At 67.0% G+C, this 56,380-nt stretch carries 47 protein-coding genes and 6 pseudogenes (1 of these 53 cut by a window edge); 26 read left to right on the top strand and 27 right to left on the bottom strand.

Annotated features, from left to right (window positions below; genetic code table 11):
* The 3 genes from OR16_RS12645 to OR16_RS12635 all read left to right on the top strand — a co-directional run.
* Positions 1–213, top strand: partial view of a glycosyltransferase family 4 protein gene (locus tag OR16_RS12645; protein ID WP_006158355.1) — the final stretch only. Its footprint begins 960 nt before the window's first position; the window shows 213 of its 1,173 coding nt (coding positions 961–1,173); the start codon falls outside the window, past its left edge; the stop codon is at positions 211–213.
* On the top strand, positions 207–1,547 hold the full coding sequence (locus tag OR16_RS12640) for a hypothetical protein (RefSeq protein ID WP_006158354.1): 1,341 nt from the start codon (positions 207–209) through the stop codon (positions 1,545–1,547). The genes OR16_RS12645 and OR16_RS12640 overlap by 7 nt, the downstream gene beginning before the upstream one ends.
* Before the next feature lie 131 nt (positions 1,548–1,678).
* Positions 1,679–2,833 carry a glycosyltransferase gene (locus OR16_RS12635; protein ID WP_006158353.1) on the top strand — a complete coding sequence of 385 codons (1,155 nt, stop codon included), beginning with the start codon at positions 1,679–1,681 and terminating at the stop codon, positions 2,831–2,833.
* A 20-nt stretch (positions 2,834–2,853) separates the two neighbouring features.
* Here OR16_RS12635 and OR16_RS12630 read toward each other — a convergent pair whose 3' ends face one another.
* From OR16_RS12630 to OR16_RS12590, 8 genes are all read right to left on the bottom strand, one after another.
* Positions 2,854–4,116, bottom strand: coding sequence for a glycosyltransferase WbuB (locus tag OR16_RS12630; RefSeq protein WP_043419513.1), 1,263 nt, complete (start codon positions 4,114–4,116; stop codon positions 2,854–2,856).
* Between the two features lie 125 nt (positions 4,117–4,241).
* Positions 4,242–5,333: a glycosyltransferase gene (locus OR16_RS12625; protein WP_006158351.1), complete on the bottom strand. Its 1,092-nt coding sequence runs from the start codon at positions 5,331–5,333 to the stop codon at positions 4,242–4,244.
* 1 nt (position 5,334) lies between these two features.
* Complete coding sequence (locus tag OR16_RS12620; protein ID WP_081488763.1) at positions 5,335–6,381, bottom strand: GDP-L-fucose synthase family protein; 1,047 nt, start codon at positions 6,379–6,381, stop codon at positions 5,335–5,337.
* Positions 6,374–7,594 carry a GDP-mannose 4,6-dehydratase gene (gene gmd / locus OR16_RS12615; RefSeq protein ID WP_006158349.1) on the bottom strand — a complete coding sequence of 407 codons (1,221 nt, stop codon included), beginning with the start codon at positions 7,592–7,594 and terminating at the stop codon, positions 6,374–6,376. Before gmd ends, OR16_RS12620 begins: the two co-directional genes overlap by 8 nt.
* Positions 7,581–9,005, bottom strand: coding sequence for a mannose-1-phosphate guanylyltransferase/mannose-6-phosphate isomerase (locus OR16_RS12610; RefSeq protein WP_006158348.1), 1,425 nt, complete (start codon positions 9,003–9,005; stop codon positions 7,581–7,583). Before OR16_RS12610 ends, gmd begins: the two co-directional genes overlap by 14 nt.
* Before the next feature lie 234 nt (positions 9,006–9,239).
* On the bottom strand, positions 9,240–9,572 hold the full coding sequence (locus OR16_RS12605; protein ID WP_006158347.1) for a YXWGXW repeat-containing protein: 333 nt from the start codon (positions 9,570–9,572) through the stop codon (positions 9,240–9,242).
* Positions 9,573–10,115: 543 nt separating this feature from the next.
* Positions 10,116–10,817 (bottom strand): GntR family transcriptional regulator, encoded by a 702-nt coding sequence (locus OR16_RS12595; RefSeq protein WP_006158346.1) that lies wholly within the window; start codon positions 10,815–10,817, stop codon positions 10,116–10,118.
* Between the two features lie 82 nt (positions 10,818–10,899).
* Positions 10,900–11,091 (bottom strand): DUF4089 domain-containing protein, encoded by a 192-nt coding sequence (locus OR16_RS12590; RefSeq protein WP_006158345.1) that lies wholly within the window; start codon positions 11,089–11,091, stop codon positions 10,900–10,902.
* Positions 11,092–11,745: 654 nt separating this feature from the next.
* Here OR16_RS12590 and cynS point away from each other — a divergent pair.
* Positions 11,746–12,189 carry a cyanase gene (cynS, locus tag OR16_RS12585; RefSeq protein WP_006158344.1) on the top strand — a complete coding sequence of 148 codons (444 nt, stop codon included), beginning with the start codon at positions 11,746–11,748 and terminating at the stop codon, positions 12,187–12,189.
* 163 nt (positions 12,190–12,352) lie between these two features.
* Here the strand turns inward: cynS and OR16_RS12580 are convergent, their stop codons facing one another.
* Complete coding sequence (locus OR16_RS12580; RefSeq protein ID WP_006158343.1) at positions 12,353–12,796, bottom strand: nucleoside deaminase; 444 nt, start codon at positions 12,794–12,796, stop codon at positions 12,353–12,355.
* 150 nt (positions 12,797–12,946) lie between these two features.
* A complete protein-coding gene (locus OR16_RS12575; protein ID WP_006158342.1) occupies positions 12,947–13,552 on the bottom strand; it encodes a response regulator in 606 nt (201 codons plus the stop codon).
* 369 nt (positions 13,553–13,921) lie between these two features.
* Here OR16_RS12575 and OR16_RS12570 point away from each other — a divergent pair, with 369 nt between their 5' ends.
* The 3 genes from OR16_RS12570 (at position 13,922) to OR16_RS12560 (ending at position 18,208) form a co-directional block, all read left to right on the top strand.
* Complete coding sequence (locus OR16_RS12570; RefSeq protein WP_237717038.1) at positions 13,922–15,976, top strand: ATP-binding protein; 2,055 nt, start codon at positions 13,922–13,924, stop codon at positions 15,974–15,976.
* Positions 15,973–17,601, top strand: coding sequence for an EAL domain-containing protein (locus OR16_RS12565; RefSeq protein ID WP_100227875.1), 1,629 nt, complete (start codon positions 15,973–15,975; stop codon positions 17,599–17,601). Before OR16_RS12570 ends, OR16_RS12565 begins: the two co-directional genes overlap by 4 nt.
* Positions 17,602–18,031: 430 nt before the next feature.
* The gene (locus OR16_RS12560; protein WP_006158339.1) at positions 18,032–18,208 is read left to right on the top strand and encodes a CsbD family protein; all 177 of its coding nucleotides are present in this window, start codon (positions 18,032–18,034) and stop codon (positions 18,206–18,208) included.
* An 81-nt stretch (positions 18,209–18,289) separates the two neighbouring features.
* Here the strand turns inward: OR16_RS12560 and OR16_RS12555 are convergent, their stop codons facing one another.
* Entirely contained in the window at positions 18,290–18,472 is a 183-nt protein-coding gene (locus OR16_RS12555) for a hypothetical protein (protein ID WP_006158338.1), read from the bottom strand.
* Positions 18,473–18,872: 400 nt separating this feature from the next.
* Between OR16_RS12555 and OR16_RS12550 the strand changes: the two genes are divergently transcribed.
* Positions 18,873–19,580, top strand: a complete 708-nt coding sequence (locus OR16_RS12550; protein ID WP_006158337.1) for a phosphoribosyltransferase — start codon at positions 18,873–18,875, stop codon at positions 19,578–19,580.
* 28 nt (positions 19,581–19,608) lie between these two features.
* Here OR16_RS12550 and OR16_RS12545 read toward each other — a convergent pair whose 3' ends face one another.
* From OR16_RS12545 to OR16_RS12530, 4 genes are read right to left on the bottom strand one after another with little or no spacing between them, the layout of a single operon-like run.
* Positions 19,609–20,121: a 3-isopropylmalate dehydratase gene (locus tag OR16_RS12545; RefSeq protein WP_043419505.1), complete on the bottom strand. Its 513-nt coding sequence runs from the start codon at positions 20,119–20,121 to the stop codon at positions 19,609–19,611.
* Positions 20,118–21,425: a 3-isopropylmalate dehydratase large subunit gene (locus OR16_RS12540; protein ID WP_006158335.1), complete on the bottom strand. Its 1,308-nt coding sequence runs from the start codon at positions 21,423–21,425 to the stop codon at positions 20,118–20,120. Before OR16_RS12540 ends, OR16_RS12545 begins: the two co-directional genes overlap by 4 nt.
* Positions 21,422–22,444 carry a Bug family tripartite tricarboxylate transporter substrate binding protein gene (locus tag OR16_RS12535; RefSeq protein WP_043419503.1) on the bottom strand — a complete coding sequence of 341 codons (1,023 nt, stop codon included), beginning with the start codon at positions 22,442–22,444 and terminating at the stop codon, positions 21,422–21,424. Before OR16_RS12535 ends, OR16_RS12540 begins: the two co-directional genes overlap by 4 nt.
* A 50-nt stretch (positions 22,445–22,494) precedes the next feature.
* Positions 22,495–23,274 carry a GntR family transcriptional regulator gene (locus tag OR16_RS12530; RefSeq protein ID WP_006158333.1) on the bottom strand — a complete coding sequence of 260 codons (780 nt, stop codon included), beginning with the start codon at positions 23,272–23,274 and terminating at the stop codon, positions 22,495–22,497.
* Between the two features lie 663 nt (positions 23,275–23,937).
* Here OR16_RS12530 and OR16_RS12525 point away from each other — a divergent pair.
* The 9 genes and pseudogenes from OR16_RS12525 to OR16_RS12490 all read left to right on the top strand — a co-directional run bounded on the left by OR16_RS12525 (position 23,938) and on the right by OR16_RS12490 (position 32,283).
* Positions 23,938–25,365, top strand: coding sequence for a hypothetical protein (locus tag OR16_RS12525; RefSeq protein WP_006158332.1), 1,428 nt, complete (start codon positions 23,938–23,940; stop codon positions 25,363–25,365).
* Positions 25,366–25,552: 187 nt separating this feature from the next.
* The gene (locus OR16_RS12520) at positions 25,553–26,008 is read left to right on the top strand and encodes a hypothetical protein (RefSeq protein ID WP_043419497.1); all 456 of its coding nucleotides are present in this window, start codon (positions 25,553–25,555) and stop codon (positions 26,006–26,008) included.
* Positions 26,005–26,700, top strand: a complete 696-nt coding sequence (locus OR16_RS12515) for a C39 family peptidase (protein WP_006158330.1) — start codon at positions 26,005–26,007, stop codon at positions 26,698–26,700. Before OR16_RS12520 ends, OR16_RS12515 begins: the two co-directional genes overlap by 4 nt.
* On the top strand, positions 26,612–27,982 hold the full coding sequence (locus OR16_RS44525; protein ID WP_192816427.1) for a hypothetical protein: 1,371 nt from the start codon (positions 26,612–26,614) through the stop codon (positions 27,980–27,982). Before OR16_RS12515 ends, OR16_RS44525 begins: the two co-directional genes overlap by 89 nt.
* Positions 27,983–28,118: 136 nt before the next feature.
* Positions 28,119–29,542 (top strand): annotated as a pseudogene (locus tag OR16_RS12505) (acetate kinase).
* Positions 29,543–29,555: 13 nt separating this feature from the next.
* Positions 29,556–29,720, top strand: a complete 165-nt coding sequence (locus OR16_RS44025) for a hypothetical protein (protein WP_158001347.1) — start codon at positions 29,556–29,558, stop codon at positions 29,718–29,720.
* Between the two features lie 74 nt (positions 29,721–29,794).
* A pseudogene (locus OR16_RS12500) lies at positions 29,795–30,330 on the top strand (DUF1269 domain-containing protein).
* 228 nt (positions 30,331–30,558) lie between these two features.
* Positions 30,559–31,167, top strand: a pseudogene (locus OR16_RS45650) (ABC transporter substrate-binding protein); the annotation flags it as partial.
* 348 nt (positions 31,168–31,515) lie between these two features.
* A complete protein-coding gene (locus tag OR16_RS12490) occupies positions 31,516–32,283 on the top strand; it encodes an SDR family oxidoreductase (protein WP_043419493.1) in 768 nt (255 codons plus the stop codon).
* Positions 32,284–32,348: 65 nt separating this feature from the next.
* On the opposite strand, the gene OR16_RS12485 is transcribed toward OR16_RS12490, so the two are convergent.
* Entirely contained in the window at positions 32,349–33,245 is an 897-nt protein-coding gene (locus tag OR16_RS12485) for a LysR family transcriptional regulator (protein WP_006158326.1), read from the bottom strand.
* 161 nt (positions 33,246–33,406) lie between these two features.
* Between OR16_RS12485 and OR16_RS12480 the strand changes: the two genes are divergently transcribed.
* From OR16_RS12480 to OR16_RS41200, 3 genes are all read left to right on the top strand, one after another.
* On the top strand, positions 33,407–34,768 hold the full coding sequence (locus tag OR16_RS12480; RefSeq protein WP_006158325.1) for an acyclic terpene utilization AtuA family protein: 1,362 nt from the start codon (positions 33,407–33,409) through the stop codon (positions 34,766–34,768).
* Positions 34,765–35,121, top strand: coding sequence for an AtuA-related protein (locus tag OR16_RS12475; protein WP_006158324.1), 357 nt, complete (start codon positions 34,765–34,767; stop codon positions 35,119–35,121). The genes OR16_RS12480 and OR16_RS12475 overlap by 4 nt, the downstream gene beginning before the upstream one ends.
* 86 nt (positions 35,122–35,207) lie before the next feature.
* Entirely contained in the window at positions 35,208–36,116 is a 909-nt protein-coding gene (locus tag OR16_RS41200) for a Bug family tripartite tricarboxylate transporter substrate binding protein (protein ID WP_081488762.1), read from the top strand.
* A 23-nt stretch (positions 36,117–36,139) separates the two neighbouring features.
* Here the strand turns inward: OR16_RS41200 and OR16_RS48205 are convergent.
* A pseudogene (locus OR16_RS48205) lies at positions 36,140–37,048 on the bottom strand (ParB/Srx family N-terminal domain-containing protein); the annotation flags it as partial.
* 1,061 nt (positions 37,049–38,109) lie between these two features.
* Between OR16_RS48205 and OR16_RS12455 the strand changes: the two are divergent.
* Positions 38,110–38,715, top strand: a complete 606-nt coding sequence (locus OR16_RS12455) for a hypothetical protein (protein ID WP_006158321.1) — start codon at positions 38,110–38,112, stop codon at positions 38,713–38,715.
* 52 nt (positions 38,716–38,767) lie between these two features.
* Complete coding sequence (locus tag OR16_RS12450) at positions 38,768–39,772, top strand: MBL fold metallo-hydrolase (RefSeq protein ID WP_006158320.1); 1,005 nt, start codon at positions 38,768–38,770, stop codon at positions 39,770–39,772.
* Positions 39,773–39,805: 33 nt separating this feature from the next.
* Here OR16_RS12450 and OR16_RS12445 read toward each other — a convergent pair whose 3' ends face one another.
* Together OR16_RS12445 and OR16_RS12440 are read right to left on the bottom strand one after the other, a co-directional pair.
* Entirely contained in the window at positions 39,806–40,240 is a 435-nt protein-coding gene (locus tag OR16_RS12445) for an EamA family transporter (RefSeq protein ID WP_006158319.1), read from the bottom strand.
* 55 nt (positions 40,241–40,295) lie between these two features.
* Complete coding sequence (locus tag OR16_RS12440; RefSeq protein ID WP_006158318.1) at positions 40,296–40,685, bottom strand: GNAT family N-acetyltransferase; 390 nt, start codon at positions 40,683–40,685, stop codon at positions 40,296–40,298.
* A 173-nt stretch (positions 40,686–40,858) separates the two neighbouring features.
* Between OR16_RS12440 and OR16_RS12435 the strand changes: the two are divergent.
* A pseudogene (locus OR16_RS12435) lies at positions 40,859–42,356 on the top strand (AMP nucleosidase).
* Positions 42,357–42,425: 69 nt separating this feature from the next.
* On the opposite strand, the gene OR16_RS12430 reads toward OR16_RS12435, so the two are convergent.
* On the bottom strand, positions 42,426–43,352 hold the full coding sequence (locus tag OR16_RS12430) for a LysR substrate-binding domain-containing protein (protein WP_423739653.1): 927 nt from the start codon (positions 43,350–43,352) through the stop codon (positions 42,426–42,428).
* Between the two features lie 168 nt (positions 43,353–43,520).
* On the opposite strand from OR16_RS12430, the gene OR16_RS12425 reads away from it, so the two are divergent.
* The 3 genes from OR16_RS12425 (at position 43,521) to OR16_RS12415 (ending at position 46,490) form a co-directional block, all read left to right on the top strand.
* Positions 43,521–44,597: a tartrate dehydrogenase gene (locus OR16_RS12425; protein WP_006158316.1), complete on the top strand. Its 1,077-nt coding sequence runs from the start codon at positions 43,521–43,523 to the stop codon at positions 44,595–44,597.
* A 112-nt stretch (positions 44,598–44,709) separates the two neighbouring features.
* On the top strand, positions 44,710–45,684 hold the full coding sequence (locus OR16_RS12420) for a tripartite tricarboxylate transporter substrate binding protein (RefSeq protein WP_006158315.1): 975 nt from the start codon (positions 44,710–44,712) through the stop codon (positions 45,682–45,684).
* Between the two features lie 98 nt (positions 45,685–45,782).
* Positions 45,783–46,490: an HD-GYP domain-containing protein gene (locus tag OR16_RS12415; protein WP_006158314.1), complete on the top strand. Its 708-nt coding sequence runs from the start codon at positions 45,783–45,785 to the stop codon at positions 46,488–46,490.
* A gap of 40 nt (positions 46,491–46,530) precedes the next feature.
* Here OR16_RS12415 and OR16_RS12410 read toward each other — a convergent pair whose 3' ends face one another.
* The 7 genes and pseudogenes from OR16_RS12410 to phnN form a co-directional block, all read right to left on the bottom strand.
* Positions 46,531–47,175, bottom strand: a complete 645-nt coding sequence (locus OR16_RS12410) for an OmpW/AlkL family protein (RefSeq protein WP_006158313.1) — start codon at positions 47,173–47,175, stop codon at positions 46,531–46,533.
* A 390-nt stretch (positions 47,176–47,565) separates the two neighbouring features.
* Positions 47,566–49,263, bottom strand: coding sequence for a 2-isopropylmalate synthase (leuA, locus tag OR16_RS12405; RefSeq protein WP_043419520.1), 1,698 nt, complete (start codon positions 49,261–49,263; stop codon positions 47,566–47,568).
* 701 nt (positions 49,264–49,964) lie between these two features.
* Entirely contained in the window at positions 49,965–50,285 is a 321-nt protein-coding gene (locus OR16_RS12400) for a DUF6587 family protein (protein ID WP_006158311.1), read from the bottom strand.
* A gap of 18 nt (positions 50,286–50,303) precedes the next feature.
* Positions 50,304–52,024, bottom strand: a pseudogene (feoB, locus tag OR16_RS12395) (ferrous iron transporter B).
* Positions 52,025–52,043: 19 nt separating this feature from the next.
* On the bottom strand, positions 52,044–52,349 hold the full coding sequence (locus tag OR16_RS12390; protein ID WP_006158310.1) for a FeoA family protein: 306 nt from the start codon (positions 52,347–52,349) through the stop codon (positions 52,044–52,046).
* Between the two features lie 508 nt (positions 52,350–52,857).
* Positions 52,858–53,850 carry a tripartite tricarboxylate transporter substrate binding protein gene (locus OR16_RS12385; protein ID WP_043419486.1) on the bottom strand — a complete coding sequence of 331 codons (993 nt, stop codon included), beginning with the start codon at positions 53,848–53,850 and terminating at the stop codon, positions 52,858–52,860.
* 72 nt (positions 53,851–53,922) lie between these two features.
* On the bottom strand, positions 53,923–55,962 hold the full coding sequence (gene phnN, locus OR16_RS12380; RefSeq protein WP_043419518.1) for a phosphonate metabolism protein/1,5-bisphosphokinase (PRPP-forming) PhnN: 2,040 nt from the start codon (positions 55,960–55,962) through the stop codon (positions 53,923–53,925).
* Positions 55,963–56,380: the final 418 nt, after the last annotated feature.

Raw genomic sequence — 56,380 nt, 5'->3', positions numbered from 1 at the left:
CGGGTCGGTGCGAAAGAAATCATCGACGAATTCCCGCAGGCCGGCTGGGTGGTGCCGCTCTGCGCGCAGGCACTGTATCAACGCATGCTGGCCCTGGCCACCGATCGCGCGCAGCTGGAGCGTGCGCGCGCCCATGCCCGTGTCGCCGGGCAGAAGTACACCTGGGCGAGGTACCGCCTGAGTGCAGCCGAAACGGTAGCCGCGCTATGCTGAGCCATTCCCTTGCCTATGCGAAACCCGCCGTGCCGGCCCGCCGGGCGCGCGTCACCGTGTTCGGGCGGATCTTCATCACGGTCTTCGTGATTGCCGTGTTCGAGGGCGCCGCGCGCAAGTGGGTCTCGGACTCGCTCACCATGCCGCTGATCCTGCTGCGCGACCTGTTGGTGGTGTATGCGTTGTACCACGCGGTGCGCTACTCGGGCTTTACCCCGGCGCGGCGCACCGTGCGCATGCTGCTGTGGTGGTCGGCCATTGTTTGCTTCTGGGGCTTGCTGCAGCTTGTCGCGGGCATCAACTCGCTGCCCATTTTCCTGATCGGCGTGCGCTTCTGGCTGCTGTACCTGTGGTTTGCCTACGCCGCCGCCGAGCTGCTCGAGGCGCAGGACCTGGACGCGATCTACAAGACCGCGCTTGCCATGCTGCTGTTCATGGCTCCGCTGGCACTGGTGCAGCATTTTCAGCCGCCGGAGAGCTTCCTCAATCGTCAGATCGAGGGCGATCCGGATACGGTCTTCCGCGTGACGGCCGACGTGGTGCGCACCACGGGCACCTTCTCGTTCACGCTGGGCTACACCCTGTTCCTGGCGATCGTCAGCCCCTTCGCGCTGGAGGCGGTGCTGGGCGAGCAGAAGCCGGGGCTCTGGGGCAAGCTGCATTCACTCGCGGTCATCGGCAGCCTGTTCATTGCCTCGCTGGTCAGCGGGTCGCGTTCGGCCATCCTGCTGTTGCCGATCATGTTTGGCATCGCGCTGCTGGCAAGCCTGCGCTACGGCAAGGGAAAACGGCGCAGGGCGGCAGTGTCGTGGGGCATCGTTTCCGTGCTGATGAGCGTGGTCATCGTGCTGTTCGTCAGCTCGGCGGTGGACGCGACCCTGGAGCGCTTCAGTTCCGCGGCGGAGTCGGAGAGCTTTGGCGACCGGGTGGGGTCGATGTTCTTCGGCGTCAACGATGTCTCGGCCGAGCAGAGCCTGCTTGGCAGCGGGCTCGGGCTTGGCAGCAATCTTGCAAACTACTTCCTGCAGACCGGCCTGCTGTTCGTGATCAGCGAAACCGAGACCGGCCGCGTCATCGGCGAGATGGGCCTGGTCGGCTATCTGAGCATCTTGCTCAAGGCGCTTATCTTCGTCAACGGCATGTGGCGCGCATGGCGCGTGGCCAAGCGCACCGGCAACGCCTTTCTTATCCTGATGTGGACCATTGCCATCTTTGGACTGACCTCCTGGCCGGTAGTCGGGCAACTGACAGCCAACGCGCTTGGCTTCGTGTTCGCCGGCATTACGCTGGCGGCCACGCGGCAGGCGAGCCAACGCTTGTACCACCCGGGCTAAGCCCTGCCTCGGATCGGCAGAGCGAAGTCACGACCTGAAACACGACACGGCATCGGCCGGCTATCCGCGCACCTTCCAATCACCATGAAAATCATCTTGTTGGGTCACCCCGCTTTTTCGGCAGCCACAGCATGGACCGCTTTGCCGCGATGATCATCGATGGCATGCGCGCACGCGGCCACCAGGCCGAACTATGGACACCGGCCGCCGTGATGTGCCGGCTGCCGGCGCGGGGCGGGCTGCGCAAATGGCTGGGCTACATCGACCAGTACATCCTGTTCCCGATGCTCGCGCTTTGGCGCCTGCGCAAGGTCGACAAGGACACCTTGCTGGTGCTGGCCGATCATGCGCTGGGCATCTGGATGCCGCTGCTGCGCCATCGTCCGCACGTGGTGCATTGCCACGATTTCATTGCCCTGCGCACGCTCGCCGGCGAGTTTCCCGAGCACGGTCTCTCGCCCAGCGGGCGCACCTACCAGTCGCTGATCCGCTGGGGCCTGGCGCAGGGAAAGGCCTTTGTCGCCGTCTCCAACAAGACCATGCGCGACCTGCGGCGGCTGCATCCGTGCGCGCCGGAGGCGGCGTGGGTGGTCTACAACGGCATGAACTACCCGTTCCACAGGATGGGCACCCTCGAGGCGCTGGCCTGCCTGCAGCGTGCCGGCGCGCCGGCCGATCCGCAAGGCCTGCTGGTGCATATCGGCGGCAACCAGTGGTACAAGAATCGCGAAGGCGTGCTGGCGCTATACCTCGCTTATTGCCGCCAGTGCCGCCAGAGCCGCCAGCGCCGGGTGCTGTGGATGATCGGTGGCGAGCCCACCGCGGAGATGCGCGCGCAGGGCGAGCGCGCTGCCACCCTCGGCGGCAGCGTGTGCTTCTTGACGGGGCTGCCCACCGAGGCGGTGCAGGCAGCCTATTCGTTGGCCGCCGTGATGCTGTTTCCAAGCCTGGAAGAAGGCTTTGGCTGGCCCATTATCGAAGCCATGGCATGCGGCTCGCCGGTGCTGACCACCAACCGCGCGCCGATGACCGAGATCGGCGGCAACCTGGTGCAGTTGCTCGAGCCGATGGCTAGCGGTGACATGGAAGGTTGGGCGCAACGCGGCGCGGACAAGCTGGCCGAGATGCTCGCATGGCCGCAAGCGCGGCGCGCCGAAGTGGCCGCGCGCTCGATCGCGTGGGCCACCAACTTTTCCACGGAGAAGGCGATCGACCAGTACGAGAGCATCTATCTCGGCGTGCTGGCAGCCGCGTCGGTGGAAGACCGCGTCTCCGTGGATGCTTGAGCGGGGGCGCGTGGCGCAGGCTACTCGCTGCCTGCCCCGGCGGCGGTGGGCGCGCCAGCGGGCTGGCGCCTGACCAGCGCGAACAATGCCCTCTCCAGTTCGCCCAGCACCATGTCGCGGTCCAGGTGCTGCCCGGCCCAGCGGTGCCCCGCGTCGCCCAGGTGCGCGCGCAGCGCGGGCTGCGCCGCCAGCGTGTCGATGGCACTGGCCAGCGCGGCCGCGTCGCCCGGCGGCACCAGCACGCCGCATTGCGCGACCACCCGGCCAAGCTCCGTGTTGGGCTGAGCAGTGGCGATCACCGGGCGGGCGCTGGCCAGCATGCCGGTCAGCTTCGAGGGCATGACCAGGTCGGCGGCGCCGGCGCGTTGCGGCAGCAGGTGGATGTCCGCGGCGGCCAGCAGCGATGCAAACATGTCGGCGGGCTGCAAGGGCAGGAACCGCACCTGTGGCAGCCCCGCGCAAGCGGCCTCCAGCGCCGGGCGCCCGGCGCCGTCGCCGCAGAAGATGAAGTGCAGGCGGCTGCGGCCGTCGAGCAGGCGTGCCGCTTCGGCTATGATATCCAGCCCCTGCTTGGCGCCCATATTGCCCGAGTACAACGCCACCACGGCGTCAGCCGGAATACCCAGCGTGCGCCGCGCTAGCGTGGCGCTGCCGGCGCCGATTTCCCGCAGATCGACCCAGTTGGGCAGCATGGCCGTGCGCTCGGGCTCCGTGCCTTTGCCGCGCGCCAGCGAGACCATGGCCTGCGAGATCGACGAGACCCGGTCAAAGCGCGCCATCAGCTGACGTTCCACGCGCTGCGCCAGGCGGCGCAGCCAGGGCTGGCGCAGCAGCCCCAGCGCGAAGGCCGCGTCGACCTCGTAGTCCTGCACATGCAGCCAGGTCTTGCAGCCGCTCCAGTGCGCGAACAGCAATGCGGCCGGCGCGCACATCAGCGGGGGTTCCACCACGAACAGCACGTCCGGGCGCCAGCGCAACTGGGCCATCAGGCTGGGCAGGCTTGCCACGGCAAAGCTCGCCAGGTGCAGCAGCCGCGTGACGCCGCCAGGCTTGCGCGGCACCCACAGCGGCGCGCGATACACCTCGACCCAGCGCCGCCGCTCGCGGCGGTATTGCCAGGCACGATAGCCCTCGCCTACGCGCCACGCCGGATAGTACGGCGGTGCGGTGACCACCCGTACCTCATGGCCGCGCGCCGCGAGCCACTCGGCCTGCTCGCAGGTGTACTTGCCGATGCCGGTCAGCTCGGGCGCATAGTTAAGGCAGTACATGAGTATCTTCATGGCAACGGTAGCGTCAGTGGCGTCAATGGCGTCAATGGCGCCAATGGCGCCGGTGCCCTGTGCGGCGGTACGCGGGCGTTAAGCCACTGCGGACCAGGAGCGTGGCGGTGCATGCCGGCGCGCTCCTAGTCCGCGGCCATGATCCGCACGCAGCCGGCGGCGATGGCCCTGCCCGCGGACGCGGGGGAGTCCTCCAGTGCGGCGGCCTGGCAGCGCGCGGCGGTGGCGGCGGCATCGGCAAAACGCGTGGGGACCTGCGCCAGGCACTTGGCCAGCGCACCGGCGTCGCCCGCCTTGAAGTACAGGCCGGTGATGCCGTCGCGGATGAGTTCGCCGGCGTCGTCGTTGTTCACGCTCACCAGCACCGGGCAGCCATAGCTCAGCGCCTCGCGTACCAGCGGATGCCAGCGCTGCGCGGCATCGGGCAGTACCAGGCAGCTTGCCTTGCGGTACTCGGCGGCGAAGTCCGCCGGCGCCATCGCGCCCAGGAAGCGTATCGACGCCCCCAGCCCGAGCGCGTCGGCCATGGTGCGCAGCCGGCCATAGGCGTGGCCGGTGCCCACCAGCGACATCGTGGCCGCCGGCCATGCCTGCCGCGCGCCGGCAAAGGCGTGGAGCAGCAGCACCAGGGCCGGATCGTGCGTAAGGTTGCCGACATGCAGGAAGTGCGGCGCATGCGGCGGCGGTGCGTGCTCGACCCGCGAGCGCAGTTCGGCGGCGGCGTTGAAGCCGTCCGGCAGCACGGCTGGCGGGCGGCAGGCAAAGATCTTGCGCGGTGGCACAGCGGCGGCGATGGCACGCGCACAGCCGCGCTCGCTGCCCACGAAGACGCCCTGGCAATGGCGCAGCAAGACCGCGTCGGCCAGCGCGCCAAGGCGGCCGGGAACGCTAGCAAAGGCGGCGCCATGGAAGAATGCCGCGCGCCGCCGGCCCAGGGCCATGCTGGCCAGCAGCATGGCCCAGTTCTCCAGCCGGCTCTGGCCCGCCAACACCACCAGCGCGCCGGGACTGAGCGAGATGGCGCGCATCTGTTGCAGGCAGCGCCGCCACCGGCCAGCATCGGCGCTGCCAGTGGGAAAGACGACCTGCCCGGGCCAGAGCGCGCCGGGATGCGCTGCCGCGCCGCTGGCGGTCGAGGTAGCTGGCGCGGTGGACGCGGCAGGCGCAGCGGCCTGGGGCCGTGCACGCTTGCCGGGATGGCGGAGCAAGGGTTTCATGTCAGGCCTCCACGGGTTGTGCGGGCGCCGTGCCATGCGCCAGCCTTCCGCTTTGCAATGCGTCCAGGTAAGCCAGGCGCAGGCCGTCGCGCAGCGCCACGGCCGGTTGCCAGCCGGTGGCGGCGAGCGCCGCGCAGTCAAGCCGCTTGCGCGGCGTGCCGTCGGGCTTGCCGCTGTCGAAGACAATGTCGCCGCGAAAGCTCACGGTCTGCGCCACCAGCCCCGCCAGTTCGCGGATGCTGACTTCCTCATCGCTGCCTACGTTCAGGAATCCGGCCGGCGCGGTCTGGCGGTATGCGTCTTCGGGCAGTGCCATCACATGCAGGCATGCCGCGGCCAGGTCGTCCGCGTAAAGGAACTCGCGCAACGGCGTGCCGCTGCCCCATACCGTCACGCACCGGGCGTGCGCCATGCCGGCTTCGTGGAAGCGCCGCAGCAGGCCTGGTATCACGTGGCTGTTGTCGGGGTGATAGTTGTCGCCCGGGCCGTAGAGGTTGGTCGGCATCACGCAGCGGTAGTCGGTGCGGTACTGGCGGTTGTAGCTCTCGCACAGCGCAATCCCGGCGATCTTGGCCAGGGCGTAGGGCGCATTGGTGGGCTCGAGTGGCCCGGTGAGCAGCGCGGCTTCGCCGATGGGCTGGGGCGCGAACTTAGGGTAGATGCAGCTCGATCCGAGGAACAGCAGGCGCGCGACGCCCGCGCGCCATGCCTCGTGGATGACGTTGGCCGCGATCATCAGGTTCTGCTGGATGAACTCGGCCGGATAGGTGCGGTTGGCGTGGATGCCGCCCACGCGGGCGGCTGCCAGATAGACTGCGTCGACGGCCGCGGTGGCAAAGAACGCGCGTACCTGCTGCTGGTCGGTGAGGTCGAGCTCGGCGTGGCTGCGCGTGATGACGCTGGCCTGTCCGCGTGCCTCCAGCGCGCGCACGATGGCCGAGCCAACCATGCCGCGGTGTCCCGCCACGAACACACGCGATGGCCGCGCAGGCGGGGGCGCCGATGACGATGTGGGATCGTTTGACACTGCGGTGCCGGTTTCACTCATGATGGTCGTAAGCCCGGAACCCAGCCAGCTTGACGAACGCATCGCGCCGCGCCGCGGCGAAGTCCGCCTCCACCATCTCCCGCACCAACGCCGCGAAGCTGGTGCGCGGCGACCAGCCCAGCTGTTCGCGCGCCTTGCTGGCATCGCCCAGCAATGTCTCTACCTCGGTGGGCCGGAAGTAACGCGCATCCACCCGTATGATCACATCGCCTACCTTGCAGCGCGCAACCACCGGGCCGGTGGCGGCATCGACGCGCTCCACCACGCCCACCTCATCGGCGCCGTTGCCCTCGAAGCGCACCGTGATGCCGAGCTCCAGCGAGGCCAGCTGCACGAACTCGCGCACGCTGTGCTGCTCGCCGCTGGCGATCACATAGTCCTCGGCCGTGTCCTGCTGCAGCATCAGCCACTGCATTTCCACGTAGTCGCGTGCGTGGCCCCAGTCGCGCAGGGCCGACAGGTTGCCGAGATACAGCGTGTCCTGCAGCCCTAGCGCGATGCGCGCGATCGCCCGCGTGATCTTGCGCGTGACGAAGGTCTCGCCGCGCACCGGGCTTTCATGGTTGAACAGGATGCCGTTGCAGGCATACATGCCGTAGGCCTCGCGATAGTTCACCGTGATCCAGTAGGCGTACAGCTTGGCGGCGGCATAGGGGCTGCGCGGGTAGAACGGGGTGGTCTCCTTTTGCGGTGTTTCCTGCACCAGGCCGTACAGCTCGGACGTGGACGCCTGGTAAAAGCGAGTTTGTTTCTCCAGGCCAAGGATGCGCACGGCTTCGAGCAGGCGCAGCGTGCCCAGCGCATCCGTGTTCGCGGTGTACTCCGGCTCCTCGAACGACACCTGCACATGGCTTTGCGCCGCCAGGTTGTAGATCTCGTCGGGTTGCGATTGCTGCACCACCCGCACCAGGCTGGCGGTGTCGGTCATGTCCCCGTGATGCAGGATCAGGTTGCGCCTGGGCGCTTGCGGATCCTGGTACAGGTGGTCGATGCGCTCGGTATTGAACAGCGAACTGCGGCGCTTGATGCCGTGTACCTCGTAGCCTTTGGCAATCAGCAGCTCGCACAGGTAGGCACCGTCCTGCCCGGTGATGCCGGTGATCAGCGCGCGGCGCGGGCGTTGCGCCCCGCCGCTGCCGGCGTTGCCGCTGGCTTCGGGCTGCAGCTCGCTGGTGGCGAGCCGGCCAAGGGGTTCGAGGTCATGTGCGCCCATAGATATCTGCCATCCGGATGATGTCGTCTTCGCCAAGGTAGGAGCCGGACTGGATCTCGATCAGTTCGAGCGGGATCCGGCCGGGGTTTTCAAGGCTGTGCGTCTCGCCGATCGGGATATACGTGGATTGGTCTTCGGTCAGCAGGTACTCGACGTCGCCGCGGCGCACGCGCGCCGTGCCGGAAACCACCACCCAGTGTTCGGCACGGTGGTGATGCAGTTGCAGCGAGAGCTTGGCGCCGGGTTTGACCGTGATGCGCTTGACCTGATAGCGCGTGCCGTGGTCCACGGCGTCGTAGGCGCCCCAGGGCCGGTATACCTTGCGGTGCTGGGTGGCCTCGGGGCGGCCCTGGGCGCGCACCGTTTCCACCAGTTGCTTCACGTCCTGGCAGTGATCCTTGTGGACCACCAGCACCACGTCCGGCGTTTCCACCACCATCACGTCGTCCAGGCCCGCGACCGCCACCATGCGGTGCGAGGCGTGGACGAGGCAGCCCTGCGCGTGGTGCGTGACCACGTCGCCGATCGCCACGTTGCCGTCGGCGGTCTTCTCGGCGGCCTTCCAGACCGCATCCCAGGAACCCACATCGCTCCAGCCGGCCGACAGCGGTGCCATTTGCGCGTCGCGCAGGTGTTCCATCACGGCGTAGTCGATCGAGTCGGAGCGGCAGGCGGCGAAGGCATCGGCGTCGAGCCGGAAGAAGTCCAGGTCGCGGTGGCCGCGCACCATCGCCTCTTGCGCGGCCAGCAGGATATCGGGGGCGAACCGCTCCAGCGCGGCGAGATAGACGGAGGCGCGGAACAGGAAGATGCCGCTGTTCCAGAAGCAGTTGCCTTCCTGCAGGTAGCCGGTGGCCATTTCCAGCGAGGGTTTCTCGACGAAGCGCGCGACCGAAAGCAAGTCGGCCGTATTGCTGGGCACCGCCTTGATATAGCCGTAGCCGGTGGCGGCGAACGTGGGTACCACGCCCAGCGTCACCACCACGCCGGCCGCGGCCACGGCGCTGCCCTGGCATACGGTCTGGGTGAAGGCGGCGCGGTCGCGGATCAGGTGATCGGAGGGCAGCACCAGCAGCACCGGGTCGCCGCCGCCGCTGCGTGCCTGCAGCGCGGCCACCGCCGCGGCGGGCGCGGTATTGCGAGGATGCGGCTCGAGCACGATGGCGGACAGCGCGCAGCCTGCCTCGCGCGCCTGTTCGGCCACGACGAAACGATGCGCTTCATTGCTGACCAGGATGGGATCCTGCACGCCGGGAATCTCCCGTACGCGCAGCAGGGTGTCCTGCAGCAGCGAGTCCTTTCCGAGCAGGCGCAGGAACTGCTTGGGATAGCCGTCACGGGATAATGGCCACAGCCGCGAGCCCGCGCCGCCACACAGGATGACCGGTACGATCTGCTTATCGTCTGCCATGGCATGTCTCCTTCACGCAGCACGAAGCCTGGCTCGCGTTCGCGGCGAGCCGGGTGACGGGTAGTGAGGTGACTGTAATGCCGGGCCGCGGGGGGGACTGTTGGCTAGCACACACTCGATGGCGCGCTGGCGCGGCGGGCCATGTACGCTATGCAAGCACGAAAAAAAGCGCCGTCTGCGCGCAAAGCGGGACGGCGTATGTGGCTGCCTTGTACGGTGCCGGGAAGCCCCGGCTTAGCGGGTCCAGTAGCCGGGCCGCATCACCCAGCCGCCGTGCGGGCCTTGCACCCAGCGCTCGGGCACATAGCGGTGACCCGGGCGTTCGCGCTGCCAGTAGCCGCCGCGCCAGGCATAGCTGCCGCCGTGTGCGTTCCAGTGTCCCGGTACCCATGCCTGGCCAGGGCGGCCCGGCGGGCGCGGCTCATAGCGCGGCGGCGGCGGGGCCGGACCCATGTATGGGCTGCCGTGGTAGCCCGGGGGATAGGCCTGGGCCTGGGCCGGCGAGACCAGGCCAAGCGCGGCGCCAGCGGCAAGGGTAATGAGGGCGAGCAGCAGTTGGCGTTTCATGGTTCAACTCCAGGGATGCGAACGAGGTGTCGGATGCGGGGCCGGCACGTGCGTCTTGCCGGCGGCCGCTCAATAGCGGTCGTGGTAACGGTACGGCGGCGGGCCGCCACGCGGGGGTACCACGATGCAGGCGGAGAGCAGGGCCGCTGCGGAGGAGAGCAGGACTACCAGGGCGATGGCGCGTTTCATGTTGGGGACTCCGTGACTGGCTTCGCGTTGAACATGGCCCCACTGTAGCCATCGGGCCCGCGCCGGTGTGCTTGCACTTGTAAGGCGCAATCACACTTTCAAGGGCCTCGGCGTCACCTTCGGCGAGGCCTTCCGGGCCCCTGGACGCCACCCGCCAAGCCTTGCCGGCATTGGGCATGCGGGTGCCGCCGCAGGGCTGGCGGCAGTACCAAAAAGAAAACGGAACCGTGGCCGGTCCCGTAATGTGGCGTTACATCGGAAATAACTCTCGCAAGGATTTACCTGTGCAGCGGCCCGCTTGCGCGCGGGTGGCGACGAAGCGCGGATCGGCCACCGCCTGCGCAAAGCCGCGTGTCAGGCGCGCGCGCCGTCAGTGCGTATCGTCTGCAAGCGGTGCAGCGTGATCTTGCGCACCTCGGCGCGGCTTTCTTCAATATGGCTTGACAGCAGCAGCACGGCTGGCTCCGCGCGCTGGCGCTGGATCTCGCACAGGATGGCGGCGTGCTCGTCGTAGGTGGCGGTCACGCGCGCGGCGTACGTGAAATCGAGCCGGCGGACGATGCGGATGCGCTCGGTCACCTGCCGGTGCACGCTGGCGATTTCGCGATTGCCAGCCGCCGCCACCAGCGCCGCGTGGAAGCCTTCGTCGTGTTGGGCCACCAGGCGGCCATCATCCAGCCGCGCGTCCCGCGGCACCTGCCAGAACTGGGCGAGCTGGGCTAGCGCGGCGTGATCCACCGCGGGCGCGGCGTGCGTGCACAGCATGCGCACGGCGTTGAGCTCGATCAGCTTGCGCAGTTCGTATAGCTCGTCGAAGCGGGTGAAATCCAGTGGCACCACCTCCCAGCCGCTGCGGAAATACACCTGCACCAGCGCATCGGATTGCAGCCGCAGGAGCGCCTCGCGCACCGGCGTGCGCGATACGCCCAGGCGCTGGGCGATCTCGCCTTCGGTGAAGCGGTCGCCGGGCAGCATCCGGAACTCGAAGATGTCGTCGCGCAGCTGCGCATAGACCGCTTCGGCGCGCGAGACGACACGGATCTCGGCGCCGCTCATGCCGCGGCCTGCGTTAGCAATGCGCCGGCGTCGATGTCGCTGCGGATCGCCAGTGCGGATTCGAACACGGCATCGCGCGCGTTCATGGCCGGTACACCGGTGCCGGCGCTTCATGCGCGTCCAGCGGGTGCGCCAGCATGGGCGCCGCTACTGCGGCAACGCGCAGGAATTGTTCGATCACGCGCGCCTCGGCGTCCTTGGGCAGCTCCAGCCCGTGCAGCTTGAGCGCGCTGCGGGCATAGTGCGCCAGCGTCTCGTCGCAAAATTGGGTCATGGCATTTCTCCGGGAGTTCGTGGGTCTCTGACCGCGGCCGTTGCGCCCCTGCTTGTATGCGATCTTGTATGCAAGCAATGGCTGTGCCACGTGCGACGCGACACGATGTCCGGCGTGCGGCAGGATTCCACCCGCCGCGCTGCACCGCTTGGGGGCGCGGAGGCAGTGACGGGTGCGCGTGCGCGGCGTGATTCACCGCGGCAGTGCGTGCGCCGCCGCGGCCTTGGTGCGCCTCTGCGTTGCGCCTGCGCTTGCATGCACCGCCTGGCGAAGTGCCCGGTGCAGTGGCATGAACCTTGCGCGGAGTGCATTGTCATGGGAGCGCGCGCAGGGTCGGTGATGCGCGCACCGATCCACGCTGGCACGCGGCGGCACTGCTTGATGCGTACCCGATGCATGCCTGACGCGTGGTGCGGAGTCCCCATATCGTGCGCAGGAACTTGCCGGAGGTGTGATGCCGATCCTTCTCGTCGTGTTGGCGCTGCAGGCCCTCGTGCCGGGTGCTACGTCATTTGCCGCGCTGGCGCGGTACGACAACGCGTGCACCGCCGCTTGCTCGCGATTGGACGGGCTTCCATGACGTTGTCCGGCGCTGGTGCCGCCGCGTCGCGGCATACGCCATGCCCCACCAAACCAGAATCCAGAGGAGCGCAAATGAATCGCAGCGATATCACGGACCTGATCATCGAGGCCAAGGTTACCAAAGGCATTCGGTGGTCCGATGTGGCCGAGAAGGTCGGCAAGAGCAAGGAGTGGACGACCGCCGCCTGCCTGGGCCAGATGGCCTTCGACGCGCCCGGCGCGCAGGCCGTAATGGAGATCTTTGGCTTGCCGCCGGAGGCCGGGCCGTGGCTGCGTACCGTGCCTTACAAGGGCTCGCTGCCCACTCCCGTGCCGACCGATCCGCTGATCTACCGCTTCTACGAATTGGTCAGCATCTACGGGACGACCTTCAAGGCGCTGATCCATGAGGAATTCGGCGACGGCATCATGAGCGCGATCGATTTCCGCATGGACCTGCAGCGTGAGGCCGACCCGAATGGCGATCGCGTGAAGATCGAGATGTCGGGCAAGTTCCTACCCTACAAAACCTACTGATCGGGGCAGCCAACCGGGCGCATCGCGTCACGCAGAAACGGGTACGCTCCTTGTTCCGGTGGGCCGGAAAGTACGCAGAAACGGGTACGGTTGGGGTTTTAATGCGCGCGCAGAAACGGGTACGCTTTGGTTGCGCGGCGCGTTTTTGCGCATGGCGTCCGTCCTACGCCCCATATAGATCCGCCGCCGCCGTCCCTGCCGGCAGGCGCGTGAGCGGCAGCGGTGGCGGGTCTAACGGCAGGCGCAGCGCCTGGTAGGCGGCCTCGCTCGACAGCCCGTAGGGCGCCGCGTCGGCATTGTCGAAGGCGTAGTACACCGCCTCCACGCCCGTCATGGTCAGCGCGGCCAGGCACATCGGGCACGGATGCCCGCTGGCGTACACCACGGCACCCTTGAGGCTCGGCCGGCCCAGCTTGCGGCATGCGGCGCGGATGGCCTGCATCTCGGCGTGCGTGGTGGGATCGAAGCTGTGCACGATGTCGTTGACGCCGGTTGCCACCAGTTCGCCATCGAGCGCGAGCACCGCGCCAAAGGGCCGGCCGCCACGCGCGCGATTGGCGTGGGCCAGGCGCACCGCTTCCCGCAGGTGTTGTTCATGGATAGACATGGGGGATCTCCAGAAGGGCACCGTGGCTAGTGAGCGGCAGCCATTCACCGCACACGATACGCGTAAATATGAAACTTTACGTCTCGTGTTTTCTGAAAAAAATGATATACAATGGCGGCGCTGAATCCCGCCATGGCGCCTGCCCAAATCCTAGGCTGGCGTGCCGGGGCCGACCTGCAGGGTCACCACCAGCGACTGCAGCACGGACATCGGGATCGGTTTGGAAAAGACACGGATATGCGCCGGAATGCCGCCGCGGTCCGCAATCGCATGCTTGTCCAGCGAAGTCACCACGACGATGCGTGTGGCGGCAAACTCCTGCTGCGCGTCGATGGTCCGGCACAGGCGAAAGCCATCGATGCCAGGCATGATCAGATCCAGGATGACAAGGTCGGGTTTGCTGCTGCCAATGAGCAGCAGGCCATCGTATCCGTTCGTGGCCTCGAGTATTTCCACCGGCGGGTTGAGGGCTTCCAGCGCCATGCGGTAAATCTGCAGCAGGTGCTCGTCGTCTTCCACCAGCAGTACGCGAAACGCCCGTCCCGCCGGGCCGGCAGCCGCTGCGGTGGACATGGCGGTCTGGCTGCGCTGGTCGGCCACCATGCGGTCTACCGAATCGGCCGGGATCCTGCGATGTCCGCCGTCGGTCTTCCACGCGGGCAGCCGGCCATTCTCGACCCAGAGCTGGACCGTGCGCAGGGAGACGCCAAGCATCTCGGCAGCGGTCTTGGTGGAATAAAAGCGCAGATCGGTCATATGGCCTCTTCAACTGACGCAACGCGCGCCGGGCGGGGCCGCGGCGTTACGTATCGTATTGTTTTCATTATTCTTCGGAAAGCTGCCAAAGCGCAACTTAATGCCAGGAAAACACGCAATTATGATAAGGCATCGCTGAACTGTCGAAGCTAACGCATTTGCGATGCACCTGGCCGGCTACGCCGGCTGGACCAGTGCGAGCGGACTGGCCCAGCCGAATAGATCATACTGTGAAGTTTTGCCGCAAGCAGGCTGCCTTCAGGCAGCGGCACCGGGGGGTGCGCGGGGCGCACGCACGCGCGGACTAGTATCAAAGGCTGCGATTCACGGCTGTGATGAACAATATATTCGTTTTTTGGTAGCTTTCCCATGAGGCTGGAAATCTACCGACAGGCATTGGCTGGTGCGCATCGCTCCGCGAGGCACCCGTTCTGGTCAGGCATTGTCATCGTGGTCTGCATCTGGTGCGCGCTCGCCGGCTGGGGGCTATGGGACCGCGCGGTCGAGTTGCGGCACGCGCATGCGGGCCTGGCCCGCGTGGCGGGGCTGCTCGGTGAACACGCTGAGCGAACGCTGGCCGAGGCCGACCAGATCGCGTCGCTCGTTGGTGGCGCCGTGGTGGAGCGCGGGCCGGCGCTGCCGCTGGCGCAATGGAAGCAAGGCGGCTACCTTGCCGTCGAGCCCTTTCTCGATGTATCCGTGCTCGACCGCGCAGGCTGGCTGCGCGCATCCACCAGCACGGGCTTTGAGCCACTGGACCTGAGCGAGCGCCGGTATTTCAGCGTCCATCAGAACCTAGCGCGGCCGTCGCTCCATGTCGGCATGCCGCTGGTCGAGCGTGTCAGCGGCCAGTGGTCCGTGCCATTGTCCCGCGGCATCGTGGCGCCCACGGATGGCCGCTTCGCGGGCGTGGTGGTGGTGTCGCTAGACCCTGGCTACCTGTCGCAGGTCTACGCAAAGGCGGGCCTCGGGCCATCCGGCACCGTGCTGCTGGCGGGCACCGACGACTTCGTGGTGCGCGCGCGCTGGAGCGAGCAGAGCAGCCAGCCGGGCCAGGTGCTGATGCCCGGCTCCGCGTTGCGCGGGGCGCTGTCCGGCACGCAGGACAGCCTCACCACGGCCCCCGGGGGGCTGGATGATGCCCGGCACATCTATGCCATCCAGCGCCTGCCCGGACGCAATCTCGCGGTGCTGGTCGGCATCAGCAGCGATGCGGCCCTGGCCAGCTATCAGGACCGCTTGCGCGCCGCGATCGTGATCGCCGGCTTGGCCACGGTGCTGGTGATGTTCTTCCAGGTCCGGCAGTTCATCGCGCTGGGCCAGCTCGCCTCGCTGGCCGACCGCGAGAGCGTGGTGCGCGATATCCTGGCCGAGAAGAAGCAGCATTTGCGCGGGCTGTTCCTGGCCATGCCCGACGGCGTGGCGGTGTTTGGCCGCGATCGCGTGATCAACGAGACCAATACCGCGCTGTGCGACCTGCTGGGCGTGTCGTTGCCGCGGCTGCGCGGCGCCACGCAGCGCGAGTTCGTTCACTGGCTCTACCGCGGGCGGCGCCCGGCGCGACAGGCCTGCCGCGCCGAGCAGCTCCTGGCGGAGCTGGACCGGGCCGAGCCGGCCGGGGAGTTCGCCGGCATCGTCGAGTTCGACATGGCGGTGTCGCCCGCCTACGAGGTGCGCATCGTGCATGCGGCCAGCGGCGGCGGCCTGGTGCTGGTGCTGCGCGACGTGACGACGCAACTGCGCCATGACCGCATGAAATCCCATTTTGTCTCCGCGGCCGCGCATGAGCTCAAGGCGCCCGTGGCGGGCATTGCCGGCTACGCCGAACTGTTGAGTGCCGAGGTGGTGCCGATGGCGCAGCGCAGCGGCATCTATCGTGCGATTCACGCCCGTGCCGGCCAGCTCAACGCGTTGTTGTCCGACTTGCTCGACCTGGCCCGCATCGAGGCCCGCAGCAGCGGCATGCTCGAGCGTGAACGCCTGGAGGTGGCCACGCTCGTGCGCGAGACGGTGGCGGGCGAGTTCGCCGACGAGGGCAGGGTGCGCGTGGTCGACGCCGGCGTGCCGTTGCACGTGCTGGCGGACCGCGCGCAATTGACACAGGCGGTGCGCAACCTGATAGAGAATGCGCTGAAGTATTCGGACGGAGAAGACGAAGTCACCGTCACGGTCGAGCCGTTGCCGCTAGAGCAGGAAACGGTCTCGGTCAGGGTCGAGGATCGGGGTATCGGCATGACGAAGGAAGAAGCGGGCATGGCGTTCGACAATTTTTACCGGGCCAACCGGCGGGGCAATGCAACGGGAAATGGCCTGGGCCTGGCGATCGTGCGGGAAATCGTGGCGGTGCATCAGGGGCAGATCACGCTCGCCAGTGAGTTCGGCAAGGGCACCGTTGTCACCCTTAGCCTGCCGGCGGCCGCATGAAGCGCTGGCTGCGGGGAGAGGCGGAGCGGGCCGCGGCGCGGCGGTGCGCGAGGATGGCGGCGTTGCTTGCCGCCATCCTGGCGCTATGGCTGATCGCGTTGCTGGCCGCGCACGATGCGCGCGAGCGCGTGGCACGGATGTCGTCGGCGGTGCGTGACACCCTGGAGCTCGCGCTGGCCGATACGCTTGGCATCATCCATCAGAATCGCGCGGTGGCGGGCGCGCCCTGCCGCAACGTGGCGCGCCAGTTGCAGGAGCAGGGTGCCTACACTGCCTATATCCGCGATGTGGTGCTGGTGGCGCGCGGCTTGCGCTACTGCTCGGCGGCGCGCGGCGAGATCGCTGCACCGCTGGGCGAATTGCTGAACTGGCAACCCGGGCTGCAATACCAGCTTGCCAAACCCCAACTCGGCAGCGGCACGGCGCTCGCCGTGTTCTTCGGCACCGTCCCGGGCAGCGGTGTACTGGTCTGGGTGGAGGGGCGCTACCTGGCCGACATGGTGCAGTCGGCGGGCAAGCTGGGATTTCCCGATATCGAGATCGAGGTGGCTGGCACGCGCTTCATGCTCAACGGCGGCGAGGGGGGCGAGCCTGCCGGCGCACCGAGCCTGGTCCGGCGCGATGCAGCTGGGCAGGGCGCGCATGGCATTGTCGATATCCGGCCACTGGCCGGACACCCGATTGCGGTGATCGCGAGCGCGCCGTACAGCCTGGTGCTGCATGAGAGCCTCAAGTACCTGGTGCTGCCACCGCTGGCCGCGGGCATCGCCGCGCTGGTGGTGCTGGGGCTGCATTCGCGCCGGGCGGCACGCCGCTCGTTTGCCGCGGAGTTGCAGCGCGGGCTGCGCAACGGCGAATTCGTGCCGTACTACCAACCGGTGGTCGATCTGGAAAGCGGGCTGTGCGCGGGGGTAGAGGTGCTGGCGCGCTGGGAGCACCCGCGGCGCGGCCTGCTGGAGCCGGAGCTTTTCATCCCGGGCATCGAGCAACAGCATCTGGCGGTCGCGTTGACGCTGCTCCTGATCCCCCATGTCTTGCGCGATCTCGAGCCGCTGGCATTGCCGCCCGCATTCCATCTCGCCTTCAACGTCACCAACGAGCACTTCGACGACGCGGGGTTCTGGGCCGAAGACTCACCGCTGTTCGCGCTGCTGCGGGCCAACGTGACGCCGGTGCTGGAAATCACGGAACGCGATGCCGTCTCGCTGGCGGAGCACCAGCGCAGCGCGATCCAGCGCGCCAAGGCGCGCGGCATCAAGCTGGCGGTTGACGACTTTGGCACCGGCTACTGCGGCCTGGCGTATTTCAAGCAGTTCGATGTGGACTTTCTCAAGCTCGACCGTATCTTCGTGCAGGCCGATCCTGGCGACAAGGTGAGCGGCCAGATTGTCGACGTCACGATCAACTTTGCCCACGCGCTGGATCTGACGGTGGTGGCCGAAGGCATCGAATGCGAGGCGCAGCGCGCGTTGCTGGCGGGCAAGGGGGTGCGCCTGGGGCAGGGCTATCACTTTGCGCGCCCCATGACGCGGGCCGGGCTCCGCGAATGGCTGCCGGCGCATCTCGAGCGCGGTGCGCCGGCAGCTTTGCCTGGTGGCAGCCTGGCCGTGCCGGAGCGCGTCTGATCCGGTCCCGCCGGACCGGTGTCTGCGAAAATATGAAACATCCGTCCTATTTTTGATTGATAAAAATGATATAGAATTCGCATGTAGCCTTACTTTCCCCGTCGGGCTATGCGCCTCCCTGCTGGAATCTCCTTGCCGGCCAGCGCCTCGTGTTCCCACGCGAGGCGCTCTTTTGACTCTTTTGATCCTCTTGATTTCCCTGTCTCTCCCCAACTGCTCAACGGCTGCGCCTTGATCGCAAACGCGTGGGCATTCGTCTGACAGGGATTACCGTCGCCGCCTGACACGCAAGGCGCCCGCGACTGCCTAAGCTGACGTCAGCACCCTCCTGTCCATGCATGTGGATGTGGCGCGGGCACGGCGATCCTGCCGGCGCTCGCCGCGGGAGGGCGACGACGCATTTTTGTACCGTCGCTAATTGGAGCCGACCATGAACAAGGATCAAGTGAAGGGCCGTATCGAGCAAGCCAAGGGCAAGGTAAAGGAAGTTGCCGGGAAAGTGACCGGCAGCACCAGCACCGAGATCAAGGGCAAGGCCGAGCAAATTGCCGGCAAGACGCAGGCCGCTTATGGTGACGCCAGAGAAGACGCCAAGCGTACCCGCTAGCGTATGCGCGCGATGAAAAACGCCGCCGGGGCTCAGGGTCGTGCGACCCCGGGCCCCGGTGGCGTTGCTGCGTTCAACGGCTCAACTGAAGCACTCGTTGTAGAAGCGTGTGGCGGTGCCCACCGGGCGGAACGTATACGGCAGCTCGGCGAGTGCCGCCGCATCGAGCGAGCCGAATGGAATATCGAGGCCGGGGCCGCTGGCGTCATTGGCTGCCTGGTCCTTGCGCTGGGTGTCGTGCGTGGATTTGTGATGCGTGCTCATGTGCCTTCTCGCGGAGTCTGACTGGCGCGCCATGCGGCAATGCCTCTTGGCTGGCGCCGGTGGAATGGCGGTCCGTGTGGCTGCCATCGGTACAGGCCATCTTAGCCAAACGCGCCGGAAAGAGAATCCAGGCCTGGCAAAATACACTGTTGCGCGATCGTCTCCAATGGCGCGCCGGCCGGGGCGCCGGCTGCACGTGGCGCGCGCATCGGGCATGAGCGGTGCCTTAGCCGCCTCATCGCGCATTCCTTTCCGGATTCCCTTTCCCCACCTCGATTCGCCGGCCTTATCCGTCTATATTTGGCTAGGGCACGTGCGCGCCGCGCTGCCATGAGCGCGTGCCGGCGCAGCCCCGGCACTGGCCTGCCACGGCCCGACCGACCCACTGCAGGAGCCTGCCATGTCCCGCTTCCCGCCATTGCCGCCGTGCTTTGCCGATCGCCGCGAAGCCGGGATCTTTCTTGGCCGGCACCTGGCGGAACTCGGTTTTGGCGCCGCCGCGGCGGGCGAAGCGCCACTGGTGCTGGCACTGCCGCGTGGCGGTGTGCCGGTGGCCTTCGAGGTGGCGCGGATCCTGGAAGGACGGCTCGATATCCTGCTGGTCCGCAAGATCGGCGCCCCCGGCTATCCGGAGCTGGCGCTTGGCGCCGTGGTGGAAGGCGACGGCGCCGGCAATGCGCCGCTGACGGTGGCAAACGACGATCCCTGGACGCGCCGCGCGCGTGACAGCGGTGCGTTCGATGCCGAGCGCGGCCGCCAGCTCGACGAGATCGGGCGCCGGCAGCAGCGCTATCGTGGTGGCGCGCCCGTGCCGGCCATGGCTGGGCGTACCGTGATCGTGGTGGACGATGGCGTGGCAACCGGCGCAACCATGCGCGCCGCGCTGGAGGGTGTGCGCCGGGCGCAGGCAAGGCGGGTGGTGGCAGCCGTGCCGGTCGCCTCCGTGGAAGGCGAGGCCAGCCTGCGCGCGTCGGCGGATGAGGTGATCAGCCTGAACGTGCCAGCCAGCTTTGGCGCCGTGGGCGCCTTCTACCTGGATTTCAGGCAGACCACCGATGACGAAGTGATGGCCTTGCTGCGCCAGGGCGCATGCGGACGCCCGGCTTGAGCCTGGGCCGCTGGCCGCGTCGCCGTCATTAGCGCCGCGCCGCCAGCCTGGCCTTGAGGTGCGGCACCAGCCCGCCGGCCCGCAGCAGCGTACGCAGGAATTCGGGGATCGGCTCGCAAGCCACGCGGCTGCCATCGGGCAGCACCAGGCAAGCTTGCTCGAGCTCGAGCCGCGCCGCCGCGCCATCCACCAGGCGCGCGGCATCGGGACAGACCAGCACCGGCAGGCCCAGATTGATCGCGTTGCGATAGAACAGCCCGGCGAAAGACGGCGCGATCACCGCGGCCAGGCCGAGATGGCGCAGCGCCTGCGGCGCCTGCTCGCGCGAAGAGCCCGCGCCAAAATTACGCCCGGCTACCAGCAGGTCGCCGGGGCGCACCATGGCCGGAAACTCGGGGCGCAGCCCGGCCAGGCAGTGGCGGGCAATCTCTTCGACACCCCCCTTCATGTAGGCGCCGGGCGCCATCTGGTCGGTATCGACGTTGTCGCCAAAGCACCAGATACGGCCGCCAGGCAGAGGATGGACGGGGGCTGGGCTCATGACAGCAACCCGCGCGGGTCGGTGATGCTGCCGGTGACGGCGGACGCCGCCACGGTCAGCGGCGAAGCCAGCCAGACCGCGCTGCCGCTGCCGCCCATGCGGCCGGCGAAATTGCGCGCGGTCGAGGCGATGGCGCGGCTGTCGGTGGGGAAGCGGGATGGGCCATAGCCCGCGCACGCATTGCACGCATTGGGCAGCAATTGCGCCCCGGCATCCAGCAGGATGGCCAGCGTGCCCTCGCTCTCGGCCTGGCGCTGGTCGCGCAGCGAGGCGGGCGCTACCTGCAGGCTCACGCCGGGCGCAACCCGCCGGCCGCGCAGCACGCTGGCTGCCATGCGCAGGTCCTCCAGCTTGGCGCCGGTGCAGGCACCCAGGTAGGCGATGTCCACGCGCTGGCCGGCGGCCTCATCGACAGGGCCGGTGTTGGCCGGCGAGTGCGGCGCGGCCACCTGCGGCGCCAGCGCGGCCGCATCGAAGCGGTGGCTTGCCAGCACGGCCGCGCCGGGCTCGGTGCGCCAGTGCGAGAGCGCGATGGCGTCGAGCGTCGCGGCGGGCACGCCGGCCTGCGCCAGCCAGGCCAGCGTGGTGGCGTCAGGCGCGATCAGGCCGGTCTGCGCGCCAAGCTCGGCGCTCATGTTGGTCAGTGTCATGCGTTCCTGCATGGGCAGCGCCTTCACGGCCTCGCCGGTGTATTCGATGGCTTCGTAGCGGCCGCCGTCCAGGCCCAGCCGGCCGCACAGGAACAGCATGATGTCCTTGGCGCAAACCCCGGCCGCGAGCTTGCCGTCCCATTGCAGGCGGATGGTATGCGGCACGCGCAACCAGATCTCGCCGGTGGCCAGCACGCCCGCCATCTCGGTCGCGCCGATGCCGAACATATAGGCCCCAAACGCACCGCCGGTGGGGCTGTGGCTGTCGCCGCCCACGATGAAACGCCCCGGCAGCACGTGGCCGTGCTCGGGCAATACCACGTGGCAGATCCCTTCGCCATCGATGAAGTGGGGCAGGCGCGCCTCGCGGACCCAGTCGCGGGTGAAGCGCACGATGGCCTCGGCCTCGGGATCGGCCGCGGGCAGGTAGTGGTCGGTCACCACCACATAGCGCTCCGGGTCCCACACCTTGGCGCCCAGCTCGCGCAGCAGCGGCGCCACCCGGCGCGGGCCGCTGGAGTCGTGCGACATGGCCAGGTCCACCCGGCACGTCACGATGGCGCCCGGCGTGACCGTATCGAGGCCGGCAGCCCGGGCCACCAGCTTTTGCGCCAACGTGGCCGGCCTGTGGGCGGGCCCGGCAAGGGGTCTCATTCCGGCGTGGCTCCGGAGTACTTGACCACCTTGGCCCAGCGCTTGATGTCATTGCGCACGAAGGCGGCAAAGGCATCTGGCGAATTGCCGACCGGCTGCGCGCCGTCCAGCTCCAGGCGCTTGCGCACCGTGGGCGTTTCAAGGCCCTTGCGGGCAGCCTGGTATAGCGCCTGCAAGACGTCCGGTGGCAGGCCAGCGGGGCCGAACAGGCCGAACCACGCGCTGGACTCGAACCCCTTGACGGTGGCGCCGATCGGCGCCACGCCCGGGAATTGCGGCAGCGGCGCCGGGCTGGTTACGCCAAGCACCTTGAGCTTGCCGGCCCTGACGTGCGGGAGCACGTTGAAGGTGCTGGCGAACATCAGGTCGACATGGCCCGAGAGCAGGTCGGTGATGGCCGGCGCGGTGCCCTTGTAAGGGATGTTGACGATGTAGGTGCCCGTCATCATCTTGAACATGTCGCCGGCCAGGTGCACCGACGAGCCCACCGAGCCGATCGCAAAATTCAGCTTGCCGGGCTTGCTCTTGGCCAGCTGGATTAACTCCGGGATGTTATTCGCGGGCAGGCTCGGGGTGGCAACCAGCACGCTGGGGACGTTGGCCACCAGCGTGATCGGCGTGAAATCCTGGACCGGGTCGAACGGCAGCTTCTTGTACAGCGTGGCGTTGATGGTGTGGCTGGTGAAGCTCATCAGCAAGGTGGTGCCGTCAGGTGCGCTCTTGGCGACCAGGTCGGCGGCGATATTGCCACCGGCACCCGGGCGGTTTTCCACCAGCACGGGCTGGTCCAGCTCCCGGGACATCTCCTGGGCGATGGTGCGCGCCAGCGTGTCCGTGGTGCCCCCGGCGGGCGCCCCCACCAGGATGCGGATGGGTTTGCCGGCGGCCACCTGGGCGCGCGCCGGTGGCGCCTGCGTGAGCAAGCCAAGGCTGGCGGCGGCGCAGAGCAGCCCGCGCATTGCCTTGCGGCGCGAGTGGCGTGTGGGCGCGTGGGAACGGCCCATGCGGGGAGCAGGCATCGCGGTTTCCTTCCAGGAAGATCGTGAGCGTGCAGTATCGCTTGCTTTTCTTACTCGCGCAGCCCCGTTCGTGCTTCGCTCTCCACCCACACGTTGGCGCTGTCGCCGCCGGCGGGAGAGAGTTCCATGCGGTACTCGTAGCGGTCCGGCCGGTATTGGCCGAGCAGGAACTGCACCGGGCGGCCGGCCTTGTCCAGCACCACGCGGCGCACGGCCAGCAGCGCGCCACCCACCGGCACGTCCAGCAAAGGCGCCACCACGACATCGGCCAGCCGGGCCGAGAGCGTCTGGCTGGCGCGTCCAAGCTGCACGCCGGCGCCCTCGAGCAGGCGCAGCATCGGCGTGATCTCGAGATCCTTGCGATTGAGCCCGCGGCCCAGGTCGGCCGGCAGATAGGCGGTGATGTGCGAGAGCGGGCGGCTGCCGTAGTGGCGCACGCGGACCACCTTGACCACCGGGTCGCCCGGCTGTAGGCCAAGCGCTTCGGCGACTTCCGGGGTCGCATGGACATCGTCGATCGAGATCACCTTGACCGAGGTCTTCTGCCCCATGTCGATGATGTTGTCGAGCAGGCTGCCAGGCCGGTCGCCCAGCATGACCGGCTTGATCGGGTGCGGGTTGACGAAGGTGCCAAGGCCACGGTGACGGCGCACCAGACCCTCCTGCACCAGGCGATCGAAGACGCGCCGCATGGTCACGCGCGAGGCGTGAAACTGCTTGGCAAGGTCGATTTCACCGGGTAAGGGGCCTTGGCCAAAACGGCCTTCCACGATCTGTTGGCGTAGTACCACGTAAATCTGGTGATACAGGGGAACGACGGCTTCACTCATGGTTTCCCTTGTGAATGGGCGACAGGTTTGAATTAGCCTTAATGTACTTTAAATCAGACATAGAGCCTAGTCATGTTGCCATATATGTCTTATTGACGACTTAAACGTTGTGAAGGCGCTGCGTGCGTGCACTGCATAGGCAGCATGCAGCGCAATCTCCATACATTGAAGCCGCCGCTCGGCTGGGCAACGCATGCCGTGCCGGACCGCAACGGCTGGCTGTCAGGCGAAGGGCTGAGACCCGCCGCGAGCGGCGACCAGTGCACCGGCAGCCGGGCATGTTTCACTTGCGATACAGCGCTTGCGGCCAAGGGTTTTCCTTAGGAACCTCGCTAAGGGCCTGATAGCAGGGGATTTTCGGCCCCCTCGGGGAGAGCCCGGCCATGCGGTGCGTCCGACCGTGTCACAGCCGTGTGACATGCCGCGTGCGGTTCACAGCGGCGGCGCCCGCGCCCGTCCTCAGGAAGCTAGAGAAAGGCCGATTTGATGGCTTTGTAGCCCTTGTGTTTCAAGGGATTTCAGGATTTGACCGGCTTCCTGGCACCGATTATGCGCAATGAGAGGCTGGTTTGGCGAAATGCCGGACCTGAGCCTTTTAGCCGGCGTTCCCCCCGAGCGCCGGAGCGAGGCTGAGCCGCTGTGACATCCTCCTGGGAGCTTTGTATGAAAAAGACCTTACTTGCGTCGGCGATTGCTTTAGCCCTTGGGGCTGGCGGTCAGGCCTGGGCCAATCCGACGAACAACAATAGCAAAACAGATGGCAGCAACACGCAAACCGCCACTGCAACTTCAACCCAGTCTGGCAGCGGCGCTGCGGCAAACGAGAATTCCACGGCGTGGCAGGACTCCAGCACTCACACCAGGGTAAGCACCAAGACCACCACCAAGACCAACGCCGATAACAAGGGCAAGGTCACCTTCGACGATGGCTACGGCAATGCTGGCGCCAACAACGGCAGCACGGCCACCGCCAACTTCAGCAACTCCTTCAATTCCAGCAAGGCGATTGCAGTCAGCAAGCTGGAAGGCACGGTGAGCGGCATTTCGATCGGCAACATCGGCAACGTCGCCACGAACTATGGCAACGCCAATGGTGGCGCCGGTGGCAAGGGCGGCGCCGGTTATGGCGGTACGGGCAGGGGCGGCACCGGTGGCAATGGCGGCAATAGCGGCAATGGCGGCAACGGCGGCAGCGGCGGCTCGGCTACCAACGGCAGTGCCACCGCTGGCTCTGCCTCCAACGGCAGCGCCAGCGCCGGAGACGGCGGCAATGGCGGCAAGGCCATTGGCTGGGGCGGTGACGGCGGTAATGTCAGGGCCTCTGGCGGCGATTCGCTGGCTGGTAGTGCTGGCCTGGGTGGCAAGGGCGGCGGTGTCTACAGTGACGGCGGCGGCGCGCTTGGCGCGGCAAAGACGGGTAGTGGCGGCAAGGGCGGCAGCGCCGATAGCGACGGCGGTGGCGCGCTTGCGGCAAGCGTTGGCGTTGGCGGCAGCAGCAGAGCCAGGGGCAATAATGGCAGCGGCGGCAATGGCAGTGCCGGTACGGCTACCGGGACCGGCGGCGGCGCATCGGCATCGGGTGGCGCCGGCGGCTCCAGTGGCGCTGGCACAGCCGTGGCTACCGGCGGTGCCGCGGGCGGCACCGGCGGTGCAGGCGGCGCGGGTACCGGCGGCGCAGCGACCTCTACTGCCGGCGCAGCCACCGGCACGGGCGGCGCGGGTGGTGCCCAAGCTAGCGTGGCCGGTAACGGCGGCGCAGGCGGCAGCGCTACCAATGGCGGTGCTTCCACCATGGCCAGCAATGGCAGCGCAACGGCCGGCAACGGTGCGGTTGGCGCAACTTCCGGCGCCGGTGGCGCGGGTGGCGTAGGCATGGGCGGCACCGGTGGTACCGGCAATGGCGCAGTCGGCGGAGCCGGCGGCGCTGGCGGCAGCAACTCTGTCAATGCTGGCACCTTCAACATGTCCAACACCATGACCAGCGTCGGTCAGTCGGCAGCGGGCATCATGATCGCCAATCAGAACAGCGGTTTCGCTTCGCTGGTGCAACAAAGCGTCAACGTCCAGGCCAACCTGGCGGTCGGCAAGTAAGGCAAGTGCGCGGTGGCGGCGTGCGTAGCGGGTGGATGGCCCGCGCGCACGTCCCGCCGGCACGGCTTGACTCCGGCAACTTAGGGCATTCCGGCGTGTCCGGGATGCCCATTCGACGACGAGTCCACTCGTCTCTCGTGGCCGCCAGGATGGGGACGGCGTGCGTGAGGCTGAAGGAGACACCAACATGCGATCGGTCCGCTTCGCTGTCACTGCGATAACGACAGCAATCCTGGTTTGGCCTGGCCTGCAAGCCCGTGCCGAACCGCAGCCCGTCGGGCCATCTGCCGCAGTGCCTGCGGTCAACGCCGGATCCGCTATGCACGACAGTGCGACGGTCCCGGATCAAACGCCCGCCGCCGTGGCGGATGCTGGCCAGCGCGGCGCCTTTGCCGGCTTTGGCAAGCCGGTCGCGAGCAACAAGCTGGATGATATCCGCGGTGGTTCAGAGCTGGTTGTCAACGATATGCGCTTGAGCGGCACCGTGGCAGACAACACCGCCAATCACGTGCTCAGTGGCTCCAACGCCATTGCCGACGGCTCCTTCGCCAGTGCCGCGGGTTTGCCCACCGTCATCCAGAACACGGGCTCCAACGTGCTGATCCAGAACGCCACCATCATCAACGTCCAGTTCAAGCCATGATGCTGCGCAAGCTGCTTCTGCAGGCCGCGGTGTTGCTGGCTTCGGCCGGCATGTCCGTGGCATGGGCAGACTACGTCAATGTGCCCGGCGATGGCGGGAACTACTACAACGTGCGCGTCACCAGCCTCAAGGAGGCTCGGTACAAGACCACGATCCGCCAGCAATACGATTTCAGCTGCGGGTCCGCCGCCGTGGCTACGCTGCTCACATACCAGTATGGCTATCCCGTCAACGAGCAGACGGTGTTCCAGAACATGTACGTCAACGGCGACCAGGCCAAGATCAGGCAGGAAGGGTTCTCATTGCTGGACATGAAGCGCTTCCTGGAGTCGCGCGGCTTTCTTGCCGACGGCTATGAGCTGCCCTTGTCCAAGCTCGAGGAAACCCAGATACCGGCCATCGTGCTGGTAGTCGAGAACGGCTACCACCACTTTGTCGTGGTCAAGGGCGTGCATGGCAACCGCGTGCTGGTCGGCGATCCGGCGCTGGGCACGCGCGCGCTCTCGCGCGAGCACTTCGAAGCGATCTGGGACAGCCAGTTGCTGTTCGTCATCCACAATCGCGAGGACGCCGCGCGCTTCAACCTGGCGGCCGACTGGCGCGTTGCGCCAACCGGCCCTTATTCGATGGGCATCAATCGGGATAGTCTGTTCTTCACTGTCATGCCTTCGCATGGCGGTAGCGACTTCTAAGGAACGAAACATGTTCCAGACATCCTCAAAGCCCGGGCCGAATCGACGCAGCGGAGCCGGCTCGGCCACCGCGGTCGTGCTGCTCGGGGCGGGCCTTGCCTGTGCCGGGCAGGTCCGGGCAGACGAAGGCACGGGGCTGGAGGCGCTCGACACGCACGATGCGGCCGACGCCGCGAGCCTGAACGCGCCCGCCCGGCAGGCGGAATCCAGCAATCCTTACCTGGCTGCCGCACTCGGCAGCATGGCCGGCTGGAACCCGGCCCAGCAACAATCCAGCACGGAACCCAGCACGCAAGTACAAGCCGATCAGCCGTTGGCAGATCAACCTCTGGCGGATGGCCAGGGCGACCCTCTGGCAGATCTGTTGGCAAGCAAGGATGCCATCGTCAAGGCCACATCTGGCGCCGCTTCCGGTGCGAAATCCGGCCCCAGCTCTGAAGCGCCCGCCGCCGAAAGCCCCCGCGTGCTCGCACAGCACGACAGCGCTACGGGTTGGAAACCGGTCGTGCAGGAGCGCCTGCAAGATCTTCGCGGCGGTTTTGCCGCGGCTGCCCGTCCGGCGCCGGAGACGATGGACGATGGAATCTCGACAACGCCGTCCACCGTCCGGGCGCAAGCCGATGCGCCGCGCGTGCATGCGGCCCGCAGCACCATGGCGAGCTGGAAGCCGGTTGCACAGGATCGCCTGGATGACTTGCGCGGCGGCTTCGACGTGGGAGGCCTGCAAGTTTCGTTCGGTATCGAACGCGCGGTGATCATCAACGGTGCGCTGGTGGTGGCAACCAGCATTACCATTCCAGACGTGAGCCGCATCACGGCTGACCAGGCAACGCGGCTGGCCGCGGCGCTCGGTGTGGCCGCCGGTTCGGGTGCAGCGGCAGGCGCGGCCGTGAGCAACGCATTGGCCTCCAACCCCGTTACCGGGGCCAACGGCAGCAGCAGCACCGGTGCCAGCAGTAGCAGCACGGGCGCCAGCGCCAGTGCGGCCGGCACGCCTGGCACGTCGGTGACCAGCTTGCCTGCTTCCGCGATCGCGGCGGCCAGCGCGGCCGTGACGAGCAATGGTGTGCTTAACCTGATACAGAACGGACCTGGAAACAGCGTCGCGGCCAGCGCGCTGGCCGGGTCGCCGGCAACGGTGATCCAGAACACGCTGAACAACCAGTCGATACAGAGCCTGGTGACCATCAATGCAGGGGTTAACACCTTGCAAGCATTCCGCTCCGAGATGGCCGGCCTGGCATTGAGCAACGCATTACTGAATTCCGCCAGCCGAAGGTAGGCAAGAGACTAGACGAACGGCTGTGGTTGGCAGTGATTGGGTAGTAGGAAACAAGTGCGACACGAGGGGCAGTATGCGTTAAGCAGGTTGCGGACTCCTGCACGAAGCAGTCCGCCGTCCGGGGGAGGAAGGCGAAATGACGAAAAGGTCGCTGCGCGGCATCCGGCAGGCTGGGTGCTCGACTTTGTTTTTACTTGGCGGGCTGGCGCAAGCGCAGACCCCGCCCGATGATGGACCCACCGCGGCAAGGCTGGATGCCCTGAAGCGAGAGGTCACCGAGCAGGCCGCCGCGCTGGAGGCGATGAAGCGGTCGATGGCGGAGCAGGAGGCCACCATCCGCGAGTTGCGCAGTGTGCTTGGGGACGACGTGCTGGCCAGAAAGCGCGGTGGCCAGCGCGCGCCAGGCACGGGCGTGACCCCGGGCGACACGGCAACCAATGCCGCGGCCGCCGCCGCCGGCTCGGCCGGCACGCAACAGTTGCCCAACACCTCCAACGTGCCGCAAGGCGGCGTGGCGCAAGCCAGCGATGCGCCAGCGGTGGCGCAGGCCGGCGACGAGCAGCCGGTGGGCAAGCCGCCCGAAGCCAGTACCACCCCGCCGGCGATCGCGCCGATCTTCGACCAGCCCGGCGTGCTCACGCCCGCGGGCAAGATCGTGGTCGAGCCGAGCTTCCAGTACGGGTATTCGTCCAACAACCGCGTGGCGCTGGTCGGCTACACGATCATCCCCGCCATCCTGATCGGCCTGGTCGACGTGCGCGAGGTCAAGACCTCGACCTACGTCGAGGCTGTTGCCTTCCGCTACGGCCTCACCAAGCGCCTGGAGATCGAAGCCAAGGTGCCCTACGTGCAGGCCTCCGGCTCCACGGTCAGCCGCGAGATCTTCACCGGCACCGCGGTCGACAACGTCTTCAATTCGAGCGGAAGAGGCCTGGGTGACGTGGAAGCGACCGTGCGCTACCAGATCAACTACGGCAACGAGAAGCTGCCGTACTTCATCGGCTGGCTGCGCTACAAGTCCGCCACCGGCAAGAGCCCCTTCGATGTGGTCACCGATTGTGTGACGCGCTGCGTGGGCAATACCACCGGTACCGGCCTGCCGCTCGGGCTGCCGACCGGCACCGGCTTCCAGGCGGTGCAGCCCGGCGTCACGTGGCTGCTGCCCACCGACCCGGCGGTGTTCTTCGGCACCTTCAGCTACCTGCACAATTTCTCGCGCGACAATGTCAGCCGTACCGTGCTCAACGGACAGCAGGAGTCCCTGGGCAAGATCGCGCCGGGCGACATCTTCGGCTTCAATTTCGGCATGGGCCTGTCGCTCAACGAGCATGCGTCGTTCAGTATCGGCTACGACCAGAGCATCATCTGGCCGACCAAGCAGAACGGCCAGACCGTGCCGGGCTCGGTGCGCATTACCCAGGGTACCTTGCTGGTGGGCTATTCGTACCGTTTCAACAGCCGCTACACGCTGAACCTGTCGGTGGGTGCCGGGCTGACGCGGGACACGCCGGACCTGCGCCGGACCTGCAGGTCACGCTGCGCTTGCCAATCACTTTCTGAGGACCGTTCGCACGTGGAAAATGGTTGCTGGAAACGCAAGGTGATGCGCGGCGCGCACGCCGGCTTCATCGCCTTGCGCTTACTCCACGACTGGCGTACAAATGAAAAAACCCGTCCCCAGGGCGGATACGGATGCACCTCCACCATCTCCACCATCTGGCTTGGCATGGATGCGTGAAGGCGACTCCGCATGCACACCGCTGCCGGGAAAGTCCGAAACGGCCTGACATGGCCAGAAGCGAGGAGAGAGTCATGCGCAAACGTATCTTCTGGTTGTTGCCCGATCTGGCGAGCGCCCGCCGCACCATGGACGACCTGCTGCTGGCGCGCATCGAGAACTGCTGCTGGCGCGCATCGAGAACAGTCACATCCACTTTATCGCGCGCGATGGCGCCGACATGAGCGGCCTGCACGAAGCCAACCTGTTCCAGACTTCCGACATCGTGCATGCCGCCGAGATGGGGCTGATGGTGGGCGGCGGCATCGGCATCGTGGCGGGCGCGCTGGTGGCCATGTTCCCGATTGTCAGCGAGACCCCGCAATGGGGCCTGGTAGGCGTGCTGGCGGTGCTTGGCGCGGCATTCGGCGCCTGGGCGTCCAGCATGATCGGCTGCTCCGCGCCAAACAGCCGGCACAAGACCTTCGAGAAAGACATCGAGGAAGGCAAGATCCTGCTGATGGTGGATGTGCCGCGTGGCCGCATCGAGGAAATCGAAGCGCTGCTGCAATCGGCCCACCCGGAAGCCCGCTTTGCCGGGCTGGATCCCGCCATCCCTGCCTTTCCCTGAGTTCTCCCCCGGGCTTGCCCTGATGGGCAGGCCGTCACATTGCCACGCCGAGGCTCGGCGGCCTGAGGGCCGCCTGCCCCGGTGGGCTGGCGCCCGCTATTTCCCCTCCTGAGCCGCGTTTGCAACAGCGATTTGCCGAATGGCATCGCTTTGAGGTAATTTGCGTGTCGCCGCGCCCATCCGTGGCGCGCATCACAAAGCAAAAAAACGGTCAATGCCAATGGCGGCGTGGGAGGGCGGCGCATCGAGCTGGTGACGTACGACGACGGCTTCGACGCCAAGCGCACGCCTGACAACGTGCGCAAGCTGATCCAGGAAGACAAGGTGTTCGCGCTCTTCATGGTACGCGGCACGCCGCAGAACGAAAGCATCCTGCCCATCATCAACGCCGAGAAGATCCCGCTGGTGGCGCCGCTGACCGGCGCTATCACCCTGCACCGCCCGGTCAGCCGCTACGTGTTCAACGTGCGCGCCAAGTACCAGGACGAGGTGGCCCGCGCAATCAACCATCTCGCCACCTCGGGCATGACCCGCATCGCCATCTTCTACGCCAACGACGGCTTTGGCCGGGACGTGTTTGAGGGCTACAGCACCGCGCTGCAGGCGCGTGGCGTGCAGCCGGCGGCCAGCGCCTCGTTTGCGCGCCCGATGGGCGATATCCAGGCCGGTGTCGCCGCCATCAACAAGGCCAACCCGCAAGCGGTGCTGGTCATTGGCTCCGGCTCCGAGGCGGCGCGCCTGATCAAGGAACTGCGCCGCGGCGGCAGCCAGGCGCAGTTCGTCACGCTGTCCAATAACGCCGCCGACTCCTTTATCAAGGAGCTGGGCGAGGACGCGCACGGCCTGATCATCACGCAGGTGGTGCCGGGGCACCAACTCCGGCCAGATGAGCATCGCCAGCGAGTACCGCAGCCTGGCACGGCAGCAAGGCGTGGACCCGAGCAATGCCGGCATGGAAGGCTTCATGTCGGCCAAGGTGCTGGTCGAGGGCCTGCGCCGGGCCGGGCCAGATCCGACGCGCGAGCGGCTGGTTGGCGCGCTGGAGGGCCTGCGCGACTTCGACCTCGGCGGCATCCTGATCAGCTACAGCCCGACGCGGCATACGGGCTCGTCGTTCGTCGAAATGTCGATCGTGTCGTCCACTGGCAAGCTGATCCGCTAAGCACGCTGCGGTATAGTCGCCACATGGCTACCCTACCTTTTTCCCTCGAAAGCCGCGTGGCACTGGTCACCGGCGGCGCGCAAGGCCTGGGCCAGGCGATTGCCGCCGGGCTGGCGCAAGCCGGCGCACACGTCATCGTCGCCGCGCGCAATGCCGAGCGCGTGCAGGCCGCCGTTGCCTTGCTGGCCAGCGCCGGTGGCAGCGCGGAGCCGCTGGTGCTCGATGTCACCGACGCGGCGGCGGTCGATGCCGCTTTCGCCCGCATCGATGCCACCCATGGCCGCCTGGATATCCTGGTCAACAACGCCGGCGCGCGCAACCGCAGCAATATGGCGCACCTGGACGCCGCGGACCTGCGCGAGATGCTGGAGACCAACCTGGTGGCGCCTTACGCCTTGTGCCGCCACGCGGCGCAACTGATGCGGCGCGGGCGCTACGGGCGCATCGTCAATGTCAGCTCGATTGCGGGGCAGGTGGCGCGTGCCAACGATGTGCTTTATCCCGCTACCAAGGGTGGGCTCGATGCGCTGACGCGTGCCATGGCGGCCGATCTTGGGCGCGATGGGGTGACTGTGAACGCGGTGGCACCCGGGTATTTTGCTACCGAGCCTAATCAGCCGATGGTGGATGACGCTGATGTGGCCGCGTGGTTGCGGCAGAGGACCGCGCTCGGGAGGTGGGGGCAGCCGGAAGAGATAGCGGGGGCGGTTGTTTTCCTGGCTTCCGGGGCGGCTTCCTATATTACCGGGCATGTTCTGGCGGTGGATGGCGGGTATCTGGCGCATTTCTGAAGCAGGGGTAGCGGTACAGCGCACGCACGTGGGTGACCATCTTCCGCCCTGCAAGTGCCTGCTGTTCAGGCCGCCTTCCCCTTCTTGAAATGCGCCTGCAGCGCTTCAATCATTGCTGCGGCCGCCGTCGAGTCTCCCCTCTCCCTCAAGCGCACCAGGCAAATATCCCGCACCAGCGAAGGCAACTGCATTGGCCGGATTGCCAGGTTCTCTTGCTGGAACTGAAATAGCGCCAAGGCTGGCACCACGGTCACGCCAAGTCCGGCCGCTACCAGCGCGGCCACGGTGGCCAGGTGCTCCACTTCCATGACCCCGTTGAGCTTGAGCGGATGCAGCGCGGCATCCAGGTGCTGGCGCACGCTGCTGGTCCGGGAGAGCTGGATAAAGGGCAGGCCTGCCAGCGCTTGGGGTGTCACGCGCCGCCGGCTGGCCAGGGGATGGCCCGCGGGGCAGACCAGGTGGAAGGTGTCCGTTACCAGGGGCTCGATGCGCAGGTCGCCGTCCTGCGCGGGGGCGGGGGCCAGCGCGAAATCCGCGCGGCCGCGCCTTACCAGGTCGATGCAGCCGTCCGCCAGCAGGTCGAACAGCTCGATGGCGATGCCGGGGTAGCGCTGGTGGAAGGCGGCCAGGATCGGCGGCAGGTCGCCCGCAGCCAGCGAGGGCAGCGCGGCGATCGAGACGCGTCCCTTGCGGCGTTCGGCATGGTCGCGCAACTCCGCGAAGGCGGTCTCGAAATCGGCTAGCAGCCGCGCCGCCACTTCTTCGAAACGCCGTCCTTCCACGCTGAGCTCCACGTGGCGCGTGGTGCGCTCGAACAGCCGCGTGCCGGCTTGCTCCTCCAGGGTCTGGATGAGCGCGCTGAACGCGGACTGCGACAAGTGGCAGGCCTGCGCCGCCCGGGTGAAGTTGCGGTGCGTGACCAGGGCCACGAAGGCGCGCAGGTGTTTGACGGAGAGGTTCATTGGTTAGCGCAAGTGGCTTCGATTTAATCTGAAGAATCGATAGATTAATCCAAATTATCCGCTTTTTGGTTGACCGCGGCGCGTCTAGAATAGCCGCATCGGCCAGCATTCCCGCGCGCGGCCAGTCCTTCTTCACCCGGTTCTCACCAGGCTTTCATCCTATGACCGCCTCTTTGCTGATCGGCTCCGGCGCCGGTTTTTCCGGCGACCGCACCGACGCCGCCCTGCCCGTGGTGCGCACGCTGATCGCAGCGGGCGGCCCGGCCGTGCTGATGTTCGAGACGCTGGCCGAGCGCACGCTGGCGCTGGCCCAGCTGGCGCGCCGCAACAATCCCGCCCACGGCTACGAGCCCTTGCTCGACGCCTTGCTGGCGCCGGTGCTGGGGCTGTGCCTGGCCAACGGCATTCCCATCGTCGGCAATTTCGGCGCGGCCAATCCCCATGCCGCGGCGCAGCGCGTGCGTGCGCTGGCCGCGGAGCTGGGCCTGGCACCGCCACGGGTGGCGGTGGTGGAGGGCGACGATCTCTCGCACGATGCCGGCCGGGCGGTGCTGCGGCAGATCGTGGGCGCGGGCTTTCCGGAGGCACGCTTCGTTTGCGCCAACGCTTACATTGGCGCGCGGGGCATTGCCGATGCGCTGAGCGCTGGCGCGCAGGTAGTGGTGTGCGGCCGCGTGGCGGATCCCGCGCTGGCGGTCGGCCCGGCCATGGCGCATTTTGGCTGGTCGTGGCAGGACTGGGACCGGCTGGCGCGCGCCACCATGGCAGGGCATTTACTGGAATGCGGGGCGCAGGTCACCGGCGGCTATTTTGCCGACCCCGGCATGAAGGACGTCCCCGATGTGCACGCCGTTGGCTATCCCATCGTGCGCCTGGACGAGCACGGCAATATCGAAGTGAGCAAGGCGGCAGATACGGGCGGCTGCGTTGACCTGCGCACGGTCAAGGAGCAGCTCCTCTACGAAGTGCATGACCCCGCCGCCTACCTGACCCCCGACGTCATCGCCGACATCAGCGCGGCCACGGTCGAGCAGATCGGCCCGGACCGCGTGGCGGTGCGCAATGTGCGTGGCCGCGAGCGGCCCGAGCAGCTCAAGGCCAACCTGTTCTACGAAGGCGGCTGGATCGCGGAAGGCGAGATCTCCTACGCCGGGCCCAATGCCGCGGCACGCGCGCGCCTTGCCGCCGAGATCGTGCGCAAGCGCATGGATCTGCTGGGTCATGCGGTGCCGATCCGCTTCGACCTGATTGGCGTGCTGAGCGTGTTTGCCGACGATGGCGGCCGCCTGCTGCAACAATCACAACCCGGCGAGGCGCAGGCACAGGATGTGCGCCTGCGCGCCGCGCTGGCGCATGAGGACAAGCCGGTGGCCGACGCGCTGCTGCGCGAGGTCAATGCGCTCTATACCTGCGGCCCGGCGGGCGGCGGCGGCGTGCGCACCGCGATGCGCGCGCGGCTGAACGCCATGTCCTGCCTGGTGCCACGCAGCGCCGTCACCGCAAGCCACTCCCTGCTGCCATGAACGCAACCACGATCCCAGCCACCATCGCGCTCTACCAGCTCGCGCACGGACGCACGGGCGACAAGGGCGATCGCTCCAACATCAGCGTGATCGCCTACGACGCGCGCGACTTCGATCACCTCTGCGCGCATGTCACCGAGGATGCGGTGGCGGCGCTGTTCCGCTATCGCAAGCCGGCGGCGGTCAAGCGCTACCTGGTGCCCTCGCTGCAGGCGATGAATTTCGTCATCGACGGCGTGCTCGACGGTGGCGTAAACGATGCGCTCAACCTCGACGCGCACGGCAAGGCGCTGTCTTTCCTGCTGCTGCAGCTGGAAATTCCTCTACCCCCGCGGCTGGCCGGCGCCGGCTAAAAGCACACCGAAGCAGAACACCGAAGCAAAGCGACAAACCAGAACGACAAACCACAACGATTCCAGATTCGAACAGGAGACCAAAGATGTCCGCATACACCAAATCCGCTTCCCGCCTGAAGGTGGTCACCGGCATCGCCGCCGCTGCGCTCGCGCTGCTGGCCGGCCCGGCGCAGGCGGAGTTTCCGGACAAGCCGATTCGCTTCGTGGTGCCGTTCGCCGCGGGCAGCGCCACGGACCAGCTCGCCCGCGCGATCGGCCAGGCCATTACGGTGGATGCCAAGGTGACGGTGGTGGTCGACAACAAGCCCGGCGCCAACGGCTTTATCGCTGCCAGCGACGTGGCCAAGGCCAGCCCGGACGGCTATACCGTGCTGATCAGCACCAACACCACGCATGCGGCCAACGAGCATCTGTTCAAGAAGCTGCCCTACGACCCGGTCAAGGATTACGTTCCCGTGACCGCGCTCGGCCGTGGCGGCCAGATCATGGTGGTCAACCCGCAGTTGCCGGTCAACAATGTGGCGGACTTTATCGCGCTGGCCAGGAAGGAGCCGGGCAAGCTCAGCTTCGGCAGCGGCAGCTCGTCCTCGCGCATCGCCGGTGAGCTGTTCCAGCAGATGGCGCATGTGCAGTTGCTGCACGTGCCCTACAAGAGCAATCCGCTAGCCGTCACCGACCTGCTGGGCAACCAGATCCAGATGATGATCACCGATACCGCCACCGGCCTGCCCCAGGTCAAGAGCGGCAAGCTCAAGGCGCTGGGCGTCTCGGGCAAGACCCGCTCGCCGCTGGCGCCCAATGTGCCGACCATCGACGAGGCCGGCGTCAAGGGCTATGAGATGAGCTACTGGTTCGCCGCCTACGCGCCGGCCAAGACGCCGCAGCCGATCGTGGACAAGCTCAACGCCATGCTGGTGAAGGCAGCCAGGAGGGAAGAGCTTCTTGCGCGTGCGCACTCCGTGAACTCCGTGGCGTCCGTCAGTTGCTGGTAGCCGATGTCACGCGTAAAAAACACCAGCGAGCGATAGCGGTCGTTGCCCATGCCGTTGCGCAGGCCGAGCGACGGTGGCAGTTCGGCTGGCGTGGTCGGGCGGTTGGCCGTGTCTTTCAGCCACATCAGCTTGCGCTCGCGCAGCGTGCGGAAGAACGTGGCGCGATCCTGCGTGGCCAGGTTGTCCTGCACCTTGATCCACATCTTCGCCTGCGGGCCGCCATCGGCCGCTTCCCATACGCTGGTGAAGGTGTGATGGCCGTCGGTCAGGTACGGCTTGCCCGCCGGGCCGATCACCATGGTCTTCATATCCGCGGGCTTGTTGCCGACCGCCTTGGTGCAGGTGAAGGAGGCGAGGTTGTCCAGGCGCGAGGCAGCGGCCGTCGTGCTGGCCTTGCTCTGGCCGTTGGCCTCGCAGGCATCGTCGAACTTCTTGGCCGGGTCGGCAGCGTAGCGGCCCAGCTTGTAGTAGATCTGGTCGAAGCCGATGGCCGGCTGGGTCGGGCGCAGGTCCGCCAGCGTGACTTGCACGATATCGCCGGCCTTGGCTTGCAGGTAGGTGGTGGTCGGGGTTTGCACGGCCAGCGGCGTGCAAACGGCCTGGAGACGGCGCTTGGCGCCGGGCACGTCGCGCAGCTGGTAGGCCAGCTTGCTGCTGACCGGCAGCAGCGCCAGCGAGGCGGCCACTGGCTGGGCGGCGATGGTGTCCTGCCAGGTCCCGGAGACCAGCCCGTTGGCGCCGGTAGCGATGGCGCCGCTGGCCGCGATGGCCGCGTTGTAGTTCAGCGCCACGTCGGTCGCGATGTTGTCGGCGGCGAGCCGGTTGCCCGCGATCGAGACCAGGTTGCGGCGGGTGCGGCCGGTGGCCGCGTTGCCGTCGTCCAGCTCGGGCTCGGCGCACAGCCAGTCGCCGTCGGCGGCGCCGGCGGCCATGGCCTGCGCGCTCCTGAGCACCCAGCTGCCGTTGCGCGGGCTGCCGTCCGCATGGCTGGCGGCTTCGTCGACGAACAGCGTTGCCTGCGCGTCCTGGCGCGCCACGAACAGGCGGCCGATCTTGCTGCCGCCCAACGTCATGGCGAAGGCGCCGGGGAAGCGCTGCTGGTCGGCGTCCACGGCGAGCGCGCCGCTTTCGCCGCCGGCGCAATTGTCGGCATAGGCGGCGCCGGCGCAGGCGCGCACCGTACCATCCGCGAAGATCTTGACCTGCCCGGCGGCGGCCGTGCTGCCGGCCTGGCGCAGATAGTTGTAGACGCCTGCGACATCGCTCAGGTGCGCGCCCTTGTTGGCCGCGCTCACATGGCCCTGGAGCAGCGCGCCGCCACCCGCGAGCAGGTTAGGCACCTGGCCCAGCGCGCCAGACAGCACGCCGGCATCGACCACGAACTCAAAGCCGATGGCGCTCGCGGCGGTGGCCAGGGCCGCAGGCACGTCGGCACTGGCTGCCGCCAGCTTGGTGACCTTGTAGGTGTCGCCGCTGCGGGTGTAGCTGCCCGTCAGCGTGCCGCGCAGGCCAAAGCGGGAATCGAGAAAGCGCAGCGTGACCTGGCCGGCCGCCGGCTGGTCGAGCGCAACGGACACGGTATCGCCGAAGCTCACCGCGCCCACATAGAGCGAGCCGCCCGCCAGCGGCGCGAGCGCGGCCGGTTGCGTCACTGTGCCGCCGTTGCCGCTGGTGGCGCCATTGCTGCCGGTGCTGCCGGTGCTGCCCGTTTGCGCAGCCTGCGTCTGGTCGCCGCCGCCGCCGCACGCGGCCAGCGCCGCCGTTGCCAGGGTACAGGCCACTGCTGCCCATTGCGTTCGCTTGATCATCAATCGTTCACCCGCTCCGTTGTTCTTGTTTGCCGCCCACCTGCCGGGCGTGCGGCGGCAGGGCCACAATCTATGTCGGCTGGATGACGTGTTCATGACGAAACGTCTTGCTGGCGGGAGGGTCGCGCCGCCGCTGACGCGGGACGATTGCTCGCCGCAGCCTATGGCCTGGCGCGGGCACACCCATGGCACGCATGAACGTACCCACCGCATCGATGTTTCCCGGCTCCCTCGATCCCCAGGCCCTGATCCGCACCTATATCCGCGCCAAGGATGAGAACCGTCCCCACCTGATGGCGCACACCTTCGCTGCCGACGCCACGCTGGAGATGACGGTCAAGTCGGAGGCCATCGCGTTCCCGGCCCGCAGCGAGGGCGTGGCTGTGATCAGCGACGTGCTGGTGCGGCGCTTTGGCCAGAGCTACGACAACGTCTACACGTTCTGCCTGGCAGAGGCCCCGCCCGCTGCCGACGCGCTGCGCTATGGCTGCGACTGGCTGGTAGGCATGACCGACAAGGCCAGCGGCGGTGTGCGCGTGGGCTGTGGCAGCTACGCATGGGAATTCTCGGCGCAAGATGGCGCCCGGCGCGTGCAAGCACTCACCATCGTGATCGAGGCCATGGAGGTGCTGCCCGCCGATGCCGCGCAGGCGGTGCTCGACGGCTGGCTGGCCCGCCTGCCATATCCCTGGAGCACGGCCTCGCACGTTTGCGGGCAGGCTCCGGCACTGGCACAGTTGGCACCGGTGCTGGCCTATCTGCGTTGCGGCGCCGCGCAAGACAGCCGTTGACGTGGCAACGGCACGTGGCGTTGCCTGGCTTTCCCTCCTGAAGGATCGTCCTATGCCCCCCCTGCACTACCTTGCTGGCCGCCTGACGGCGCTTTCGATGGTCTGCGTCCTCGCCCTTGCCGGCCTGCCCGCGCAGGCGCAGGTCCGGCCGCCAGCGGCCCCGCCCGCCCAGCAGAAGACCCAGGTGCCCGGCTACTACCGCATGATGCTGGGCCAGTTCGAGGTCACCGCGCTCTACGACGGCTATGTCGACCTGGACCCCAAGGTGCTCAAGTTCACCAGCCCGGGCGAGGTACAGGGCCTGCTCGCGCGCATGTTCGTGGCCTCCACGCCCGGCATGCAGACCGCCGTCAACGCTTACCTGATCAACACCGGCACCAACCTGATCCTGGTCGACACCGGCACGGCGGCTTGCTTCGGCCCCACGCTGGGCCGCGTTGTCGAGAACCTGCGCGCGGCGGGCTACAACCCCGCCCAGGTCGATACGGTGCTGCTGACCCATATGCATGGCGATCACGTGTGTGGCCTCGCGGCCGACGGCAAGGCCGTGTTCACCAACGCCATCGTGTATGCCGACAAGGCCGAGACGGGCTACTGGCTGGACGAAGCCACCGCCGCGCGCGCACCGCAGGACGCGCAGTCCTCGTTCGCCATGGCGCGCGCCGCCGTCGCCCCCTACCAGGCCGCTGGCCGGCTGCGCAGCTTCGGTGCCGGCGACAAGCTGGTGGCGGGCGTGAGCGCGGTACCGGCGCCCGGGCACACCCCGGGCCACAGTGGCTACCTGTTCAAGTCAGGCGATCAAAGCCTGCTGGTGTGGGGCGATATCGTACACAGCCACGCGGTGCAGTTCCGCCGCCCGGACGTGGCGCTGGAGTTCGACGTGGACAGCAGGCAGGCGGTGCGCACGCGCAAGAAGCTCTTCGCCGATGCCGCGGGCGGCAAGCTGTGGGTGGCGGGCGCCCACCTGCCGTTCCCCGGGATCGGCCATGTGCGCGCGGAGAGCAAGGGCTACGCCTGGGTGCCGGTGGAATACGGGCCGCTGCGCGCGGACCGGTGACGTCGGTGGGGCCCGATGTGCCGGGGTTGCCGCTTAGCGCTTGAACCCCAGCACCAGCACGCCGGCGCCGACCAGCGCGATGCCGGCCCATTCGCGCAGGCTGGGGCGTTCGCCGAGAAAGATCACGGCGAACACCGCTACCAGCAGCAGGCTCAGCTTGTCCACCGGCGCCACCTTCGAGGCATCGCCAATCTTCAGCGCGCGGAAGTAACACACCCAGGAGGCGCCGGTGGCAAGCCCGGAGAGCACAAGGAAGATCCAGGTCCGCGGCGACAGCGCGAGCGGGTTGCTCCACTTGCCCGTGAGCACCACGAAAAAGCTCAGCACCACGATGATCACCGCCGTGCGCACCAGCGTGGCAAGGTCCGAGTTGACACCTTCCAACCCGATCTTGGCGAAGATCGCCGTCAGCGCGGCAAACACGGCCGACAGCAACGCCCAATGAAACCAACCGGTGGAAGAGCCCATGGTGTTGTTGTGGGTGATCAAGGTTTGGGCGGCAGGCCAGCCCGCCAGGCCCGGCTCAGGTGCGCCGGCGCTCCATGGCCACCAGCGAGGGCGCAAAGCCGAGCTGCCCGAAGAAGGCCGCCTCGGACGAGCGCCCGGCGCGCAACACCCACGTGATATCGGGATCGTTGCCGACGATGTGGCGCACCAGCGCGCGGCCGATGCCGCGGCGGCGATGGCTAGGCGTCACCGCGACCATCGACAGGTAACCGTTGGAGATGTCGTCGCATAGCGCCCGCGCGAAACCCACGATCTCTCCGTTATCGACCGCCACCACCACCCGTTGCGAGTTGGCGATCAGCCGGGCGAAGCGCTCCGTGTTGGCAACGCGGTGCGCCCACCCATTGGCCGCAAGGAGTTGTCTGGCCGCCTCGATCTCTTCTGGCAGCAGATTGCGGATTTCCATCGGGGCTCCCCATGCAAGCAGATACGGCAACTCGGCGCTGCCCTTCTAATGGGGGGCGTCACGAGGCGAGTGCGGCGCGGGGCCGCAAAAAAGACTGCAGGCAGTGTAGCGAGCGCGCGAAGGCCCGTCAATTTGCGGCAGGCCATGTTGCTTCCGCTCTGTAGCGGGGTATCATGTTTCCCATGAATGCCTCGATCTTCTCTTCCGCCCATCCGGCCGATCAGCTGGCCGAGTTCTCCGACGCCGACGCGGCGCTGGCTCGCATCCGTGAAATCTACGATGCCTCGGTCGGCGCAATTCGCGCGCGCTTCGACGCCTTCGCCCAGGGCCAGCCGCTGCCGTCCGCGGCACATGCCTGCTATCCCTACCTGGGCATCTCGGTCAATCTCGAAACCATGGTCACCGACAGCCGGCCATCCTGGGGCACGGTTGCCTACCCCGGGGTCTATGGCACCACGGTTACCCGTCCCGAGCTGCTGGCCGATTACTACCGCGACCAGATCGAGCGCCTGATACGCTACCACCGCGTGCCTGTGGTGGTCGGCGTCAGCCGCCGCCCGATCCCGTTGCCGTTTGTCATCGAAGCCTCCACCACGGACATCAGCTACACCCAGGCGCGCGAGCTCGAAGCCTCGTTCGTGCTGCCCGAGCTGAGCCGCATCGACGACGCCATCGCCAACGGCACTTATGAACCGGTGCCCGGCGAAGCCTGGCCGCTCTCGATGTTCCCCGGCGAGCGCGTGGACCTGGCGCTGCAGCGCCTCTATCACTACACCGGCACCGCACCCCAGCATTTCCAGCGCTTCGTGCTGTTTACCAACTACCAGCGCTACGTCGACGAGTTCATCGCGCTCGGCCGCTCGCTGATGGCAGCCGAAGACGCGCAAGGCGCGGACGGCTACGTGCGCTTCGTCGAGCCCGGCGACGTGCTGCAAGAGCGCGGCGAGGCCGAACCCGACGACGCGCTGGCGCCCGCGCGCGCTGCCGCAGATGCCTGCCTACCACCTGGTGCGCGAGGACAATCTTGGCGTCACGCTGGTCAATATCGGCGTAGGCCCGTCCAACGCCAAGACCATGACCGACCACCTTGCCGTGCTGCGCCCGCACTGCTGGCTGATGGTTGGCCACTGCGGCGGCCTGCGCCGCTCGCAGCAACTCGGCGACTACGTCCTGGCGCATGCCTATGTGCGCGACGACCACGTGCTCGATCACGACCTGCCGCCCTGGGTGCCGGTACCGCCTATCGCCGAGATCCAGGTCGCGCTGCAAGAGGCCGTGGTGCGTGTGACGGGTTTGTCCGGCAACGAGATGAAGACGCGCATGCGCACCGGCACGGTGGTCTCCACCGACGACCGCAACTGGGAGCTCAAGTCCAAGGCGCTGTACGCCCGCTTCAACCAGTCGCGCGCGATCGCCATCGACATGGAAAGCGCCACGGTTGCGGCCAACGGTTTCCGCTTGCGGGTACCTTATGGCACGTTGCTCTGCGTGTCCGACAAGCCGCTGCACGGCGAGCTCAAGCTGCGCGGCATGGCCAATGCGTTCTATCGCCAGCGGGTGAGCCAACATATGTCGATTGGCTTGGAGGCAATTCGCATCTTGCGCGAAGGTGGCGCCGAGCAATTGCACTCGCGCAAGTTGCGCAGCTTTGACGAGCCGGCATTTCGATAGGCTGGTGCGCGCTGGCGTCCCCTGCATGCGGGGACGCCAGCGTCTTCGAACCATCGTTCAAACTATCACTCACCACGCCGTCGGGCCGCCACGCGCCTTGGCCAGCTTCCCCTCGAAATGTGCCACCAGGAAGTCAAGGAATGCCCTGACCTTGGCTGACATATTGTGCCGCTCCGGAAACACCGCATAGATGTCGGCGGGCGGCAGCGCATAGTCCTCCAGCAGCAATACCAGCCGGCCGCTGCGCAGGTATTTCGCCAGATCCCATTCCGCCCGTTGCAGTATGCCTTGCCCGTCGAGTCCCCACGTCAAGGTGACTTCGCCGTCGTTGCTGCTCAGCGGCCCGCGTACCTTCACCGTTTCCGTCTTCTTTCCCTTGGTGAACCGCCAGATGCCGTAGGCGGAATCGTTCTGGCGCAGCACGATGCATTGATGCCGCGCGAGGTCATGTGGTGTGAGCGGCGTTCCGTGTGCCTTCAGGTAGGCGGGCGCCGCGCACACCAGGCGCCGGTTGTTGGCGATCTTGCGGGCAATGAGGCGGGCATCCGGCAGCTCGCCAAAGCGGATTCCCACATCGAAACCCTCGTCGGCCAGGCTCATGGGGCGGTCGGTCAGGTGGAGCTGTATTTCCACTTGCGGCTGCCGTTTGGCGAAGGCGGAGATGGCCGGCGCGATATACGTACGGCCGAACCCAAGCGGCGCATTGACGCGCAGCAAGCCGCGCGGCGCGACCCGGCTACTTGAGAGCAACTGGTCCAGGTCTTCGATGTCGGCGAGGATGCGGTGGGCGTGCTGCAGGTACACCTCGCCTTCCGCTGTCACGCCGATGCGCCGCGTGGTGCGGTTGAGCAGCCGCACGCCAAGCCGGGCCTCCAAGCTGCGCCAGGCGCTTGCTGACCGCCGCCGGCGTGACGTCCAGCTCCCGGGCCGCCGCTGACACAGGCTGCCGGCCTTGACCAGGGCGGAGAAGAACGCCAGTTCGGAGGGCTGTCCCATCTTTAACCTCGAGTTAAAAGTAGATTAAGTTTGAGTTGATTCTACGCTCCGGTTTTTGGCCGGTTTTTGGTCCATAGTCGACGGCAGGAAAGGCAGCGTCATGCCGCGGCTGGTGCGAACGAGCGCGGCGAGCCTGCCCCGCGTGAACCACGGAGAGGAGAGAGCGCGATGCGCGAATACAAGATTGCGGCTATCCCGGGCGATGGCATTGGCCCGGAAGTCATCTCGGCAGGCTTGCAGGTGCTGGAAACGCTGGCTGAACAGGATGGCGGGTTCAAGCTCAGCGTGGAGCGTTTTCCCTGGAGCTCCGACTACTACCTGGAGCGCGGCTACTACATCCCGACCGATGGCCTGGAGCGCCTGAAGCAGTTCGATGCGATTTTTTTCGGGGCCGTGGGCGCGCTCAATGTGCCCGACCACGTCTCGCTGTGGGGCCTGCGCCTGCCCATTGCGCAGGGCTTTGACCAGTATGCCAACGTGCGCCCGGCGCGCGTGCTGCCCGGCGTGCGCAGCCCGCTCGTGAACGGCAAGGATATCGACTGGGTCATCATCCGCGAGAACTCCGAGGGCGAGTATGCCGGCAACGGCGGCCGTACCCATCGCGGCCTGCCCATCGAGACCGCGACCGAGACTTCGGTCTTCACCCGCGCTGGTGTCGAGCGCATTCACCGCTTCGCTTTCGAGTTGGCCGCCAAGCGCCCGCGCAAGCATCTCACGCTGGTGACCAAGTCCAACGCGCAGCGCTTTGGCATGGTGATGTGGGACGAGATCTTCTTTGAGGTCGCCAACGACTATCCGGACGTCACGACCGACCGCGAGCTGGTCGATGCCGTGACCACGCGCATGGTGCTCAAGCCGCAAACGCTGGACGTGGTGGTCGCTACCAACCTGCACGCCGATATCCTGTCCGACCTGGCCGCAGCGCTCTCCGGCAGCCTGGGCATCGCGCCAACCGCCAACCTGAATCCCGAGCGTGTCTTTCCATCGATGTTCGAGCCCATCCACGGCTCGGCCTTCGATATCACCGGCAAGGGCATTGCCAATCCCGTGGCGACCTTCTGGACCGCCGCGATGATGCTGGAGCATCTCGGCGAGAAGGCCGCGGCAGATCGGCTGATGGCGGCGATCGAGCAGATCACGGCGGCAGGTGTCTTCACGCCGGACCTGGGCGGCACGGCGACCACGGCATCGGTTACCGAAGCCGTCTGCAAGGCGTTGGCGCAACAGGTGAAGAAAGCCGCTTAAGCTGTGGGGTGCGAGGGCTGTGCGAAAGCGATGCTGCCACAGATATCTGCGCAGGCGGCCCGCCTTGGAACGGGCCGCGCACGATGGCAAAAAAAACATTGAGGAGACAAGCATGCAATCCGTATTCCGGGCCGCGGCAGCCGCACTCGCATTCGCATTCGCACTCGCCGCCGGCACTGCATTCGCGCAGGCCTATCCCACCAAGCCGATCCGCCTGATCGTGCCGTTTCCGCCGGGCGGCACAACTGACATCCTGGCCCGCACCGTTGGCCAGAAGCTCACCGTGGCGCTGGGCCAGCCCGTGGTCATCGAGAACCGGCCGGGCGCGGGTGCCACGATCGGGGCGGACGCCGTCGCCAAGGCGCCAGCGGACGGCTACACGCTGCTGATGGGCGCGGTCCACCACACGATTGCGCCTAGCGTCTACAAACGGCTCTCCTACGACGTGCAAAAGGACCTTGCGCCGGTATCGGTGGTCGCCATCGTGCCAAACGTGCTGGTGGTCAGCCCGAGCTTCCCCGCAAAAACGGTGCAAGAGCTGGTGGCCTATGCCAAGGCCAATCCCGGCAAGCTTACCTATGCCTCCAATGGCAACGGCACCGCGCACCACCTGATCGGCGAACAGTTCAAGGCGCTGACCGGCACCGAAATCGGCCACATTCCCTACAAGGGCAGCGCGCCCGCTATCACGGACCTGATGGGCGGGCAGGTGTCCATGATGTTCGACACAACCTCGTCCGCGCTGCCCTACATCAAGGCCGGCAAGCTCAGGGCGCTGGCGGTCGCCACCGCGAAGCGCTCCTCCGCGCTGCCGGACGTGCCCACGCTGGCCGAGGCGGGCCTGCCCGGCTTTGACATTGCCTCGTGGTTTGGCGTGATGGCGCCCGCTGGTACGCCGCCCGAGATCGTGGCGAAGCTAAGCGCCGAAATCGCAAGGAGCCTTGCGAGCGATGACGTGAAGCAGCAGTTCGCCGCGATCGGTGCCGAGCCGGTGGGCAATACGCCGGCGCAGATGCGTGGCCAGATCAACGGAGAAATCGGCCGCTTCGCCAAACTCGTCAAGCAGGCCAATCTCAGCATGGACTGAGGCCGGCGAGCGCAAGGCCATGAAGGCAGTTCGCCATCGGCTATTGGCGATCTGCCCCCGCAGGCATAGAATCTCGCGCTTCGCCCCGCCTCAGCACTATGACCAAGAATCACCATGCGGTTGTTACGCTGGCCAGCTTGACGCTAGCCGGCTGCTTGCGCTACCCGCATGCATCGGGCCATCTGGTTCGCACCGCGACGATTGCCGCTTGCCTTGCCGACCTGGTGGGACTAGATGCGGCGCACTGCGAGCGCATACGGCTCGTCACGCCGGTGCATGACGTTGGCAAGCTCGCGATTCCCGATGCCGTGCTGCTCAAGCCAGGCAAGCTGCTTGCCGAGGAGCGCCAGGTGATCGAGCGCCATCCCGAGATCGGCGCGAACATACTTGCTGGCAGCGCGCACGCGCTGATGCGTCTGGCGTCGCAAGTCGCACACCACCACCATGAGCGCTTTGACGGCACGGGCTATCCATGTGGCCTGGCCGGCAACGATATTCCGCTAGCCGCGCGGATCGTGGCGGTCGCCGACGCGTTCGATGCCATGACCGAGGCACGCTGCTATCGCCCCTGCATGTCGGACGACGATGCGTTGTCCATTGTCTCGGCCGGTTCCGGCACGCATTACGATCCGGATGTGACGAACGTCTTTCTCGCGAATATTGCGCAGGTGCTGCACAGCCGAAAATCAGCGCAAGCGCTGCTTGGTGCCGGCTCCGAGATGGCCGTGGTCGCGCGCTTCTACGGCTTGAGCCGTGGCGCATTGAGACGGATCCCGCGTCAGGCCATGCGTCAGGCCATGGCCTGACGCGGGATCCAAGCCGCGCAAGCGTGGCGCTGTCCCGCGTTTAGAAGCGGTAGCCCACGCCCATGCTGAACAGCCACGGATCCAGGCTCACGTTCGAGACCTTCACGCCGGCCGCCTTGACGTCGCTCGACAGCCAGACCTTCTTCACGTCGGCATTGAGGAACCAGTTCTTGGTGAGCTTGTAGTCCATGCCGATTTGCAGCGCCGGCGCTACGCTCCAGCTATCGAGCGACAGCGCATTGTTGGCAATGTCGGCACCCCAGATCCGCGTGAAATTCAGGCCCGCGCCCACATAGGGGCGGAAGGTGCCGTTGGGGATGAAGTGATATTGCACCAGCAGCGTCGGCGGCAGATGCGTGAATGAGCCAATCTTGTTGCCATCCAGGTAGACGTTCTGCTTCTGCGGCACGGTCAGCACCAGCTCGGCGGCGATGTGCGGCGTGAAGAAGTAGGTGACATCGAGTTCCGGAATCCACTTGTTGTTGACCGTGATGCGGTCCGAGGCACCAACGCCGCCGATCGGGTCCGACTTGCCGGCCATGTCGAGATAGGTGCCGCGCAGGCGCACCATCCAGTTGCCCTGCGCTTCATCGGCGGCAGCGGCGGGCGTTGCGGCAACGGCGCCGAGCACGGCAAGGGTGGCAACGGCGGTGGTGCAAAGACGGGTAAGCAGGCGCTTCTTCATGATGGTTGGCTCGTGTTTTAGGAAACTTCACGCACAGTGTGGCGGAGCGTTTCCGGTCGAGCCTTGACCGAGAGCAAGAAGATTGGCATCGGTGGCGCACACATGCGCATGCGTCGCGGCGTTGCGACAGTACCCGGTGTGCGTTGCACCGTTTGCGCACGAGCCGCGCAGCCAGCTTGCGCATTTCCAATTCCGGGCCTGGCGTCTAAGGACATGCGCAAATATTCGTGGCGACAAGCGTGCGTGCGCCTTACGCTGTGTGCACAGTCAAACGATGAGCATGTCGTGGGCGTCCCGCAAGGGCGTCTTTCCGGGTGTGCCCCGTGGGGGCGGGGCACACCGGTTTTTCCGCGCCGGGGCGTTGCGCCCGGGCGTGGCCGGCATCCGGCATCAGTCGGCCAGCGCTTGCTCGCGTTGCGACTGGCTGGCGGCACGCAGGTGACGGTTCACGCCCGACACCACGGCCTTGAGCGATGCGGTGACGATACTGGCGTCGATGCCGGCGCCGAAGCCGGTGGCCGAATCGCCAACACGCACTTCCACATAGCAGGCTGCGGCAGCATTGGCGCCCGACGCCAGCGCGTGCTCGTGGTAATCCATCACACGCACCGGCAAGTCCAGCGCGCCGACGAAGGCACTGACAAATGCGTCGATCGGACCGTTGCCCCGGCCGCGCGCACTCGACGGCTCGCCATCGCGCAGCAGCGCCACTTCGATCTCTACCTGACCGTCACTGCCAGACACCATCTGATGGCCGATATAGCGCAGCGGCGCCTCTTGTTCGAGATACTCGCGCTTGAACAAGCCATACAGGTCATCGGCACTGGCTTCGAGCCCGCTTTCGTCGGTCATCGACTGTACCGCGCGGCTGAACTCGATCTGCAGGCGGCGCGGCATATAGATGCCGTGCACCTGTTCCAGCAGGTAGGCCATGCCGCCCTTGCCGGACTGGCTGTTCACGCGGATCACCGCATCGTAGCTGCGGCCAAGGTCGGCCGGGTCGATCGGCAGGTAAGGCACTTCCCAGATCGTATCCGCCTTCTGCTGCGCGAAGCCCTTGCGTATCGCATCCTGGTGCGAGCCCGAGAAGGCCGTGAAGACGAGGTCGCCCACATACGGGTGGCGCGGATGCACGGGAAGCTGGTTGCAATCCTCCACGCACTGGCGCACCTCATCGATATCGGAAAAATCGAGTTCGGGGTCCACGCCCTGCGTGTAGAGATTTAACGCCAGCGTCACCAGGTCGACATTGCCGGTGCGCTCGCCATTGCCGAACAAGCAGCCTTCCACGCGGTCCGCGCCGGCCATCACGGCAAGCTCGGCGGCTGCCACCGCGGTGCCGCGGTCGTTGTGCGGATGGACCGACAGCACAATGTCATTGCGCCGTGCGAGATGCCGGTGCATCCATTCGACCTGGTCGGCGAAGATATTGGGCGTGCTGCATTCCACCGTGGTTGGCAGGTTGAGAATGAGCGGACGCACTGCGCCGGGCTGCCAGATCGCGGACACCGCATCGCAGACCTCGAGCGAGAAATCCAGCTCGGTCATGCTGAAGGTCTCGGGCGAGTACTCGTAGCTCCATGCGGTCTCAGGCATGCCATCGGTCAGGGCCTTGATCAGGCGTGTGCCCTCCAGTGCGATTTCCTTGACCTCCTCGCGGCTCGCGCCAAACACGATGCGGCGAAAGGCAGGAGCGATGGGGTTGTAGAGATGCACCACGGCACGCGCGGCGCCGCGCACGGATTCGATGGTACGGCGGATCAGGTCTTCGCGCGCCTGCGTCAGCACCACGATGGTCACGTCGTCCGGAATGCGGTCTTCGTCGATCAGCATCCGCACGAAATCGAAATCGGTCTGCGAGGCCGAGGGGAACGCCACCTCAATCTGTTTCAGGCCGATCTTGACCAACTGCTCGAAGAATCGGAGCTTGCGCTGCGGGTTCATTGGTTCGATCAGGGCCTGGTTGCCATCGCGCAGATCCGTGCTCATCCAGACCGGGGCGCGCGTGATGCGCTTGGCGGGCCAGGTTCGGTCGGCGATATCCACGGCGGTGGCAGGGCGGTATTTGGTGGCGGGGTTGCGCAACATCATGACGGTTCTCCTTCCTCGCGGGAAGATGCAAGACACAAGGCACAAGGCATAAGACGCGACCTCGCCAAGGCGTGGAAACGCTCAGAAGCGAAGGCGTCGGAAAGCTAGTGCGGAAAAAGGGTGGCGCGAGGCTGCCGAACTGCCACTAGGCACTAGGCCCGGCAACCGATCAGTAGGTCTAGCTGTAGCGAGGCGGGCAGACGCGGCGCCGACAGGGCCGGTGCGATGAGAGCAATGGCGGTACCCAGCGCGCGACCTGCTGCCGGCACGCGCGCGGCTGCAGCGATGCGGGAGGCATCGGCGGCGCGGCGGTGGGAGCAGGTGGCTTGGTGCATTGTGTGGTGTGCGGAAATCGGCGCGGATGACGCGGCTTGCCAAGGTTCGTCGATAACTTGTCATGCATGCCGAGCACCGTTCCGGTGGCCGGCATCGGGCAAGAATAGTCGAGAACGCGAACGGGCGTCAAGGACAGCCGCGCCGGGCCGCCTCCCATTGGGCATCATTCGGATGGATTTGGCGTGGCACGCGATGGCCGGGTATTGCCGCGACCCCGCAGGGGTACTGCCTGCGGCATCGAGGGAGTGGGAAATACGGGGGGATGTGGGTGCCGCAGATGCTGTGGACCTGCGCGGCGAACCCAAGGCGTACCCGTTTCTGCGTGGATCAAAAACCCGGTGCGCGATGGGTTTTGGTGCGAATCAGCGCTTGGCCACGAAGCGGATGACCTGCTCGCCGGCCTGGCTGCCGGGCACTGGCTGCGCGCTGTCGGTGGTGCTCGAGCCGCAGGTATTGCAGCCCCCGCTGTCGCAGCCGCTGGCGCAGCCGGCCGCGGCCTGCGGCGCCAGCCAGGCCACCGCGCGCTGGCGCCAGCCGGTGGCAGCGGCGCCACCCAGGCGCGCCGCCAGCGTGCTCTTGATCCGTTCCCGGGTGCGCGGTGCATAGCGCGCCAGCACGGAGAGCGTGCAGGCCAGCACGATCAGCGGCACCAGCAGGGTTTCAAAGGCGTGGTAGAGGCTCATGGCTGCAATGTCCCCGCTTTAGCTCAGCATCAGGGTGATGTGGTACGTGGCAAAGGCAGCCAGGTAGCCCAGGCCCGCCAGATAGGCCGTCGAGGCGGCCATCACCTTCCAGGAGCCGGTCTCGCGCCGGATCACCGCCATCGTGGAGATGCACTGCGGCGCGAACACGTACCAGGCCAGCAGCGACAGCGCGGTGGCCAGCGACCACTGCGCGGCGATCATCGGCACCAGCTGGCTGGCCATGGCATCCTCGCTGCCGGACAGCGCATAGACGGTGGCCAGCGCGCCCACGGCCACTTCACGCGCGGCCAGGCCCGGCACCAGCGCGATGCAGATCTGCCAGTTGAAGCCGATCGGGGCGAAAACATGCTCCAGCGCCCGGCCGATCATGCCGGCGAAGCTGTAGTCGATGGCCGGGGCGGTGGCGCCGTCGGGCGGGGACGGGAACGTGGCCAGGAACCACAGCACCACCGTCAGCGTCAGGATCACCTTGCCCACGCGGGACAGGAAGATGCGGGCACGCTCCCACAGCCCGATCGCCACGTCGCGCGCATTGGGGATGCGGTACGAGGGCAGCTCCATCATCAGCGGGTGGTCGGTGCGGTCGCGGCGGAAATACTTCAGCACGTACGCCACCACCAGCGCGCTCACGATGCCTGCCACATAGAGGACGAACAGCCGTGGCCATGATGCCGGGAATCGCGCAGGCAAAGCTGGAGAGCAGCGGGATAAAGGAGCGGCCGGACAAGCCGGCACCCATCATCAGGCGGTCGAGCAGGAAGGCGGCGCGCGGCAGGTAGCCGGATTCTTCCAGCGTCAGGATGAACAGGAACAGGATCAGGATCTGCGGCAGGAACACGACGACGGCACCCAGGCCGGCGATCAGGCCGTCCACCAGCAGGCTGCGCAGCATGCCCTCAGGCAGGTGGCTGCCGACGATCTCGCCAAACCAGTGCACGCCGCCCTCGATGCCGTCCATCAGCGGCGCGGCCCAGGAGAACACCGCCTGGAACATCAGGAACAGCAGCACGGCCAGGATCACCAGGCCGAACACAGGATGCAGCAGGATGCGGTCGAGACGATCGTCCATGGCCGCGGTGCGTGCCGGCATGGTCACGGCGGCATCCAGCAGGCGCTTGACCTCCTGGTGCACATCCAGGTCGGATGCCGGCTCGGGAGCTGCCACCGGCACTTCCGGCAAGGCCGGCATCAAGCGAGGCCGGCAAGCTGGCCGCGCCATCGCGCTTGACGGCAATCGTCCGGACCACCGGCACGCCGAGCGCGGCGGCCAGCTTGTCGTGGTCGATATGGATGCCGCGCTTGGCCGCGGCATCGCTCATATTGAGCACCAGCACCATCGGCAGGCCGAGCCGGCGCAGCTCCAGCACGAAGCGCAGGTGCAGGCGCAGGTTGGTGGCATCCACCACCGATACCAGCAGGTCGGGGCGCGGCTCGCCCGGGCGCTTGCCCAGGCAGACATCGCGCGTGATGGCTTCATCGAGGCTGGCCGCGTGCAGGCTATAGGCGCCCGGCAGGTCGAGCACACGCACCTGGCGGCCGGCCGGAGAGACAAAATGGCCTTCCTTGCGCTCGACGGTGACGCCGGCGTAGTTGGCCACCTTCTGGCGGCTGCCGGTCAGGCGGTTGAACAGCGCGGTCTTGCCGCAATTGGGATTGCCCACCAGCGCAACGCGCAAAACGGGACGCTGGGAAGCGGAAGTCGGGGTGGCGACAGACATATTCTTGGCAAGTGCCCGGTCAGGCAGCGGAGCGTTTGGCGGCGGGTGCGTCGGGCTGCACTGCCGGCGTGATGCTGGAGACGGAGGCGCTAAGCGCTTCCACGGTAATGCGGGCCGCTTCGGCGCGGCGCAAGGCAAACCGGGTAAAGCCCACCTGGGCGACAAGGGGATCCATGCCGAACGGTCCCAGCGCGATGACCTGCACGGCTTCGCCCGGCACAAAGCCGAGTTCGCGCAGGCGGCGTGCTATCGGATCGTTAGGAGAATTGTCATCGATCGACACAATGACAGCGGCGGTGCGCCGCGGAAGTTCAGACAACCGCATGTGGCTTCCAGTCCGTTGGCGCGAGGCACGGCACGCGGTCGGCAAACTCACACCAGGGTTGGTAAATGAAAATCGTTCCTATTGTAGCTGATTTGCATGCGGGCGTTTTGATTTCGAGCCGCCGTGCTATCAGCGCGCATGCATGACGCACGGCAAGGCTGGCGGTGCGGCAATCGCCGTAAGCGCACGTCACGCAACATCCCGTTGCGCCTGACGGGCGGCACCCTGTGCGGGTGCCGCGCCTTCCGTGCGGTGCGGCGGACCGCAAGGCACAGAAACCTTGGCCCGCGCGAATGCATAACCGCCGGCCCCGGCGTTGCCTATGACGTCTTTTCCTTGCGCCAAGTGCAAGTGCAAGTGCAAGGCGCAAGCGGTCGCACGGGATCCGTGACGGCCGTGGCGTAGCGATGCTGCAATGGGATTGGGTGGGGCGGGCGGCGCGCGTTGTCCCGTGGTCTGTGCTGGCCCTGGCGAGCCTTAACGGGCTTCCGCAGGCATGTTGCCGGGCTTAGTCGACCCGCAGGCCGATCTGCGCGGCGAGCTTCTTCCAGCGTTCGATGTCGGTGTTCACCACTTTCTGGAATTCCGCAGGGGTGCTGCTGGCGGTCGCAAATCCCAGTTGGGCGAGATTGGCCCTGACCTCCGGCTTGGCGACGGCCTTGGCGATGGCCGCGTTGAGCTTCTGCACGATGTCCGGCGGCGTGTGCGCCGGGGCCAGGATGCCGAACCATTGGTCGACGTCATAGCCACTGACCCCAAGCTCGCTCACCGAGGCCACGCCGGGCAGCAGCGGCGACCGGCCTTTGGAGGTGACGGCCAGCGCGCGCAGCTTGTTGGCCTTGAGGTAAGGCACCGTGTTGCTGAGCGTGTTGATGCTGACGTCGGCCTGGCCGCCGAGCACGTCGGCGAGCGCCGGAGCGCAACCCTTGTAAGGCACATGCAGCAGGTCGATCCTGGCCGAGATCTTGAGCAGTTCACCAGCAAGGTGCTGCGGCGTGCCGTTGCCACAGGAGGCATAGGTCGGCGGCTTGCCCGAGCGCCCGGCTGCGAGCAGGTCATTGAACGTCTGGATCTTGGAAGAAACGGGTACGGCGATGACGGATGGCACGGACGCCACCGAGATCACCGCGCTGAAGTCCTTGTCCGGATCGAACTGCAGGTTGCGGAATACACCGGGATTGATGGCAAAGCTGCTGTTGACCACCAGCAAGGTATAGCCGTCCGATGGGCTCTTGGCGACGAACTCGGCGCCGATGTTGCCGCTCGCACCTGGCCGGTTGTCGACCACCACAGGCTGGCCCAGGCTGCGGCCCACCTCCGTGCCGATCACCCGTGCCAGCGTGTCGGTTCCCCCGCCCGCCGGGAACGTCACCACCAGCCGGATCGGCTTTTGTGGAAAGTCGCCGCCGATATTGGCGCTCGCTTGCGCGGGCAGGCCGAACAGCGTGGCCCCCAGCAAGGAGAGCGATGCGAGACTGCGTACCACGGATAAGGAAGTCATTTGTTGCCTCATCGGTTGAAGGAAATGATAGAGCAGGGCGGCAGCGCAGGGCGGCGCGCAAGGCCACCGCTGCTAGTCCGGCCTGATACGAATCGGTGGGCCGGCGAGTTCAGCCGCCGCGTGGGCCTGTACACCTGCTTCGAGATCGCCTGTGGTCTCGGCGTGGATCCTGAACAACGGTTGCCCGGCCACGAGGCGCTCACCCACCGTGCACAGCAAGTCCACGCCGGCTCCCGGCCGGCGCGGCGCGCCGGCGCTGCGCGCAATGCCGGCGATGGCAAAGCCGTCGATGTCCGCGACCACGCCCGATGTGCTGGCAGGCACGATGCGTACATGGTTGCCCGGTGCATGCGGCGCCGCCCTTGCGCCCTGCGCGGCCACGATCCGGTCGAAGGCGCCGCTTGCGGCCCCTGCGGCGAGCAGTTCCCCGGCAATCCGCCGCCCCTCGGCGGGGGAACCCACCGCCGGGTCGAACGACAGGATCTGCCCGGCAAAGAACAAGGCCTTCTCGCGCAGGTCCGAGGGTGCCTCCGGGCTGCCGTTGAGTACCTGCAGCACGTCGCGCACTTCCAGCGCCGGGCCCACGCCGCGCCCGATGGGTTTGCTGCCGTCCGTCGCGAATGCGCGCACCTGCATGCCCAGCCCGGCGCCCACCGCTTCGAACAAGGCGCCCAGCGCCTGCGCTTCGGCTTGCGACTTGAGCTTCGCCTGCGGGCCGAAGGGCAGGTCGACGATCACGTGCGTTGCGCCCGCGGTGTATTTCTTGGAGAGGATGGATGCCACCGACCACCGGTTGGCGTCGAGGCCGAGCGGGCGCGTGATGGCATTCATCACATCGTCGATGGCCGAGTGATTGAGGCGGCCGTTCCAGGCAATGCAGGCGCGCGCCCGCGCCACGCAGCGGCGCACGTCGTCGATGTCCAGGTCCACGCGTGCCACCGTCTCCATGGCCTCGGCGGTGCCGGCCGCGGAGGTGATCGCCCGCGACGACGTCTTGGGCATCGCGAGCCCGAACGCCGCAACGATCGGCACCACGATCAGCGTGATGCGGCTGCCCGGCACGCCACCCATGGAGTGCTTGTCCACCACGATGGGTTCGTCCCAGTCGATCCGGCGGGCAAAGCGCGTGCGGGCACGAGCGACGCTGACCACCTCCGCATCGGTGAGGTGCTGCGAGGCAGCCACCAGGAACGCGGTCAGCTCGATCTCGGTATAGCGGCCCTCCACCGCATCGCGCAGCACGGCTTCGTACTCGGCCTCGCTCAAGGCGCCGCCGCGCAGTTTCTTGCGTAGCGCATCGCGGCTGACTGGGCCGGGAATCCGGCGCAGGCGCACGGTGTTGCCGGGCGCGACGCCCAGGCGCTCGAAGAGGGTGTCGGACAGGCCGATCTCTTCGTCCCGCAGCCAGCCCGGGCACTCGACCACATGCAAGGCCGCGGGGATCTCGATCGTTCCCGAGCGCACGGCCATGCGGGTCTGGCCCGCGGCAACGGCAGGCGACACATAGGCAATGTGCGCGTCGCCGGCGCAGATCGGCATGCGCCTTGCCTTGAGCGGTGTCGACGCCGTGCGCAGCGCTTCGAGAAAGCGCGCGATACCGACTTCCATGGCCACGTCGTTCGATACAGTGACGCTCGCCACGCCGGCGGGGATCGGATCGGGCATGCGCTCGAGCCTGCGCAGCACCGCGTCGCCGGACTCCCGGCCGCGCGCGGCAATGCGCTGCGCCAACACCTGCAGCGGCGCCGTGACATGGATGACGACGACATTGCGCAACTGGCCAGCGAGCGCGGCGGCAATGCCGCGCGAGCCGTTGGCGATGACATGCCGGCCGCGCTCCAGCTCACCGAGCAGGCTGGCCGGCAAGCCATAGCGCAAGCCATGCGCCGCCCACGTGATCAGGAAGGCGTTGGCCGCCTCGCGCGCCGAGAATTCGTTCTCCGTCACGCCTTCATGGTCCTCGCCCGGCGAGCCCGTCGGCCGGGTAATGACGCGCCTGGCAAACACATAGCGCGGATCGGCCAGCAGCGCCGCCCTGGCGCCGTCCATCAACGAGTCCTTGCCCGCGCCGCTAGGACCAACCACGAGGAAGAAGGTGCCGGCATCCTGCATGGGCCTACCCGGCGTGATGGAGACCGCCGCCAACGCCGATGGCCCGGCGCGATTCAGATAACTGGACGCTTCCAGGCTGCTTGTGCATGTGTCGTTCCAGGTCTCGGGGTTTTTCATGGACATCCTCTTCTTTCTCTTGGTCCCATTTCGTCGACTGTGCCTCGCACGTCCTCAGGCAATATTATTAGATATCGAAGTACAGAGACAATGCTAGCACCGGATGAAACCTTGTCAAGATAAGTTCGACATCTAAGAATATGCAAGAGTCAGGCCATCGCCGGGAAGGGCCGTATCCGCGGCCTGTGGCGGCGATTCCAGCAATGTCTAGCAGGGAAATCCCTCTGCAGGTGCGCTGCTGCATCGTCCTGGCGCAAGTTCGCACTGATGTAGTGAGCACTACATTTGGACGCAGTAAATT

Origin of the sequence: Cupriavidus basilensis OR16, from assembly GCF_000243095.1 — a bacterium.
GTDB classification, from domain to species: Bacteria; Pseudomonadota; Gammaproteobacteria; order Burkholderiales; family Burkholderiaceae; genus Cupriavidus; species Cupriavidus basilensis_D.
Note: the sequence above shows the minus strand (reverse complement) of the source record. Positions and strands in the feature narration are given on the sequence as shown.

What these genes read in the sequence shown, in the direction of transcription:
- OR16_RS12640 (WP_006158354.1), top strand. Translation starts at nt 207, where the DNA reads ATGCTGAGCCATTCCCTTGCCTATGCGAAACCCGCCGTGCCGGCCCGC.
- OR16_RS12635 (WP_006158353.1), top strand. Translation starts at nt 1,679, where the DNA reads ATGGACCGCTTTGCCGCGATGATCATCGATGGCATGCGCGCACGCGGC.
- OR16_RS12630 (WP_043419513.1), bottom strand. Translation starts at nt 4,116, where the DNA reads ATGAAGATACTCATGTACTGCCTTAACTATGCGCCCGAGCTGACCGGC.
- OR16_RS12625 (WP_006158351.1), bottom strand. Translation starts at nt 5,333, where the DNA reads ATGAAACCCTTGCTCCGCCATCCCGGCAAGCGTGCACGGCCCCAGGCC.
- OR16_RS12620 (WP_081488763.1), bottom strand. Translation starts at nt 6,381, where the DNA reads ATGAGTGAAACCGGCACCGCAGTGTCAAACGATCCCACATCGTCATCG.
- gmd (WP_006158349.1), bottom strand. Translation starts at nt 7,594, where the DNA reads ATGGGCGCACATGACCTCGAACCCCTTGGCCGGCTCGCCACCAGCGAG.
- OR16_RS12610 (WP_006158348.1), bottom strand. Translation starts at nt 9,005, where the DNA reads ATGGCAGACGATAAGCAGATCGTACCGGTCATCCTGTGTGGCGGCGCG.
- OR16_RS12605 (WP_006158347.1), bottom strand. Translation starts at nt 9,572, where the DNA reads ATGAAACGCCAACTGCTGCTCGCCCTCATTACCCTTGCCGCTGGCGCC.
- OR16_RS12595 (WP_006158346.1), bottom strand. Translation starts at nt 10,817, where the DNA reads ATGAGCGGCGCCGAGATCCGTGTCGTCTCGCGCGCCGAAGCGGTCTAT.
- OR16_RS12590 (WP_006158345.1), bottom strand. Translation starts at nt 11,091, where the DNA reads ATGACCCAATTTTGCGACGAGACGCTGGCGCACTATGCCCGCAGCGCG.
- cynS (WP_006158344.1), top strand. Translation starts at nt 11,746, where the DNA reads ATGAATCGCAGCGATATCACGGACCTGATCATCGAGGCCAAGGTTACC.
- OR16_RS12580 (WP_006158343.1), bottom strand. Translation starts at nt 12,796, where the DNA reads ATGTCTATCCATGAACAACACCTGCGGGAAGCGGTGCGCCTGGCCCAC.
- OR16_RS12575 (WP_006158342.1), bottom strand. Translation starts at nt 13,552, where the DNA reads ATGACCGATCTGCGCTTTTATTCCACCAAGACCGCTGCCGAGATGCTT.
- OR16_RS12570 (WP_237717038.1), top strand. Translation starts at nt 13,922, where the DNA reads ATGAGGCTGGAAATCTACCGACAGGCATTGGCTGGTGCGCATCGCTCC.
- OR16_RS12565 (WP_100227875.1), top strand. Translation starts at nt 15,973, where the DNA reads ATGAAGCGCTGGCTGCGGGGAGAGGCGGAGCGGGCCGCGGCGCGGCGG.
- OR16_RS12560 (WP_006158339.1), top strand. Translation starts at nt 18,032, where the DNA reads ATGAACAAGGATCAAGTGAAGGGCCGTATCGAGCAAGCCAAGGGCAAG.
- OR16_RS12555 (WP_006158338.1), bottom strand. Translation starts at nt 18,472, where the DNA reads ATGAGCACGCATCACAAATCCACGCACGACACCCAGCGCAAGGACCAG.
- OR16_RS12550 (WP_006158337.1), top strand. Translation starts at nt 18,873, where the DNA reads ATGTCCCGCTTCCCGCCATTGCCGCCGTGCTTTGCCGATCGCCGCGAA.
- OR16_RS12545 (WP_043419505.1), bottom strand. Translation starts at nt 20,121, where the DNA reads ATGAGCCCAGCCCCCGTCCATCCTCTGCCTGGCGGCCGTATCTGGTGC.
- OR16_RS12540 (WP_006158335.1), bottom strand. Translation starts at nt 21,425, where the DNA reads ATGAGACCCCTTGCCGGGCCCGCCCACAGGCCGGCCACGTTGGCGCAA.
- OR16_RS12535 (WP_043419503.1), bottom strand. Translation starts at nt 22,444, where the DNA reads ATGCCTGCTCCCCGCATGGGCCGTTCCCACGCGCCCACACGCCACTCG.
- OR16_RS12530 (WP_006158333.1), bottom strand. Translation starts at nt 23,274, where the DNA reads ATGAGTGAAGCCGTCGTTCCCCTGTATCACCAGATTTACGTGGTACTA.
- OR16_RS12525 (WP_006158332.1), top strand. Translation starts at nt 23,938, where the DNA reads ATGAAAAAGACCTTACTTGCGTCGGCGATTGCTTTAGCCCTTGGGGCT.
- OR16_RS12520 (WP_043419497.1), top strand. Translation starts at nt 25,553, where the DNA reads ATGCGATCGGTCCGCTTCGCTGTCACTGCGATAACGACAGCAATCCTG.
- OR16_RS12515 (WP_006158330.1), top strand. Translation starts at nt 26,005, where the DNA reads ATGATGCTGCGCAAGCTGCTTCTGCAGGCCGCGGTGTTGCTGGCTTCG.
- OR16_RS12490 (WP_043419493.1), top strand. Translation starts at nt 31,516, where the DNA reads ATGGCTACCCTACCTTTTTCCCTCGAAAGCCGCGTGGCACTGGTCACC.
- OR16_RS12485 (WP_006158326.1), bottom strand. Translation starts at nt 33,245, where the DNA reads ATGAACCTCTCCGTCAAACACCTGCGCGCCTTCGTGGCCCTGGTCACG.
- OR16_RS12480 (WP_006158325.1), top strand. Translation starts at nt 33,407, where the DNA reads ATGACCGCCTCTTTGCTGATCGGCTCCGGCGCCGGTTTTTCCGGCGAC.
- OR16_RS12475 (WP_006158324.1), top strand. Translation starts at nt 34,765, where the DNA reads ATGAACGCAACCACGATCCCAGCCACCATCGCGCTCTACCAGCTCGCG.
- OR16_RS41200 (WP_081488762.1), top strand. Translation starts at nt 35,208, where the DNA reads ATGTCCGCATACACCAAATCCGCTTCCCGCCTGAAGGTGGTCACCGGC.
- OR16_RS12455 (WP_006158321.1), top strand. Translation starts at nt 38,110, where the DNA reads ATGGCACGCATGAACGTACCCACCGCATCGATGTTTCCCGGCTCCCTC.
- OR16_RS12450 (WP_006158320.1), top strand. Translation starts at nt 38,768, where the DNA reads ATGCCCCCCCTGCACTACCTTGCTGGCCGCCTGACGGCGCTTTCGATG.
- OR16_RS12445 (WP_006158319.1), bottom strand. Translation starts at nt 40,240, where the DNA reads ATGGGCTCTTCCACCGGTTGGTTTCATTGGGCGTTGCTGTCGGCCGTG.
- OR16_RS12440 (WP_006158318.1), bottom strand. Translation starts at nt 40,685, where the DNA reads ATGGAAATCCGCAATCTGCTGCCAGAAGAGATCGAGGCGGCCAGACAA.
- OR16_RS12430 (WP_423739653.1), bottom strand. Translation starts at nt 43,352, where the DNA reads ATGGGACAGCCCTCCGAACTGGCGTTCTTCTCCGCCCTGGTCAAGGCC.
- OR16_RS12425 (WP_006158316.1), top strand. Translation starts at nt 43,521, where the DNA reads ATGCGCGAATACAAGATTGCGGCTATCCCGGGCGATGGCATTGGCCCG.
- OR16_RS12420 (WP_006158315.1), top strand. Translation starts at nt 44,710, where the DNA reads ATGCAATCCGTATTCCGGGCCGCGGCAGCCGCACTCGCATTCGCATTC.
- OR16_RS12415 (WP_006158314.1), top strand. Translation starts at nt 45,783, where the DNA reads ATGACCAAGAATCACCATGCGGTTGTTACGCTGGCCAGCTTGACGCTA.
- OR16_RS12410 (WP_006158313.1), bottom strand. Translation starts at nt 47,175, where the DNA reads ATGAAGAAGCGCCTGCTTACCCGTCTTTGCACCACCGCCGTTGCCACC.
- leuA (WP_043419520.1), bottom strand. Translation starts at nt 49,263, where the DNA reads ATGTTGCGCAACCCCGCCACCAAATACCGCCCTGCCACCGCCGTGGAT.
- OR16_RS12400 (WP_006158311.1), bottom strand. Translation starts at nt 50,285, where the DNA reads ATGAGCCTCTACCACGCCTTTGAAACCCTGCTGGTGCCGCTGATCGTG.
- OR16_RS12390 (WP_006158310.1), bottom strand. Translation starts at nt 52,349, where the DNA reads ATGCGGTTGTCTGAACTTCCGCGGCGCACCGCCGCTGTCATTGTGTCG.
- OR16_RS12385 (WP_043419486.1), bottom strand. Translation starts at nt 53,850, where the DNA reads ATGACTTCCTTATCCGTGGTACGCAGTCTCGCATCGCTCTCCTTGCTG.
- phnN (WP_043419518.1), bottom strand. Translation starts at nt 55,962, where the DNA reads ATGCAGGATGCCGGCACCTTCTTCCTCGTGGTTGGTCCTAGCGGCGCG.